The organism is Xenorhabdus sp. PB61.4 (genome assembly GCF_963894935.1).
In the GTDB taxonomy this organism is placed as follows: Bacteria; Pseudomonadota; Gammaproteobacteria; order Enterobacterales; family Enterobacteriaceae; genus Xenorhabdus; species Xenorhabdus stockiae.
This window is the reverse complement of sequence record NZ_CAWQJR010000149.1, coordinates 1-44,044: the sequence shown is the minus strand read 5'-3', so window position 1 is coordinate 44,044 and position 44,044 is coordinate 1. Positions and strand designations below refer to the sequence as shown.

At 44.9% G+C, this 44,044-nt stretch carries 37 protein-coding genes; 19 read left to right on the top strand and 18 right to left on the bottom strand.

Annotated elements, in window-relative coordinates:
- The first annotated feature begins 137 nt into the window (after window positions 1-137).
- Window positions 138-845 carry an acetolactate decarboxylase gene (gene budA, locus AACX68_RS08690; RefSeq protein WP_228858885.1) on the top strand — a complete coding sequence of 236 codons (708 nt, stop codon included), beginning with the start codon at window positions 138-140 and terminating at the stop codon, window positions 843-845.
- A 68-nt stretch (window positions 846-913) separates the two neighbouring features.
- Here the strand turns inward: budA and AACX68_RS08685 are convergent, their stop codons facing one another.
- Window positions 914-1,912, bottom strand: coding sequence for an MBL fold metallo-hydrolase (locus tag AACX68_RS08685; protein WP_228858884.1), 999 nt, complete (start codon window positions 1,910-1,912; stop codon window positions 914-916).
- 414 nt (window positions 1,913-2,326) lie between these two features.
- Window positions 2,327-2,806 carry a redox-sensitive transcriptional activator SoxR gene (soxR, locus tag AACX68_RS08680; RefSeq protein WP_228858883.1) on the bottom strand — a complete coding sequence of 160 codons (480 nt, stop codon included), beginning with the start codon at window positions 2,804-2,806 and terminating at the stop codon, window positions 2,327-2,329.
- Between the two features lie 217 nt (window positions 2,807-3,023).
- Here soxR and ygfZ point away from each other — a divergent pair, with 217 nt between their 5' ends.
- Window positions 3,024-3,992, top strand: a complete 969-nt coding sequence (ygfZ, locus tag AACX68_RS08675; RefSeq protein ID WP_228858882.1) for a tRNA-modifying protein YgfZ — start codon at window positions 3,024-3,026, stop codon at window positions 3,990-3,992.
- Window positions 3,993-4,018: 26 nt separating this feature from the next.
- On the opposite strand, the gene cbl is transcribed toward ygfZ, so the two are convergent.
- The gene (cbl, locus tag AACX68_RS08670) at window positions 4,019-4,978 is read right to left on the bottom strand and encodes an HTH-type transcriptional regulator Cbl (RefSeq protein WP_228858889.1); all 960 of its coding nucleotides are present in this window, start codon (window positions 4,976-4,978) and stop codon (window positions 4,019-4,021) included.
- Window positions 4,979-5,252: 274 nt separating this feature from the next.
- On the opposite strand from cbl, the gene ssuC reads away from it, so the two are divergent.
- From ssuC to ssuD, 3 genes are all read left to right on the top strand, one after another.
- Window positions 5,253-6,062, top strand: a complete 810-nt coding sequence (ssuC, locus tag AACX68_RS08665) for an aliphatic sulfonate ABC transporter permease SsuC (protein WP_228858881.1) — start codon at window positions 5,253-5,255, stop codon at window positions 6,060-6,062.
- On the top strand, window positions 6,059-6,874 hold the full coding sequence (gene ssuB, locus AACX68_RS08660; protein WP_228858880.1) for an aliphatic sulfonates ABC transporter ATP-binding protein: 816 nt from the start codon (window positions 6,059-6,061) through the stop codon (window positions 6,872-6,874). The genes ssuC and ssuB overlap by 4 nt, the downstream gene beginning before the upstream one ends.
- 86 nt (window positions 6,875-6,960) lie before the next feature.
- On the top strand, window positions 6,961-8,157 hold the full coding sequence (gene ssuD, locus AACX68_RS08655; RefSeq protein ID WP_228858879.1) for an FMNH2-dependent alkanesulfonate monooxygenase: 1,197 nt from the start codon (window positions 6,961-6,963) through the stop codon (window positions 8,155-8,157).
- Between the two features lie 223 nt (window positions 8,158-8,380).
- On the opposite strand, the gene AACX68_RS08650 is transcribed toward ssuD, so the two are convergent.
- The 8 genes from AACX68_RS08650 to sfsA form a co-directional block, all read right to left on the bottom strand.
- Window positions 8,381-9,337, bottom strand: a complete 957-nt coding sequence (locus AACX68_RS08650) for a sulfonate ABC transporter substrate-binding protein (protein ID WP_228858878.1) — start codon at window positions 9,335-9,337, stop codon at window positions 8,381-8,383.
- Window positions 9,338-9,540: 203 nt separating this feature from the next.
- On the bottom strand, window positions 9,541-10,398 hold the full coding sequence (gene panC / locus AACX68_RS08645; protein ID WP_228858877.1) for a pantoate--beta-alanine ligase: 858 nt from the start codon (window positions 10,396-10,398) through the stop codon (window positions 9,541-9,543).
- A 104-nt stretch (window positions 10,399-10,502) separates the two neighbouring features.
- The gene (gene panB / locus AACX68_RS08640) at window positions 10,503-11,294 is read right to left on the bottom strand and encodes a 3-methyl-2-oxobutanoate hydroxymethyltransferase (RefSeq protein WP_228858876.1); all 792 of its coding nucleotides are present in this window, start codon (window positions 11,292-11,294) and stop codon (window positions 10,503-10,505) included.
- Window positions 11,295-11,555: 261 nt separating this feature from the next.
- Window positions 11,556-12,038, bottom strand: a complete 483-nt coding sequence (folK, locus tag AACX68_RS08635) for a 2-amino-4-hydroxy-6-hydroxymethyldihydropteridine diphosphokinase (RefSeq protein WP_099109975.1) — start codon at window positions 12,036-12,038, stop codon at window positions 11,556-11,558.
- A gap of 1 nt (window position 12,039) precedes the next feature.
- A complete protein-coding gene (gene pcnB, locus AACX68_RS08630; protein WP_228858888.1) occupies window positions 12,040-13,398 on the bottom strand; it encodes a polynucleotide adenylyltransferase PcnB in 1,359 nt (452 codons plus the stop codon).
- Between the two features lie 291 nt (window positions 13,399-13,689).
- A complete protein-coding gene (gene gluQRS, locus AACX68_RS08625; protein WP_228858875.1) occupies window positions 13,690-14,592 on the bottom strand; it encodes a tRNA glutamyl-Q(34) synthetase GluQRS in 903 nt (300 codons plus the stop codon).
- 57 nt (window positions 14,593-14,649) lie between these two features.
- Window positions 14,650-15,105, bottom strand: coding sequence for an RNA polymerase-binding protein DksA (gene dksA / locus AACX68_RS08620; RefSeq protein WP_099122427.1), 456 nt, complete (start codon window positions 15,103-15,105; stop codon window positions 14,650-14,652).
- 196 nt (window positions 15,106-15,301) lie between these two features.
- Window positions 15,302-16,012, bottom strand: a complete 711-nt coding sequence (gene sfsA, locus AACX68_RS08615; RefSeq protein ID WP_099109971.1) for a DNA/RNA nuclease SfsA — start codon at window positions 16,010-16,012, stop codon at window positions 15,302-15,304.
- Between the two features lie 100 nt (window positions 16,013-16,112).
- Here sfsA and hrpB point away from each other — a divergent pair, with 100 nt between their 5' ends.
- A complete protein-coding gene (gene hrpB, locus AACX68_RS08610; protein WP_228858874.1) occupies window positions 16,113-18,623 on the top strand; it encodes an ATP-dependent helicase HrpB in 2,511 nt (836 codons plus the stop codon).
- 34 nt (window positions 18,624-18,657) lie between these two features.
- On the top strand, window positions 18,658-21,135 hold the full coding sequence (gene mrcB, locus AACX68_RS08605) for a bifunctional glycosyl transferase/transpeptidase (protein WP_228858873.1): 2,478 nt from the start codon (window positions 18,658-18,660) through the stop codon (window positions 21,133-21,135).
- 91 nt (window positions 21,136-21,226) lie between these two features.
- Here the strand turns inward: mrcB and AACX68_RS08600 are convergent, their stop codons facing one another.
- On the bottom strand, window positions 21,227-21,571 hold the full coding sequence (locus AACX68_RS08600) for a type II toxin-antitoxin system HicB family antitoxin (protein ID WP_228858872.1): 345 nt from the start codon (window positions 21,569-21,571) through the stop codon (window positions 21,227-21,229).
- 271 nt (window positions 21,572-21,842) lie between these two features.
- Between AACX68_RS08600 and AACX68_RS08595 the strand changes: the two genes are divergently transcribed.
- Entirely contained in the window at window positions 21,843-22,583 is a 741-nt protein-coding gene (locus tag AACX68_RS08595) for a sulfite exporter TauE/SafE family protein (RefSeq protein WP_228858871.1), read from the top strand.
- A gap of 48 nt (window positions 22,584-22,631) precedes the next feature.
- Window positions 22,632-22,979: a bleomycin resistance protein gene (locus tag AACX68_RS08590; RefSeq protein WP_228858870.1), complete on the top strand. Its 348-nt coding sequence runs from the start codon at window positions 22,632-22,634 to the stop codon at window positions 22,977-22,979.
- A 79-nt stretch (window positions 22,980-23,058) separates the two neighbouring features.
- Here AACX68_RS08590 and hemL read toward each other — a convergent pair whose 3' ends face one another.
- Entirely contained in the window at window positions 23,059-24,342 is a 1,284-nt protein-coding gene (hemL, locus tag AACX68_RS08585; protein ID WP_228858869.1) for a glutamate-1-semialdehyde 2,1-aminomutase, read from the bottom strand.
- 353 nt (window positions 24,343-24,695) lie between these two features.
- Here hemL and erpA point away from each other — a divergent pair, with 353 nt between their 5' ends.
- Window positions 24,696-25,040, top strand: coding sequence for an iron-sulfur cluster insertion protein ErpA (gene erpA / locus AACX68_RS08580; RefSeq protein ID WP_099122435.1), 345 nt, complete (start codon window positions 24,696-24,698; stop codon window positions 25,038-25,040).
- A 313-nt stretch (window positions 25,041-25,353) separates the two neighbouring features.
- On the opposite strand, the gene AACX68_RS08575 is transcribed toward erpA, so the two are convergent.
- The 3 genes from AACX68_RS08575 to mtnN all read right to left on the bottom strand — a co-directional run bounded on the left by AACX68_RS08575 (window position 25,354) and on the right by mtnN (window position 27,636).
- Window positions 25,354-25,761: a glycine-rich domain-containing protein gene (locus tag AACX68_RS08575; protein ID WP_228858868.1), complete on the bottom strand. Its 408-nt coding sequence runs from the start codon at window positions 25,759-25,761 to the stop codon at window positions 25,354-25,356.
- A gap of 286 nt (window positions 25,762-26,047) precedes the next feature.
- A complete protein-coding gene (gene btuF / locus AACX68_RS08570; protein ID WP_228858887.1) occupies window positions 26,048-26,848 on the bottom strand; it encodes a vitamin B12 ABC transporter substrate-binding protein BtuF in 801 nt (266 codons plus the stop codon).
- Window positions 26,849-26,937: 89 nt separating this feature from the next.
- Window positions 26,938-27,636, bottom strand: a complete 699-nt coding sequence (gene mtnN, locus AACX68_RS08565; RefSeq protein WP_099109962.1) for a 5'-methylthioadenosine/S-adenosylhomocysteine nucleosidase — start codon at window positions 27,634-27,636, stop codon at window positions 26,938-26,940.
- A 260-nt stretch (window positions 27,637-27,896) separates the two neighbouring features.
- Between mtnN and dgt the strand changes: the two genes are divergently transcribed.
- A complete protein-coding gene (gene dgt, locus AACX68_RS08560) occupies window positions 27,897-29,429 on the top strand; it encodes a dGTPase (protein ID WP_228858867.1) in 1,533 nt (510 codons plus the stop codon).
- On the opposite strand, the gene AACX68_RS08555 is transcribed toward dgt, so the two are convergent.
- The gene (locus AACX68_RS08555) at window positions 29,413-31,770 is read right to left on the bottom strand and encodes an ATP-binding protein (RefSeq protein WP_228858866.1); all 2,358 of its coding nucleotides are present in this window, start codon (window positions 31,768-31,770) and stop codon (window positions 29,413-29,415) included. The genes dgt and AACX68_RS08555 overlap by 17 nt on opposite strands.
- A gap of 53 nt (window positions 31,771-31,823) precedes the next feature.
- On the opposite strand from AACX68_RS08555, the gene rlmD reads away from it, so the two are divergent.
- The 8 genes from rlmD (at window position 31,824) to AACX68_RS08515 (ending at window position 42,165) form a co-directional block, all read left to right on the top strand.
- A complete protein-coding gene (gene rlmD / locus AACX68_RS08550; protein ID WP_228858865.1) occupies window positions 31,824-33,167 on the top strand; it encodes a 23S rRNA (uracil(1939)-C(5))-methyltransferase RlmD in 1,344 nt (447 codons plus the stop codon).
- A 9-nt stretch (window positions 33,168-33,176) separates the two neighbouring features.
- A complete protein-coding gene (relA, locus tag AACX68_RS08545) occupies window positions 33,177-35,414 on the top strand; it encodes a GTP diphosphokinase (RefSeq protein ID WP_228858864.1) in 2,238 nt (745 codons plus the stop codon).
- Between the two features lie 6 nt (window positions 35,415-35,420).
- Window positions 35,421-36,251 carry a nucleoside triphosphate pyrophosphohydrolase gene (gene mazG, locus AACX68_RS08540; RefSeq protein ID WP_370630285.1) on the top strand — a complete coding sequence of 277 codons (831 nt, stop codon included), beginning with the start codon at window positions 35,421-35,423 and terminating at the stop codon, window positions 36,249-36,251.
- 195 nt (window positions 36,252-36,446) lie between these two features.
- Window positions 36,447-38,084: a glutamine hydrolyzing CTP synthase gene (pyrG, locus tag AACX68_RS08535; RefSeq protein ID WP_228858863.1), complete on the top strand. Its 1,638-nt coding sequence runs from the start codon at window positions 36,447-36,449 to the stop codon at window positions 38,082-38,084.
- Window positions 38,085-38,169: 85 nt separating this feature from the next.
- On the top strand, window positions 38,170-39,471 hold the full coding sequence (gene eno, locus AACX68_RS08530) for a phosphopyruvate hydratase (RefSeq protein WP_099122444.1): 1,302 nt from the start codon (window positions 38,170-38,172) through the stop codon (window positions 39,469-39,471).
- A 354-nt stretch (window positions 39,472-39,825) separates the two neighbouring features.
- On the top strand, window positions 39,826-41,211 hold the full coding sequence (locus AACX68_RS08525) for an SLC13 family permease (protein ID WP_228858862.1): 1,386 nt from the start codon (window positions 39,826-39,828) through the stop codon (window positions 41,209-41,211).
- Window positions 41,212-41,362: 151 nt separating this feature from the next.
- Window positions 41,363-41,641: a type II toxin-antitoxin system TacA family antitoxin gene (locus AACX68_RS08520; protein ID WP_228858861.1), complete on the top strand. Its 279-nt coding sequence runs from the start codon at window positions 41,363-41,365 to the stop codon at window positions 41,639-41,641.
- The gene (locus AACX68_RS08515; protein WP_228858860.1) at window positions 41,641-42,165 is read left to right on the top strand and encodes a GNAT family N-acetyltransferase; all 525 of its coding nucleotides are present in this window, start codon (window positions 41,641-41,643) and stop codon (window positions 42,163-42,165) included. The genes AACX68_RS08520 and AACX68_RS08515 overlap by 1 nt, the downstream gene beginning before the upstream one ends.
- Before the next feature lie 45 nt (window positions 42,166-42,210).
- Here the strand turns inward: AACX68_RS08515 and AACX68_RS08510 are convergent, their stop codons facing one another.
- Window positions 42,211-43,695, bottom strand: coding sequence for an aldehyde dehydrogenase family protein (locus AACX68_RS08510; RefSeq protein WP_228858859.1), 1,485 nt, complete (start codon window positions 43,693-43,695; stop codon window positions 42,211-42,213).
- Window positions 43,696-44,044 lie beyond the last annotated feature (349 nt).

Below are 44,044 nucleotides of genomic sequence, written 5' to 3'. Positions count from 1 at the left end.
ATCTTGACAATGACTTAGTGCTAAGGATATTAATCTATGACATGTCAATGTTCTAAAGTTATTATTTGATCTATCTAAGATATATCTAATATAACCAATAGATTTTAAATTGCTGATAATAGCAAGGGAGAGGCCATATGAAGAGCCTGATTATAAATCAGTATTCCACCATGCATGCTTTGATGTCAGGGGTATTTGATGGAATGTTTGCAATAGCAGAAATCAGTCAAGGCGGCTCATTTGGTATTGGTTGCTCACATGCGCTCGCAGGTGAAATGATCGCACTGGATGATACCTTTTTTGAAATTCAGGGGGCAGGTAATGTACGTCGGTTTAGTGAGTATGACCAGCTTCCTTTTGCTCAGTTGACATACTTTAATCCCAGTGAGCAGTTTCCCGTTTCGGATATCAGCAAAAAAGATCTTTACTCAGAATTATCGGCTCAGGTAAATATTAATAATATTTTTGCTGCTGTAAAAATTGAAGGAATATTTAAAAAGGTCTGGCTACGTCGGACTAATTATCAGAAAAAGCCCTATAAGACTTTTATTGAAGCGATTGTCGAACAATCAGAAGAAACATTACACAATGTCTCTGGTGTGTTGGTTGGTTTTTGGTCGCCTGATATTTTTCACGGTATTTCTGTTGCGGGGTTTCATATTCATTTTATCGATGATGAACGAAAAAATGGTGGGCATGTTTTTGATTTTGAGTTGCAAAGTGGTCTGTTAAGTTATGAGCCAAAGCAGAATATAAAGATTCATCTGCCAGATAATAGTGAATATATTAATGCTGACCTCACTGTTAATGATTTGGATGAGGCTATCAGAAAAGCAGAGGGCTGATTAAAGATTCATTGTTTTATTATTTGTTCATGGAGGGGAAGCTCGAAATCTTTCCCTCCATTCTATTGTTAATTATTTACTTTCAGAGTGGTTGTATATTCAACAGGAACCCAGTCATATTTTTGTTGATTCTGACGAAGATGACCTATCCCCGGGAATGGCAAATGAGCGGCACCAATTAGCCATTTTTCATCTGACGCTTTTTTAAAGATCGATTTGCGTGCTTCAATGGCTTTATTGTTATCTATATCAAATTCAATCGAAACTTCCGGATGTTCCAATTGTACTGCGTAAAAATGTATCATATCCCCTAATATCAACATGTTATTTTTACCTGAATTCAGCAGGTATGAAGTATGCCCCGGGGTATGACCAGAAGTCGATATTGCTTTGATGCCGGGGATAATGTTCTCCCCGCTTTGAAAAGTACGCAGTGCTTGTTTAGCAACATACGGTTCGATGGCATTCAATGTTTGAGTGATGAATGAACGATTTATTTCAGTGGCTGAAGCGATGGTTTCAGGTGCTTGCCAGAAGTTTTTTTCTTCCTCAGAAATATATAGGGTCGCATTCGGGAATACAATTTCACCACTCGGGGAGGTGATGCCACAGGCGTGATCCGGGTGCATGTGTGTCAGTAATATTGCTTTGACCGATTCTGGCTGATAACCAGCGGCACGGATATTATTCACAATATTTCCCGCAGTAGGGCCAAAGCAATTGCTGCTACCGGCATCAATCAATACCAAACCTTCTTTGGTGTTGACAAGGTAGGCAGTGATCGCGGTTTGAATACCCTCTTTATTTTCAATCTGGAACATCCGTGTAATCAGACTGTTGATACTGTTGATATCAAGTCCTTTCAATAAAGAAGGAGAAAGATCAACATACCCATCATAAACAGCGGTCACCATTACATCACCGAGCATATGGTGGTAATAACCGGGTGCCTGATTTACAGGTTGCTCAGCAGGTTTAGCCAATGCGGTGGGGATAGTAAATGTTGTGATGATACCTGTTAGTGCTAATGTCATTGCGAGATATGATGTTTTTAAAATATTTTTCATTATGTGCTCCAAAGAAATTTAACGGAATATATCCTTCGTCTTTCAAGCTGCCTCTTTGTTGGCTGCGCTCATTCACCCCAGTCACCGTTTTTATAAATATACGGTTATCTATGCTCCCGGGGATTACTGAGAGGCTCCTGCCTCTCACCGGAGGCCAGCCTTTGGCTGGGCAAATTCGTTCCCGACGAATTTGTTACTCTCTTGCCGCCGCGACGCAACTTGAAATCCATTGGATATAAGATGGTATTAATTTATGCAATTTTAAAATTATTTCAGGAAAATAGAGTAGGCAGATAAAATAAAATCCTGATAATTAATTACAGAGGATGATATAAAATAAAAAAAATAAATAACATGTGTTTATTGAGTCAAAAATATATCTTCCATTATTAAAAAAGATAATTTTTCGATAAGTTATTTTTTACGTCCGTCATATTCTTGTTCAAACATTCTTGCTCCTGTTCCCGTTTCTCCCAGAATATCATTTGGGTTGCGTAACGGGCATTCTGTCAGGGAAAGGCATCCACAGCCAATGCAACTATCCAGATAGTCGCGTAGATGGGTTAATTTTGTGATGCGTTGTTCCAGCGTATCCCGCCATTGTGAGGAAAGTATGCGCCATTGTTCGGCTGTCAGTTTACTGTTAGGAGGGAATTGGCTAAGGACTTTCTGTATTTCTTTTAATGGGATGCCGGTGCTTTGTGCGACTTTGATAATTGCGATGTAACGTAGTACAACAGCGGGAAAGCGGCGCTGATTTCCTGAATTACGTGAACTTTTTATTAATCCTTTCGATTCATAAAAATGCAGTGTTGATATCGCCACTCCACTACGTTTTGCCACTTCTCCAACCGTTAATGCCCTATTAATATCAATATGTTTATTTTTTTCCATTTCTATTGACCTCAGGTTAACTAGAGGTTTTATAGTGACATTTGATTTTTTTGTCAAATTTAAAAAGGTTGTATTGTTATTCCATATTTTGAAAAGGGTTGTATTTTTTATTTTCAGTTCATCTGTCTCATCAGCATTATTTGTTTTTTTCTTTCAATACATGACTGTTATTGAAGAATAACGGATATAAACAGAATATTTATCGACAGGAGCCATTATGGTCAGCCAAATTCTACCTAAGTCATCTTCCCTTTTCCCAGAGCCTTCAGCCAGTCTTCCATTGGCACTTATTTCTCTTAATGACTGGGGATTGGTTACTGTTACCGGTATGGATAGCCAGAAATATCTTCAGGGGCAACTGACTGCCGATATCAATATTCTGGCTGAAAACCAGCATGTACTGACGGCTCACTGTGATGCCAAAGGAAAAATGTGGAGTAGTCTGAGGTTATTTCATCGTGATGAAGGGTATGCCTATATTGAGCGTCGCAGTGTGATTGAGATACAGCTTGCTGAATTAAAGAAATATGCGGTGTTCTCTAAAGTTATGGTGGCTGAGGAAACGGAAAGTTTGTTATTGGGGGTTGCGGGTGAAAATTGCCGGGCTGCATTGGCAGCATTTTTTCCTGTTTTGCCAGATGTGAATAATACGGTTATTCAGCATGATGCTACTACGCTACTTTATTTTTCATCGCCGCAGGAGAGATTTTTATTAATCACAGATACTGTGATGGCCGCAGAGTTAATGGAAAAATTTCCGGCACAGCTAAGTAATAGTGAACAGTGGCTGGCATTAGATATAGAAGCCGGTTTTCCAGTGATTGAGGCTGCTGTCAGCGCACAGCTCGTTCCTCAGGCGGTTAATCTCCACAATATTGAAGGCGGTATTAGTTTTGAAAAAGGGATGTACATGGGGCTGGCGACGATTGCCCGTACCAAATACCGTGGTGTTAACAAGCGGGCCATGTATTGGCTGGCCGGTGATTCCAGTTATCTTCCGGCGGTCGGGAGTGAATTAGAATGGCAGTTGGGTTCCCGCTGGCGCAAAACCGGAATGATCCTCTCTTCCCTCAGACTGGCTGATGGCACCGTCTGGATTCAGGCAGTACTGGGTAATGAGATGGAGGCTGATAGTATATTCTGTTTACCGGGTGATGATGGTTTTTTGCTTACCCTTAAAAATTAGCTAATTTTTAAGGGTTTTCGAATGTCTCAAATTTCAAAATCAAGCCAGGTCGGAATATTTTTATTACCTGTAACGACGCTGTTTTTAATTTTATCCAGTGATAAATCAGGGTTACACAGTAGTATGAATTCCCAGAGATAGTCACGTTGTAACTGGCCATGTTTAACTGCCATCCAGACCGTGTTGGGAGAGAAAAGATGACGGGCCTTGAGTGTGACTAAATCTGGATCAAGGTTATGCTGGCTGGCAGTTTCAGCAACTATTCCGACTCCTAACCCCAGTTTTACGTAGGTTTTGACTACGTCAGAGTCCTGCGCACTGAGGACAATATCCGGGTTGAGCCGCGCATGATGAAATGCTTTATCAATCTGAGAACGCCCGGCAATACCATATCGGTAAGTGACTAATGGGTAAGTTGCCAGTTGTTCCAATGTAATATCAGGGTTCCAGACCAGTTCATGTTCCGCAGGAACCAGTAAAGAGTGATGCCAGTCAAACCAGGGGAATGCAGTAATATTGCTATTCTGGGTCAGCATTTCTGATGCAATACCAATATCTGCCTCACCGTTAAGTAACATTTTCATGATTTCTGTGGGCGAACCCTGATTAAGTACCAGCCGGATCCCCGGGTAGATTTCACGGAATACTTTTATCACTTGGGGAAGGCTATAACAGGCTTGGGTATGGGTAGTGGCAATGGTCAGTACTCCCTGATGCTGCCCGGTAAAGTGTTCAGCTAATCGCTGAGCCTTGTCAGCATCATTAAGTATGCGGCGTGCTATGGTCAGCATCTCTTTGCCCGGCTCTGTCAGCCCAAGGAACCGCTTACCATGACGAATGAATAACTCAACACCTAATTCTTCTTCCAACTCGCGAATATGACGGCTAATGCCTGATTGTGATGTATAGAGCACTTTTGCCACTTCCGTCAGGTTAAAATGGCAGCGTTCTGCTTCACGGATAATTCTTAGCTGTTGAAAGTTCATTGCACCGGGGTTGTCAGAAAAATATTTCGTCAATATAGAAATATATTCTCTGGCTAGTAAATAATTTAATTATAAAAGTTATTCTTTTAAGTAATAAATAAATTGTGAATCATGAACCAATCGTAATATACCTGTCGCGCATTACACGCTATGTGTTGCGTTCTATTGCCACTTTTTAGATTTACAAAGTAAAAATATTTATTTCTCTTCATTTGCTTCGAGATTTAAAAATGAAATAACTGATTCTAATCCTGGCTGCATAAGTGGGGTTTCTATGCGTATTTTCTTTTTAGGTGGTAACCGGACATCGTTATTTAAGTCTCGTTTCCTGCCTTGGTTGCTACCGGGATTACTTGTTGTGTGCTGGCAAGTTGCTGGTTATGAAGGCTGGCTATCGGATCGTATATTGCCCCCACCTGAAAAGGTACTGCAAGCAGGATGGACGTTACTGCAAAACGGGGAACTCTGGAGCAATCTTTATATCAGTACCTGGCGTGCTTTGAGTGGGTTTGCCATTGGTGGCACCTGTGGACTCGCATTGGGGGTGATAACGGGGTTGTCAAAAACCGGGGAACGCTTGCTGGATAGCACGGTTCAGATGTTGCGTAATGTTCCGCATTTGGCACTGATCCCACTGGTTATTTTGTGGTTTGGTATTGATGAGCGTGCCAAAATATTTTTAGTTTCTCTGGGGACTTTCTTCCCTATCTACCTTAATACCTCTCATGGGATCCGCCATCTTGATCGGGGATTAATTGAGATGGCTCGTAACTATGGGCTTAATGGCTGGCGTTTGTTCTGGCAGGTTATTTTACCGGGAGCAATGCCTTCGATCCTTGTTGGTGTCCGTTTTTCACTCGGCTTAATGTGGCTGACCCTGATTGTTGCTGAAACTATTTCTGCTGATGCCGGCATAGGTTATCTGGCGATGAATGCCCGTGAGTTTTTGCAGACAGATGTCGTGGTATTGGCGATTATTCTGTACGCGCTGCTGGGTAAACTGGCTGATATGGTGGCATACGGGCTTGAAGTCTGGTTATTGCGTTGGCATCCGTCATGGCAGACAGGAGGAAGAAACTCATGAAGCATCTGTCGTTAGTTCAGCAAGGGCTAAGCCTGACTCTGGAGGGTGTCAGCAAACAGTTTGGTGAGCGTGAAATCCTTAAATCCCTCAATTTATCCATTCAGAAAGGCCAGTTTGTGGCTATTGTCGGACGTAGTGGCTGTGGCAAAAGCACGTTACTACGCCTTCTGGCGGGGCTGGAATCTGTTTCCGCAGGTAGTCTGAGTGCTGACGGTGATCCCCTGAGTGCATCCGAGAGTGAAGTACGGATGATGTTTCAGGATGCGCGTCTGCTTCCCTGGAAAAAAGTGATTGATAACGTTGGGCTGGGGCTTAGCGGTAACTGGAAACCGGAAGCACTGGCTGTACTGGAAGCTGTCGGTCTGGCTGACAGAGCGAATGACTGGCCTTCGGCATTGTCGGGAGGACAAAAGCAGCGTGTGGCATTGGCTCGCGCTCTGATTCACCGCCCCCGTTTATTATTGCTTGATGAGCCGTTTGGCGCACTGGATGCTCTGACCCGTCTGGAAATGCAGCAGTTATTAACGCGACTCTGGCAGCAGTATGGGTTTACCGTCATTTTAGTGACTCATGATGTTCATGAAGCCGTTCTGATCGCAGATCGGATCTTACTGATAGAGCAGGGGGAGATCGGTATGGATCTGGAGGTCCCACTTGGACGTCCCAGAACAATTACGATGCCAACTTTATCTGCATTAGAAGCTCAGGTTCTTGAGGCAATTATGGCACCGGGTGAGCAGGGGAAGCATGATCGCCATTCGGATTGGCTGCATTCCGGTAAAACGGATAACCCTGAAAGTGCTGCCAGATAATCAGGCATCGTAATCATTACGAGCAATCATCTAAAAGAAAAATAAATACAAATCTGTCCGCGACACTATCTATCAAGGAAAACACAATGACAGTTTATGGCAATAGTGACATTAATCTCTTCTGGTTCTTACCTACCCACGGTGAGGGGCGCTATTTAGGTACTGCCAAAGGTGGGCGTGCTGTTGATCTTCCTTACCTGCAACAAATTGCTCTGGCTGTTGATAGCCTTGGTTATCACGGTGTTCTGATCCCAACCGGAAGAGGTTGCGAAGATCCGTGGCTGGTGGCTTCTGCGCTGGTACCTGTCACCCGTAATCTGCGTTTTCTGGTCGCGGTACGGCCGGGATTACAGCCACCTTCACTTGCTGCAAGGATGACGGCCACGCTGGACAGGCTTTCTGAGGGGCGGGTTCTTATTAATGTCGTGACCGGCGGTGATCCGGTGGAAAATAAAGGTGATGGTATTTTCCTTAGCCATGCTGACCGTTATCAGCTTACCCGTGAATTTCTTGATATTTATTCCCGTATGCTGGCAGGTGAAAAAGTAGATTATCAGGGGAAACATTTACAGGTAGAAGGGGCAGAATTATTGTTTCCGCCTATCCAGAAAAATGGCCCTCCGCTCTATTTTGGTGGTTCTTCTGAAGATGCGCTTGATGTGGCAGCACAGCAGGTTGATACCTATCTGACCTGGGGCGAGCCACCTGAACTGGTTGCCCAGAAACTACAACAGGTTCGTGAGCGCGCAGAGAAGCAGGGCCGGACGCTGGAATATGGTATTCGTCTGCATGTTATTGTCCGTGAGACAGAAGAGGAAGCATGGGCTGCGGCTGATCGCCTGATTGCTCATTTGGATGATGAGACTATCGCTCAGGCTCAGAAAATCTTTTCCCGGATGGATTCTGCCGGACAGGCACGGATGAATTCACTTCATCAGGGTTCAAGGGATAATTTACAGATTGCGCCGAACTTATGGGCTGGTGTGGGTCTGGTTCGTGGTGGTGCCGGAACAGCGCTGGTCGGAAGCCCTGAACAGGTAGCTGAACGGATCCGCGAATATCAGGCATTGGGGATCAGTAATTTTATTTTCTCCGGCTATCCTCACCTCGAAGAAGCACATCGGTTTGCCGAATTGGTCATGCCATTGCTGAAAACAGATTCAGCGCAGGTAAACAAGGCGAATTCAACGATCCGTTCTGCCAAAGCAGGCGCTTTTGGTGAAAGCATTGGGGGCGCTGAGCGGCCAGTCACAGAGGAACCTCAGAAAGAGTATGCTGAATAAAAGTGCTCGATCGTGGATAAGCAAGATTATCAAGCATGAAGACTGAAAGGGATAATTCAGGCACCCGTTGCCGCTCCCTGTGTAGGGAGCATTGGCAAACGTAAAAATGGGGTTATCAATCGGTGTGGCTGTGGATTCGTAGTACTGAATAGCGATGATGGCCATATCGGATCTATTAAGGTTACTTGTCAGGGATGACTTCAGACCCCAATCAGACGGTCAATTATGGTGTATTGACCGGAATATTATCTAAAGACCAGCTTGCACTACGGACATTGATTTTTACAGGCAATAATCTGAGACGGGTAAAGGTATCAGCAAGAACCTGTTGCTGGTTAAAAACAGTCGGTGTCATCCGCTCAGCACCATAAGTAAAACGTGCAAGCGTCCGTTGCCAGATAGCTTTATCAAGTTTCGTGGCGTTGGCAAGAATGGTAGCAGCTTCGTCAGGATGCTGATTTGCCCAGTCACTGAGAACAACTAATTCCTGAATGATTTTTTCCGCTGTTTGCGGATAAGTATCAACAAATTTACGGCTGGCAAGATAGAACGTGTAATGAGGTACCAGCCCTTCACCATTAGTTATCTGGCGTGCTCCGGTATTGATTTCGACTTCGGACAGGAAAGGATCCCAGGTAGCCCAGGCATCAATGGCTCCTCGCTGGAAAGCTGCGCGGGCATCGGCAGGGGGTAAATAAACCGGCTTTATATCCTTATAGCTCAATCCGGCTTTTTCCAGCGCAGCGGCAAGCAAATAGTGCACATCAGAACCCTTATTCAGCGCAACGCGCTTACCTTTCAGATCCTGAATAGTTTTAATGGCAGAGTCTTTCGGAACCACAATGGCTTCAGTTTTCGGGTGAGCAGGGGCGTAGGCGAGATAAACTAAATCTGCTCTTGCCGCCTGAGCAAAAACAGGGGGAACATCACCGGTTGATGCCAAATCGATACTGCCAACATTAAGCCCTTCCAGCATTTGTGGCCCGGCAGGAAATTCTACCCAACGTACCTTGATACCTTCTTTTTCTAATGCGTTATCCAGAGTTCCTCGGGATTTTAGCAACGTAAAAATATTCGATTTTTGATAACCAATAGTAATTTGCTGAGGTTGTGTAGCCAGTGCATTGCCAGAAAGGGCGAGTAATAGCAGTAAACTGCCAAAGCGTAATTTGTGTGCCATGCTTGATTTTCCTTGTTAACCGGATGCATTGATAAAGACGGGGATAACGGTATAGAAAGATAACAAAGCTGGTTTATGAATATTAAATAATAAAATTGCGTTTACTAGTGCTGATTTTGGATAACGACCAGTCAGACAGCTATTTTCATATGAGGATGTGGATCGTGTCGGGGCGACTGCTGACACACATCCTCGAAGCAAGATCAAGCGGTTAAATCAACCTGCTGATTATCAATCAAGCGTGTTTTGCCTAACCATGCTGCTATCAGGATCACTGCTTTTTTACTTTGTGGGGCTAAGGGTTGCAGATTTTCTGCGTCACGGATAAACAGCTCATCCGGTACAAAACCTTCTTCACGTAGATCCGTGGAAACTATCTCGAGCAGGTGTTCAATATTCCGCTCGCCACTTTTCAGTTTTTCGGCGGCGCGCTGCATAATCTGGTTTAATTGCGGCGCTATTTTTTTCTCTTCTGTAGAGAGAAGGCTGTTGCGTGAGCTTAAGGCCAGTCCCTTTTTATCACGGACAATAGGCACAGAAACCAGAGTGATATCATAAGCCATGTCAGTGATCATTTTGCGGATAATTTGTAACTGCTGAAAATCTTTTTCACCGAAATAGGCCAGATCCGGCTGAGTCAGGTTGAACAGTTTGCTGACAACCGTGGTGACTCCCCGGAAATGCCCCGGACGGCTGGCACCTTCAAGCATATGAGAAAGTTCAGGGACTTCAACAAAAGTCTGGCTGTCATTCAGGCCATGCGGATATATTTCGTTAGCATTGGGGGCAAACACTATATCGACATGACGACGGCTCAGTTTTTCGCAATCTTCCTGTAGGGTACGCGGATAATTGACTAAGTCATCTTCGCGATCAAATTGCATCGGATTAACAAAAATACTCACAATTACCACATCAGCCTGAGCCTTGGCGGTATCAACCAGAGCCATGTGACCATCATGCAGATTACCCATTGTAGGGACAAAGGCAATTCGTTTTCCTGCCTGACGCCAACGGCGAATTTCACGGCGTAAAATGGGGATTGTTTCTATGATCAGCATTGCTCTACTCCTTTAATTAGCAGTCATAATTAGCAATCATGCTGGGTTATACTCGTTATTTTTCTGAAAACTTAGTGTTTTTCTGGAAATCTCGCGGGTATAAATCAGTTGAATGAATGAGCTTGGTCAGGGTACGTGCCATTTTCTACCTGTTCGATGTACAGGCTGATGGCATCTCGTATGTTGCCGGTCTCTTTAAGGAAGTCCTTAGCGAATTTGGGTGGTTTGGCGGTAATGCCTAAAGCATCATGCATAACGAGGATCTGACCATCTGTATGGTTCCCCGCACCAATGCCAATAACCGGAATTTCCAGCGCTTCGGTGATTTTCCGGCCCAATTCTGTTGGTACACACTCCAGCACTAATAGCTGCATGCCTGCTTTTTCCAAAGCGATGGCATCGTCGAGCAGTTGCTGAGCTGTCGCTTCATCACGTCCCTGAACTTTGTAACCTCCCAGCACATTAACGGCTTGTGGAGTCAGGCCCAGATGTCCGCAAACAGGCACAGAGCGCTCAGTCAGCATTTTTACTGTTTCACACAACCAGCTTCCGCCTTCAATCTTGACCATATTGGCCCCCGAACGCATTAATTCAGCCGCATTATTGCAGCTTTGCTCCGGTGTGGCGTAGCTCATGAAAGGCATATCTGAGATGAGAAAAGTCTGGGGAGCGCCGGTACGGACGCTTTTGGTGTGGTAGGCAATATCTTCAACAGTAACCGGTAAGGTGGAATCAAACCCCTGAACGGTCATGCCGAGTGAATCACCAATAAGTATGACTTTGATGCCCTGTGCAGCAAAAAGGTGAGCGAAGCTGGCATCATAGGCTGTAATTGTTGCGAACTTACGTTTCTCTTTTTTTAACTGGCTAAGGTGAGCCAGAGATGTGGGTTTCATTGTTATCTCCTGAATATTCATACCCGTTGTTGGGTATAGAGCCTTGTCCATTCGGGTATCTAAGCTGATACCCGCTGGAACAGGTTCTGATTATCCAGAAATAGGCCATGATTGTATGAGATATTGCGTTACTTTTCCTTTGTATACCCGTCGTCTTTTATGTTGTCTCTTTGTTGGCTGGGCAAATTCGTTTCCGACGAATTTGTCATTCCCTTGCTGCCGCGATACAACTTGAAATCCATTGGGTATAAAACTGCTATGTTACAACCAAAACGTCAGGCCATTTTCTGGAACATGTTTTAATCGTTCTGCTAATGTTTCTTTATCAGGAAACACAAGATCCGGGGCTATTTCTGCCAGCGGATAAAGCATAAATTCACGCTGTTTTAAACCGTAGTGGGGAATGGTCAGGCGTTCAGTATTAATAATGTGATCACCGAACAGCATAATATCTAAATCAAGCGTTCTTGGCCCCCAGCGTTCGTCTTTACGGACACGCCCTTGTGCCAGTTCTATTGCCTGAGTGTGATCAAGCAATATTTCCGGTTGTAAGTTTGTATCTAATGCAACAACCAGATTGAGGTAATCAGGCTGATCCTGCGGCCCCATAGGTTTAGTCCGATAAAATGAGGAACGGTTAATAAACGTTGTATCAGGGATCGATTTAAGTGCAGCAAGTGCATTATTAACTTGCTGCAAGGGGGAGGCCAGATTACTGCCAATGGCGATATAAACCCGGGTCATACTAGTTGTTGTTCCTGTTATGACGAAGATGGTTGCCACGGCGGTGACGGGTTCTGCGACGGACAGGCTCGCTGCCAAGCTCGGAGATCATGCCCCGCTGCTGTGATGCGGTTGATTGCTGGAATTCTGTCCACCAATGTACCAGTTCTTTCAGCTCATGGCGTGGTTCAATGCTGGCGCGTAATTCTAATAAATCGTAGGCTGCCCGGAATTTCGGGTGTTCCATTAATTTATTTGCCCGTTTACCCTGACGACGCGGCAGGCGAAGCTGCAACAGCCAGATATCACGCATTGTTGTGGTATGACGCTTCGGAATGGCGATAGAACGACACTGTTCATCAAGAATATCATTCATGGCCAGGGCGAAAGCATCGTAATACTGTAAGCCCCCTTCTTGAGTCAGCTTCTCGGCATGTTCAATCAGTGGATACCACAATATTGCCGCAAATAGGAAAGCCGGATTGACCCGTTTGTCGTTCTGGAGACGGTAATCGGTATTTTTTAATACCTGTTCCAGCAGTTTTTCCATCGGCGAATCACCGGATTGGGTGAAACCGCGCTGGATTAACGGAAATAGTGGCTCAAACAACTGGTATTCACACAGTAGCTTATATGTGCTGTAACCGTGCCCTGATTGCAGAAGTTTCAGGGACTCTTCGAACAGGCGTGCTGACGGAATATCCCGCAACAGGAATGCCAGACGAGGGATTGGCTCAGCGGTGTTCTTTTCGATGGTCATGTTAAGCTTGCTGGCGAAGCGGACTGCACGCAACATCCGCACTGGATCTTCCCGGTAGCGGGTTTCCGGATCACCAATCAGGCGTATGATCCCTTTTTCCAGATCAGCCATTCCACCGACATAATCCCGTAATGCGAAATCTTCAATCCCGTAATAAAGGCTATTAATTGTAAAATCGCGGCGTGCAGCATCTTCTTCCACAGAACCAAAGATATTGTCTCGCAATAGCATTCCGCTCTGGGCTTTATGTGACTGATTACGATCATTGCTTTCAACTTGTTCATGTGGCCCACGGAATGTGGCAACTTCAATGACATCCGGCCCGAACATAATGTGAGCGAGACGGAAGCGACGACCAACAAGACGGCAATTGCGGAATAATTTGCGAACCTGTTCAGGGGTAGCATTGGTCGCGATATCAAAATCTTTGGGTTTTTTATGCAACAGTAAATCACGGACACCGCCGCCGACTAAATAAGCCTCAAAACCCGATTTATTCAGGCGATATAAAACCTTCAATGCATTATCACTGATATCTTTACGTGAAATAGAATGCTGTTCCCGTGAAATAACGGTAATTGGGGAATCAGAAGGTTTTGCCTTTCCGGATTTATTCTTCATTTTGATGTTTTCAGCATTTGATGAAGATATGCGATTCACTCTGCGGCGTTTAGGCAGAGTGCTGCTCTTTTTATGAGCAGGATGGTCAGATATGGTGACTGGCCTTTCACTGGCTGCCTGTGTTTCGCGTTTTATCTTGGTTTCGCGGATCAGCAAATTACGGCAGAAAGTTGCTACTCGGTTAAAAATGGTACACCTCGATAGTGACGGATAAAATTAAAACAAAAACAGCCGCTAATCATAACTTACTGGGCATTCTTTGAGAATGCTTGCAGTATCAATAGAAACACTTTATTTAAATTGTCCATTGATTATGCCCTGAGGCGGAACATGATTTATATTCCAGCCAATAATTGCCTGCTTTAGCAGTTGTTCTGTGGTGATATCCTGCCAGCCAGCAATCGTTGGCTGGTTTAAAAATGATAACGCTTTCACCAGCAATGGACGTGGATCATCAAGAGGGATCGGTTTTGCATGATTTTGCTTGGAAAGTTTATTTCCCTCTTTATTTAACACAAGAGGCAAATGTACATAGTCCGGTGTTGTAAAATTCAGATACCGATATAAGGATATTTGGCGAACCGTAGGTTCAATCAAATCTGCTCCTCTGACAATTTCAGTGATGCCTTGATAGTTATCATCAATAACAACGACAAGATTATAGGCGAATAATCCATCTTTGCGATGAATAATGAAGTCCTCTTCAGCCATTTTTACCGGTACGGTAACATTACCTTGTAATTTGTCGTAAAAATCATACACAGGGTGATCCTGTTTCAGGCGAATAGCGGCATTATGGGCTGGTAGTTGTCGATGCTGGCAGTGAGCATCATAAAATCCGCCCAGATGATGAATGCGCTGGCGGGTACAGGTACAGTAATAACTGTTTCCCTGCTGCTGCAACTGGGCAAGTATCGCCCGATAAGCCTCATGACGTTGGGACTGGTACAGCACTTCTCCGTCCCAGTGAAGCCCATAGTGCTCTAAGGCACGCAGTATTCTATCCGCTGAACCGGGAATTTCCCGTGGCGGATCAATATCATCAATACGCATCAGCCACTTACCGTGGTGAACACGGGCCTGTAAATAGCTACCCAGAGCTGTCACCAGAGAGCCAAAGTGGAGATCGCCAGATGGGGAGGGTGCGAAACGCCCGATGTATGATGAGGAGTGTTCGGATTCAGATTGAGTCATGTCAGGATCAGATGAAAGGTATATACGGCGCCTTTCAGCGCCGTACTCACCTACCCATTAGCCAGCCATTTGCTTTTCGCGAATTTCAGCTAACGTTTTACAGTCAATACATAAATCAGCTGTAGGACGCGCTTCCAAACGACGGATGCCGATTTCAACCCCACAGGATTCACAGAAGCCAAAATCATCATCTTCGACTTTTTTCAGCGTTTTTTCGATCTTTTTGATCAACTTACGTTCACGATCCCGATTACGTAATTCAAGACTGAATTCTTCTTCTTGCGCCGCACGGTCAACCGGATCAGGGAAGTTAGCTGCCTCATCTTGCATATGAGATACAGTACGGTCTACTTCATCCCTGAGTTGATTGCGCCATGCTTCCAGAATGAGCTTGAAATGCGTTAACTGGGCATCGTTCATGTATTCTTCGCCTGGCTTCTCTTGGTAAGGTTCTACCCCAGCGATGGCGAGAATGCTCAAGGACGAGGTTTTACGTTTTTGCCCTTCTTGCATAATGCTTCTCCTTACACACGCACTATCAAACGAGCCCCCTGACAGTAGGGGGAAAAAAATAGGCCGCTATAAATAGCAGATGACTGCGAGGTTGGCAATTATTCCTACCATTAGTTTTGCAATGGTGTGAAGGCAGCCGTGTTTACTGCCTAAATATGCTGCAAAACTCACCTCATCAGCATGATCTGTTTACAAATCATCCCATTGATACAAAAGGCAATTTGTGACTTAGAACCATCCTGTTTTCTGTCATGCTGGCCCCGTAACAGATTACTTCGACCCCTAAATTGCATGCTTGTTCCAAAAGAAAAGCATAATCGTGGTCAATATGTTTTGCTGCCATAACGTGACTAATGCCGGAATGTAGCACGGCAAAGCACAGGACAGCCCGCTGTCCCTGTTGTGCTATCAATGATAGTTCACGTAAATGTTTTTGCCCACGAATTGTCACAGCATCAGGAAAATAACCATTATTTCCCTGCAACAGGGTGACTGATTTCACTTCAATATAGCAGTTAACTTTTTGTTTTGACTCTAACAATAAATCTATCCGGCTTTTCTCTTTTCCATAGCCCACTTCGCGGCTGATTTTTTCGTAACCGGATAATTCTGAAATGAGATCTTTTTCAATGGCCTGAAAAACCAGATCGTTGGCTCTGAGAGTATTGACACAAATCCAGTGCCCGTCCTGAGTCTGCGTTAACTCCCAGCTATTGGGGTATTTACGTTTCGGATTATCAGAGGTGGAATACCAAACGGTATCGCCCGGTGTTGCGCATCCGGTCATTGCTCCGGTATTGGCACAGTGTATGGTCAGCGTTTCACCTTCCGGAGTCAGAACATCGGCCAGAAAACGTTTATAACGGCGAATTAATGTAGCGTGCTTTAGCGGTGGTGAAAATTCCATAAACTTTCCTTTATACCTCAATTGATAGTTTCATCATGACGTAACCTGCGGGGGAGTCACATGAACTAAAATTAAACGGAAACTGAAATTAAAGTCGCTAATGCTACAATGGCACCCATTGAAAGTTAATCATTATGGTGAACCTTTGTTATTACCCATTTATGACGTTGTGGATTCAGTCATAGCTCAGCTGGAAACTTCAAAACAGGTATTACTGCATGCCCCGACCGGTGCCGGAAAATCAACCGGCCTACCGCTGGCAATTCTCAACAAGTCACGGTTTAGTGGGCGGATCATCATGCTGGAACCCCGGCGTATTGCGGCACGGAGTGTTGCGGAGCGTCTGGCAGAACAATTGAATGAGCCTGTCGGCAGAACGGTGGGATACCGGATGCGTCTGGAAACAAAAGTCAGTGCTCACACACGCCTCGAAGTGGTTACTGAAGGTATCCTGAACCGGATGTTGCAGCAAGATCCTGAATTGAGTGGTGTCTCTCTCGTTATCCTTGATGAGTTCCACGAACGTAGCTTACAGGCCGATCTGGCTTTGGCGCTGTTATTAGATGTACAGGAAGGATTACGGGATGATTTGCGTATTCTGGTGATGTCTGCAACGCTGGATAACCAGCGCCTTTCTTCTTTATTACCAGAAGCACCGATTGTGGTCTCAGAAGGTCGTAGTTATCCGGTAACGAGAAGCTATCATTCCCTGCCTGCTCATCTGCCTTTTGAACAATCAGTGGCGTCAACAGTATTACGTTTGTTGCAGCAGGAGTCTGGGTCGTTACTGCTGTTTTTACCCGGTGTGAGGGAAATTCAGCGGGTGCAGACTTACTTAGAAGAAAAAGTCGGTAGCGATACATTATTGTGTCCGCTATATGGTGCGTTATCGTTAACAGATCAGCGGATGGCGATAATGCCAGCTCCGGCAGGAAAGCGTAAGGTTGTACTGGCGACCAATATTGCAGAAACTAGCCTGACTATTGAAGGTATTCGTCTGGTGGTGGACAGTGGTCTGGAACGTACCAGCCGGTTTGAACCCCGGACAGGCTTAACCCGTTTGATCACCCAGCGTATCAGTCAGGCATCAATGGTGCAGCGGGCGGGGCGAGCCGGCAGGCTGGAAGCGGGTGTCTGCTGGCATTTGTTCAGTCAGGAACAGGCCGAGCGGGCAGCGGAACACAGCGAACCTGAGATTCTGCATGCCGATTTGAGTAGCTTTCTGCTTTCGTTACTACAGTGGGGATGCCGCGACAGTACTCAACTACGCTGGCTGGATAATCCACCACAGGCTGCACTGGCTGTTGCCCGCACTCTGCTTGTACGGCTGGGAGCACTGGATGATAAGCAGCAGTTAACCGCCCGTGGCTGGCAAATGACAGAATCTGGTTGTGAGCCTCGCTTAGCCGCCATGTTGTGCCTGGCTAAAGAGCAGTATGACAGGCAGGATTCAGATCGGGGAATATTGGCAACGGCAGCAAAACTTGTCGCAATCCTTGAAGAACCACCGCGCCGGGGACAGTTGGATCTCACTCATTGCCTTAATACTCTTCAACCGAACTGGCAGCAACGGTCAAAACAGTTACTCAGGGAACTGGCGGGTAATAATATGGCAAATGTTGCCGATAGTAATGTGAAGTATATACCTGAGTTACTGGTACAGGGGTTCCCCGACAGAATTGCAAAAAATCGTGATAATCTCGGGCGATTCCAACTGGCTACAGGTCTGGGAGCTATGCTTGCACGGGAGGAGCCGCTTTCGGGGGAGACATGGCTGGTGGCGCCTTTATTACAGCAGGGTAATAAGATGCCAGATGCACATATTTTGCTTGCTTGTCCATTAGATATTGAGCAAATCATCCGGCAATATTCTTCTTTGTTTACAGAACAGACAGCTATTGAATGGGATGATAATAAAGGCACCTTGCGGGCATGGAAAAGACTGAAATGTGAACGATTGACGGTCAGGTCACAGCCTTTGGCAAAACCCTCAGATGCCGAATTGCAGGAAGCTTTGCTGAACTGGGTTCGGCAGGAAGGTCTGGCAGCGCTGAACTGGTCACAGGAAGCATTGCAGCTGCGTGTTCGTTTACAGCGGGCGCAGGAATGGCTGCCGGAAACGCAATGGCCAGCGGTTGATGATGAAGCGTTATTGGCTTCTCTTGAACAGTGGTTACAACCGGTGCTGGAAGGTGTGAGAAATTTGAAAGGCTTGCAGCAGGTTGAACTGTCAGCCGCTCTGGTGAGTTTACTTGACTGGCAGCAACGGCAAGTACTGGATAATGAATTGCCTACTAATTACACTGTTCCAACCGGAAGCCGGATTGGTATCGAATATTTTTATGATAAACCCCCCGTACTATCCGTAAAAATGCAGGAAATGTACGGAGAACAGCAAAATCCGGCTGTGGCAAAAGGGCGTGTACCTGTCGTTGTTGAGCTATTGTCTCCGGCTCAGCGGCCGTTGCAAATCACGCAGGATCTTGCAGCATTCTGGCAGGGGGCTTACCGTGAAGTGCAAAAAGAGATGAAAGGGCGTTATCCAAAACACTTATGGCCCGATGATCCGGCAAATACAGCACCGACAAGGCGGGTAAAAAAATATATTTAGTTATTAAATAAAGAAATTAACTGGAGAATTCGGTATGTCTGATGATGATCGTCAGCCAATCGGACGTAAGGGTCAAAAATCAAAATATCGTCGTGGGCGTCAGGCAAACAAACGTCATCGGCGGGATGACTATGATGATTATGAATATAATGATGTTGAAGACGAAAATGACACCGATGAGGAGGAACTCATGACGAAAAAAGGGAAGAAATCTCCTCAGGTAAGAAAGGGAAGTAAATGGATCTGGCTGCTGCTATTGAAAATCTTGATTGTGCTGGCAGTACTCATTGGCATATATGGTTTTTATCTGGATGGCAAAATCCGTCATCGCATTGATGGTAGAGTGTGGCAGCTCCCTGCGGCGGTGTATGGTCGTATGGTAAATCTTGAACCCGGTATGAATTACAGTAAGGCTGAAATGATTCGGTTACTGGAAGGCATGCAATATCGGCAGGTAACTAAAACAACCCGTGCAGGTGAATTTGTGGTCAGAGGCAATAGCATTGAAATGCTGCGTCGGCCATTTGATTTTCCTGATGGCAAAGAAGGCCAGATTCAGGCTCGTCTGACTTTCGATAACAATCAGTTAACCAGTATTGAAAACATGGAGAACCAGCGCCAGTTTGGTTTCTTCCGTCTTGATCCGAAACTTATCACAATGATGCAGTCTGCGAACGGTGAGCAGCGTTTGTTTGTTCCACGTTCCGGTTTTCCTGATCTACTGGTTCAGACCTTACTGGAAACGGAAGACCGCTATTTCTACGAACATGGTGGTATCAGGCCACTTTCGATTGCTCGTGCTGCGCTGGAAAACCTGCTGGCAGGCCGTGCCGTGCAGGGGGGCAGTACCTTAACCCAGCAATTAGTCAAAAATTTATTCCTGACGAACAAACGGACTTTCAGCCGTAAAGCCAATGAAGCCTTAATGTCCGTACTGCTGGAGGCTCGCTACAGCAAAGATCGTATTCTCGAACTCTATCTGAACGAGGTTTTTCTGGGTCAGAGTGGCGATGAAGAGATCCGCGGTTTTCCGTTAGCGAGTCTTTACTATTTCGGCCGTCCGATTGATGAACTGAGTCTGGATCAGCAGGCATTGTTGGTAGGGATGGTTAAAGGAGCTTCGTATTACAACCCGTGGCGTAATCCTAAAAGTGCACTGGAACGCCGTAATGTTGTATTGAAAATTCTCCAGAACCGAAAAGTGATTGATCAGGAGCTGTATGACCTGTTAAGTGCGCGTCCACTCGGTGTAAAACCGAAAAGTGATGTGATAGCACCGCAACCTGCATTTATGCAGATGGTACGTCAGGAGCTACGAGAAAAGCTGGGTGATAAGATTGATGATTTATCTGGTGTCAAAATCTTCACTACATTAGACCCAGTTGCGCAGGATGCGGCTGAAAACGCGATAGAAAACGGTATTGCGGCATTGCGCAAAGATAAAAATCGTCCGGTGCCTAATCTGGAAGGTGCAATGGTTGTTGTTGACCGTTTCAGTGGCGAAGTCCGGGCAATGGTTGGAGGCTCGCAGCCACAATATCCGGGTTTTAACCGTGCTATGGATGCGCGTCGCTTAATCGGTTCGCTTGCCAAGCCTGCAACTTATCTGACTGCATTGAGTGAACCGGATAAATATCGCCTGAATACCTGGCTGGCGGATGAACCTATCTCAATACCTCAGGCGGGAGGAAAACCGTGGGAGCCGAGAAACTTCAGCCGTAATTTCAGCGAGCGAGTGATGCTGGTTGATGCGCTGGCACGTTCAATCAATATCCCGACAGTCAATCTGGGGCTGGACGTGGGATTGGATCATATCGCCAATACCCTGGTGTTACTGGGCATTCCTGCTAAAGAGATTCAGAAAGTACCGGCAATGTTGCTGGGAGGTATCAATCTGACCCCGATGGAAATGGCTCAGGAGTTTCAGACCATTGCCAGTGGAGGAAATCGGGCCAAACTCTCCGCACTGCGCTCTATCATTGCTGAAGATGGCACAGTGGTTTACCAGAGTTACCCACAGGCGGAAAGAGCCGTACCTGCTCAGGCAGCTTATCTGACGTTATATGGTATGCAGCAGGTTGTGGCGCGGGGAACTGGCCGTTCACTAACCGGGAAGTATGGTAAATATAATCTGGCAGGAAAAACGGGAACCACCAATGAGTTGCGTGATACTTGGTTCGCCGGGATCGATGGTAAAGAAGTCGCGATTGTCTGGGCCGGATTGGATAACAACAAACCGACTAGGCTGACAGGAGCAACAGGAGCATTGAAGATTTACGAACGTTATCTGGCGAATGAGACTCCACTGGCGCTGGATAATCGTGCTCCGGAAGGTATTGTCGATATGTCAGTTAATGAAGATGGCTCCTTTAACTGCGCCGGAAATGGTATCAGAATATTACCGATCTGGACGGATGATCCACAGGCGTTATGTCAGCAATCCGTACAGCAGCCCATTGAGGAGGGTCAAGAAGAGGCTCCGGGCTGGCTGAAAGAGATGTTTGGACAATAAAAAATCATCTCAAATAGGTAGTAATGATATGTAATTCCCCACTTTTGCAGGTGGGGAATTTTAATGAATTTCATTATGCTTGATATTAAGTTTAAGAGTGTTTTTCTATCACCAAATCAACACCTTCATTTAAAAGCTCGTTCAGGGACTGGCCCGTTGCTTGGGCTGTAATTGCCAAAGCATGATGTCGCTCAGGAGTCAGACGAGCTGCGATTTTACCACTGTAATTCTTATAGGGTTTTATTCCGTCTTTTTTACATTCATCTAGAAAAATTGTCAGTGATATCACTGCTTCCTTTTTCAGCTCATCGACACTATAAGCGTAGAAATCTGCACCACCATTTAAACCGATAAATTCGCCACGAAACATTTCTATTTCTGGGTCGAAAGAGATAACAGCAGTGTGACCATCGATTTTAAGTGTATTAGTCATCATGGTTTTATTCCTAAGCTTTCCAACCAGATACGAATGGAGTTAATTTCTCCTTTATTCATGGAGAACTGAATTAAGTCAAGATAGCGAGCTGGTATCTTACTCAGAAACTCAATCCCCTTCGCAAAAATTAAGCATTAAGATATCTTGCCTGCTATAGGCTATGGCACAATTTTGGAATTAATATTCATTTATTGAATAAGGTTAAATCGTTGGGAGTTACTATGGGATATAAATTAAAGAATGTCGTCATATTTCATGTGAAAGACAGGATATGAATATCGTTATCTTATCTCTATTATTTATTACCGCTGCTTTATTACATGGCATCAGCGGCATTGGTTTCCCCATTGCCAGTACAACGGCATTAAGTCTATTTATGCCATTAAAAGCGGCGGTGGTTTTAGCCTTATGGCCAACATTATTGGTTAATTTGTTAAGTGTCATTTCCGGTGGGAAAATTGGCCCGATATTACATAAATACAGTTTTCTGGCACTATTTTCCTTAGTCGGCAGTTTTATTGGAGCAAAACTTTTATTTCTGGTTAATCCGGCTTATTTGCAATTACTATTAAGTGGAATTATTGCATTTTACATTATCAATAGTATCCGTAGCACGAACCTCCGTTTATCTACAAATCCGGTTATTTTGTCACTATTCGGCTTGGTGGCTGGCATTATCGGTGGGGCGACAAATGCCATGTCACCTATATTGATAATGTGCCTGCTGGCAATGAGCAGTGATCGTCATGAAATCGCGCGGGCGGCTAATCTCTGTTTTTTGCTCGGCAAAATCAGCCAATTGGTAGTATTGCGTAACGAAGCCTTTGAACTATTCTCTTCGGATTATTTATGGCCTGTACTGTTACTGACAGTATTATCTGTCCTCTTTCTTTTTATTGGCACTTGTCTGAGAACTCGTATCAGTGCACAGCATTTTCGCGGGCTGATGCTTATTCTGCTGGGAGTATTGGCGGTAATGTCTGCAATTCAGGCGATACGGGTGTTGGTATAGTGCAATGTATTTTTCAGAGAAAATACCCCGATTTAAGGAGTCAGCAAGATGAGTTCTTGGGAATCTGTACCCGTTTTAGCCGCATTAAATATGGATGAAATGATCCAGTTTTATACCGAAAGGTTAGGTTTTACCTGTGACTCTCAATTAGGTGAACAATATGGAATAGTATCGAGAGGAGATACAGAATTACATTTTTGGTCTTGCGATGATAAATATATAGCGGAAAATACTTCATGTTATATATACGTAGAGAATATTCAGGAAGTATTTGATGAGCTTAACGGTAAAGTTGAAATATCAGATATAAAAGAAACCAGTTGGGGAGGATTAGAGATGTATCTATATGATCCCAGTGGAAATCTACTCAAATTTGGTCAAATTCCATCTAATTAAAACAGAGATATTGAGTGTTTTTTCATAATCTGTTGCTATTTATTCGGCACCACTGAATTGTGGTGCCATAATAAGAAACTTATTTCAGCTTAGCGAAACAACTAGCAGCAGCATCAACGGTACGCTGAATATCTTCCTCTGAATGAGCGATAGACATAAAACCAGCTTCGAATGCGGATGGTGCCAGATAAACGCCTTCATCCAACATTAAATGGAAGAACTTCTTGAATCGTTCAACATCACATTTCATCACATCCTGATAGCAGGTAACGCTTTTCGCATCGGTAAAGAAAATACCGAACATACCGCCGACGTGGTTAATAACTAAAGGAATATCAGCTTTGGCAGCCGCATTTTTTAATCCCGTTGCCAGTTTATCCGTCAGTTCACTCAGGCGTTGATGGACACCAGCCTGAGCAACTTCTTTCAGGCAGGCTAAACCTGCTGCCATCGCAATCGGGTTGCCGGAAAGGGTTCCCGCCTGATAAACAGGGCCGGTTGGGGCCAGTTTTTCCATAATTTCCTGACGGCCACCGAATGCACCGACAGGCATACCACCACCGATGATTTTTCCAAGAGAAGTGAGATCAGGCTTAACTCCGTAATATTCCTGGGCGCCACCTAAAGCAACACGAAAACCTGTCATCACTTCATCAATAATCAACAGAGCGCCGAATTCATCACACAGTTTACGCAGCCCCGGCAAAAACTCGGGTTGCGGTGGGATACAGTTCATATTGCCGGCAACAGGTTCGACGATAATACAGGCAATCTCTTCCGGGAATTTTTCGAATGCTTCACGCACTGAATTCAGGTCATTGTAGACGCAGGTCAGAGTGTGTTTGGCGAAATCAGCAGGAACTCCCGGAGAATTTGGTTGTCCGATAGTCAGGGCACCGGAACCGGCTTTTACCAGCAGGCAATCCGCGTGACCATGGTAGCAACCTTCGAATTTGATGATTTTATCGCGCTGAGTATAGCCACGAGCCAGACGGATGGCACTCATCGTTGCTTCCGTGCCTGAGTTCACCATACGAACCATATCCATTGAAGGAACCAGCTCTGTTACCAGTTTTGCCATTTCTACTTCGGCAGCCGTAGGAGCACCAAAACTCAGACCACGTTCAGCAGCTTCAATGACAGCGTTGCGGATAGCAGGGTGATTGTGTCCCAGAACCATTGGTCCCCATGAACCGACATAATCGATATAGGCATGACCATCGACATCATAAAGATAAGCACCATTGGCGCGCTGGATAAATACAGGTGTACCGCCAACGCCATTGAAAGCGCGCACCGGAGAGTTTACACCGCCGGGGATAACATGTTTTGCCTGAGAGTAAAGTGTTTCGGACTGGCTCATTAATCAATGCTCCTGAAAGACAACAGATATGTAGATTCGCCATTCTAAATCACCCTAATAGGTAAGCCAAATTAGAAACAAAGGAATAAGTATGTATGGCAAAACTTGAACGAATCAGTCAGGTATTAGATAATCACCGCTAACTGATCTGAAGGTATACCCTTCGTCTTTCAAGTTGCTTCTTTGTTGGCTGCACTCACTCACTCCGGTCACATAGTTATCTATGCTCCCGGAGATTCGTTCCCTTGCCGCCGCGATGCATCTTGAAATTCATTGGGTATATATTATGCCCCTATTGGGTATACAGTAACTTTCCGAGAATTTTTACCGGAAAACCGGACTGGAGTAAAAATATGAGCGATGATGCTGCATTACCTTTGCAGTTTACTGATGCCGCAGCCAACAAAGTGAAAGTATTGGTTGCTGATGAAGAGAACCCGAATCTGCGTTTGCGGGTTTATATTACAGGTGGTGGTTGTAGCGGTTTCCAGTATGGTTTCACTTTCGATGATCAAATTAACGAAGGTGATATGACAATTCAGAAACAGGGGGTTGAACTGGTAGTTGACCCGATGAGCCTGCAATATCTGGTGGGCGGCTGTGTCGATTATACCGAAGGTCTGGAAGGCTCCCGCTTTATCGTCACTAATCCGAACGCAAAAACGACTTGTGGTTGTGGCTCTTCTTTTAGTATCTGATTGGGTACATTGAACATTCTCATTTCAATGTATACACAATGGATTTCAAGATGCGTCGCGGCGGTAAGGGAGTTCATCCCCGGGAGCATAGATAACTATGTGACTGGGGTGAATGAGCGCAGCCAACAAAGAGGCAGCTTGAAAGACGAAGTGTATAAAACTTAAGGGCAACGTTCACGTTGCCCTTAAGGTGTTATCAAATTTATGGATTTTTCACGTTCAGTCATTTTTTCATTGCGCTTATTGTTCTAAATAATTTTATTTATATAAATTTAATTATTAGAGGTAGATGGTAATTAAGTTTATTTAATGCTTAAAAGTCAACTTCGTACATATAGTCCCCGAATTCTTTGAAATAAAGCTCTTGAGTTATCATAAAATCTTTATTTAATTCTTTGAGATAATTATCATCCCGCAACCCGAAATAGGGGGAATGATGCATAAAGTGACCATAAATATTTTGACAGTCTTTTTGATAACGTTGAGTATCAAGAATATGATGATGCCATATTTCATCTACTTCGATAGATGGAACAATTTTTATATTCTTGCCTTTATATTTATATAGAAGAAACATAAAATTTTTATACTGTTCCATTGCATCCGTTGCCCCCTCTTCTGTCCATACTTTGGCTATATTCGGGTCTTTTTGGGTGATTTTCTTAATAATCCACGTAAGATCAAGGAGTTTGACTTTTTCAGTAAATTCTTCTTTTGTCATTTTAGTAATCCTTTTTATTTTACATAGATAAAGCAGGAATAGGATTAGATCCTATTCCTGTTTGTTATTTACAAAAAAGGTTTATGAGATTATTCACAGGCTGATGGTCTAGCTATTTTGCGTGTTCTTTTCATGATTAACACCTCTAATAACATAAGTTATTTTTGTGATATCAATTTTATATTAGTAATAATTACCAGTATAAAACCGATGTGTGGATTATAACCAGAAAACAGAGATTTTTAAATATAAAAATAATAAAGCAGTAATGTTTGAATTCTTATTTTTAATGCAGCGTTAATTGCTGACACAATTGCTCTGTCGCGAGAATAATCCTCGGCCCGGCACGGCTGAACCAGTCATCATTGAGGGTGACAATTTTGATATTCAACTGTGGCCGCCAGAATTCGGCTACTCTCTGTTTTTGATCTTCCGTTCCGCCCATCACAATAACTTCCGGTTTGCGCACCAGAACCTGTTCACGATTAACCTGCGGCCACGGTACGGGGCTATCGGCAAAGATATTTCTGCCTCCACATGCAGAAACAATTTCACTCTGAATCGTATGGCCGGATGAAGTGAAAATGGGATTGATACCAAATTGGATCAATACTGGTGTAGGGTTTGCTTTGGCATAAGTTTGTTTTAACTGACTGAATTTTTGCCGGATATCCGCAGCGGCTTTTTTGGCTGTATCCGGATGTGAACTGTAGGCTGCCAGCCGCTCTAAATCAGTGGCAACATCCTCTACTTTTTTCACATCAGAGTAAAAAATCGGAATACCGAGTGCAGCGAGTTGCTCCAGTGGTCTTTGTGGATTACCACCTCGCCATGCCAAGATTAAATCAGGTTTCAGGGCGATGATCCGCTCAACATTGATACCCTGCCAGTCGGCGACCTGTTCCAGTTTTTTTGCTGCTTCAGGATAATCGGAGTAAGCACTGACGGCGACAAGCTGATCGCCCATGCCTGCGGCATAAGCAAGTTCAGTTGTGGAGGGGGCAAGGCTGATCACACGGGACGCTGCTGCGTAAAGCGGAGCACTGAAAACACTTAAAAAGCTATACAGCAGAAATAAGAATACCATCCAGACCGAGTGATAAGCGGTGGTTTTCAAATAGAATTTCATTAAGTGATATTCCAGACTTTAGAGCCTATAAAATAGGCTCTAATCAATTACTGCTTGCTGAGTTCAGTCAGCATTGCGTTGATCATTCGGGTAGATTCCTGTGCCGCGACAACCAGAAACTCATCAAAGCTAATATGAGATTCCTGATCTGCAACGTCAGAGATAGCGCGAACAACAACGAAAGGCACTTTATATTGATGACAAACATGACCAATTGCTGCTGCTTCCATCTCAACCGCTGCAACGTTCGGGAAAGTCGCCCGGATGCGTGCCAGTGGTTCTGAACCGTTGATAAAGGCATCGCCACTGCAAACCAGTCCACGGACAGCGTTCAGTTCCAGAGACTGGATACATTTTTCAGCTAAAGTAATTAATTTCTCATCAGCAATAAATGCGGCAGGGCATTGCGCCATCTGGCCCGGTTCATAACCAAAAGCGGTAAGGTCAGCATCGTGGTAACGTACTTCTTCAGATACCACAATATCACCCACTTTCAGTTTCGGATCCAGACCGCCTGCTGAACCGGTGTTAATTACGATATCCGGCTGACAGTGTTCAATTAACAGAGTAGTGCCAAGTGCGGAAGAGACTTTACCGATCCCGGATTTCAGCAAGGCGATATCAACACCATTCAGCTTACCGGTATAGATCTCACATCCACCGCGCGACAATGTTTGCAGACCTTCTATCTGATCGCGTAACAAAGTCACTTCCTGTTCCATTGCACCTATTACACCGACTTTCATGTGTCATACTCTCTTTGTTATTCCCGTCGTCTTTCAAGTTGTCTCTTTGTTGGCTGCGTTCACTCACCCCGGTCACATAGTTATCTATGCTTCCGGGGATGAGCTCTCTTGCCGCCGCGATACAACCTGAAATCCATTGGGAATATTAGTGGGTTGTGCCTACTTATATAGGCCTGATTAATGCGGCAGTGTATCATTAAATAACCGTCTGCCAGAGATTCCGGCTATAAATAATCATATCATTCGATATGGGGGGATTGATGCTTAAGATTGATTTCAAGCAAAAACTGAATTTTCAGCGCAAGTACAAAAATGCTTCTATCCATGATGCTAATGAAGAGCAGATAAACCGGCAGTTTGAAAGTGATCGCGGGCGGATCATCAACTCTGCGGCTATCCGGCGGTTGCAGCAGAAAACACAGGTGTTTCCGCTGGAGCGTAATGCGGCGGTGCGCAGCCGGTTAACGCATTCACTGGAAGTGCAGCAAATTGGTCGTTATATCTCTAAAACCATTATTGCCGAACTGACAAAACAGAATTTGCTGGAAAAATATGGGCTGAGTGAGCGTCTGAGTGCTTTTGAAAGCCTGATTGAGATGGCTTGTCTGATGCATGATATCGGCAATCCCCCTTTTGGTCATTTTGGTGAGGCGGCGATTAAGGACTGGTTCTCCCGCCGGTTAGATCCTGACTATTTATCTGAAACCGAACAGGCCAATCGGCAGGATAATTGTCAGGTTGCAGCATTACGCTTGAGCGGAGAAGAGAAAAAAGATCTGTTCCGATGCCAGTTACGGATGGATCTATGCCAGTTTGAAGGAAATGCACAGGCTATCCGGTTGGCACACAGCCTGCTTAAACTGAATCTGACGTATGCCCAAATCGGCTGTATTCTCAAATATACCTGCCCGGCCTATCGTCTCGAAGAATCTCCGGCAGAATTCAGTTACCTGATGAAGAAAAAAGGCTATTACTGGTCAGAAGACAGTTTTATCCGTGAATTAAAAAAAGAGCTGCAATTAGGGGATTTCTGCCGTTTTCCACTGACCTATATTATGGAAGCTGCCGATGATATTTCTTATTGTATCGCTGATCTGGATGATGCGGTTGAGAAAGGTATTTTTAATGTTGAGCAGCTGGTGGAATACCTGAAACAGGAATGGGAAGAGAATGGTGGTCACCACAAAGGTGATTTGTTCGAATCGACGGTAATTCAGGCTTATAAAAAAACGACCAATAATGAAGCCCGCCGTAATATTCACGAACAATTTTTTATGTATTTACGGGTATTTATTACCGGCAAGTTAGTCCCTTATACAGCAGAGCGTTTTATTGAGCATTTACCGGAAATTTATGCCGGTACTTTCAATCATGCTTTACTGGAAGCCAACGGCGAAGAGCACCGTTTACTGAGTACCTTAAAGAGCGTGACGCGCAAACGGGTATTCAATCACCCGGAAGTAGAAGAACTGGAATTACAGGGCTATCGGATTATTACCGGTTTGCTGGATGTTTATAGCCCGTTACTGGAATTATCCCGCCACGATTTTTGGGAACTACACCAGAATAACTTCCACACAAAATACTTTATCGAAACCCGCCTGTTACACAAGCTTTCAACTAAACACCGGCTGGCTTATAACGAAGCGGTAGAGGGAATTATTGCCACTGACGAAACTGAAAAAGACGTGATCGAATTTTACTATCGGGCACGTCTGATTCAGGATTACATCAGTGGCATGACAGACCATTATGCTTACGAGGAATATCGCAAGTTTATGGTATCGAAGTGAGTGCTCTGGCAGCTCTCAGTATGTCAGGAGCTGCCGCAATAACATGGTCGATTTCGTCAATAAACTCCAGTAGTTCAGGCTCTAAATCAGCCAGAGAAATATTCTGCTTTAACTGCTTTTCGATCAGTTCGCAAATCATCTTTAATTTAGGTACGCCGTTATAGCAGCAACTGCCGTGCAGCTGATGAACATGATGCAAAAACTGTTTACGGTGAGCTTCACCTTCCACGGTCAATGCCTGCTCAATTCTCGTTTTCATCTCCGGCAGAGATTGTACCAGCATTGCCAGCATTTCCAGCGCCAGTGATTCTTTGCCGGCGGTTTGCTGTAAAGCCAGTTTCCAGTCTATGGCTTGTGGATTTTTCGTTGGGCTGTACTGATGCAGTAAGTCTTTTAAGCGAGCCTCATCCAGTGGTTTAGACAAACAGTCGATAAAAGGAGAATGTCCCTGATTGCGGGTTTCATCGCAGATAAAAGCGGTGACAGCAACAATGGGGGTTTGCTTATGTTCCGGCAATTGATGGATTTGCTCTGAAGTCTGAATTCCATCCATATCTGCCATCTGAATATCCATCAGGATGAGATCCAGAGAATGTTTTTTCGCCATTTTCAGGGCTTCCATACCACTGCTACACAGAATAGTGTTGTCCACTTGTTCGCTTAAAAGTGCGCCGATTAATTTCAGATTAGCCGGATTATCATCGACTGCCATAACTGTCATAGGCAGGCGGAATGACGTGTGAGGCTGAGATAAATGTGCAGGCACTGAATCTAACAGGAACTCCTCTTTTTCCAGCCAGATATCAAAATAAAAGACCGTCCCTCTGGTGGGTTCACTGATGAAATCGATTTCTCCGTTCATTTCATTAACCAGCCGCTTGGTGATGCTTAATCCTAACCCTGTGCCACCGTAATGGCGTGTAATGCTGGCATCGGCCTGATTGAATGCCTGAAACAGAATAGGGCGATACTCTGATTTAATACCAATCCCGGTATCAGTCACGGTAAAGTCGATTTGCACCATATGGTGCTTTTGCTGGCGCAGCTTTATTTCCAGTGTGATATTGCCCTCATCTGTGAATTTAATCGCATTGCCAATTAAGTTAGTGAGTATTTGCTGCAAACGGATGGGATCACCAATCATCAGGTTTGGTAGCTGCTCATCGATATAGTGGTGCAGGGGAAGATTTTTCGCACTGGCAGAAGGTGTCAGTAATTCGATAACCTCATTGACGGTATCACGCAGTAAGAAAGGAATTTGATCTAATATTAGTTTATTGGATTCCAGACGTGAAAAATCCAGAATATCATTGATGATTTTCAGCAAATTGTTGGCGGAACGTTCAATGACATGGAGATATTCTGCCTGTTGATAGGTTATCGGGGTTTTCAGCATCTGGCGGGTAAACCCGATGACACCGTTAAGCGGGGTTCGCAATTCATGGGACATATTCGCCAGAAATTCGGTTTTTATCCTGACTGCTTCCTGTGCCCGTTTTTTGGCGATAGTCAGTTCCACATTTTGAATTTCCAACTGTTCCATTGTAATTTGTAGGTCAGAAGTGGCCTGATCGATATGCAGTTGCATGTCGTCTTTATATTTTGACAGTGATTCCGCGACGGTATTAATCCCATTCTGGAGTGCGGATAACTCGCCCGGCATGGCTCCCGTTACTCGTGTATTCAACTGCCCCTGCCGGATACGGTTAACGGCTTTAACCATACATTCCAGAGGCTCTGTAACTTTACGCACCAGAATATGGGCAAACAGTGCGGTTCCGCCAAGACAGAGGATCAGCAAAATGATAGAGGTTGCGATCTCCTTGTATTGCTGGAGTTGCGCTGCCCGCAAATCCAAATCAATGGCGATATAACCGATGGGGACGGGTTTATGTGGTGTTTCCGGCCACCCGTTAGAAGCGCTGCTTTCCGAGATAATCGGCATTTTCAGGATAATGCTGTTGCTGTCTTCTTCTTTAGTCAGTGTTGTCGGAATGGGATCATTCGGCCTGAGTCTCAACAGGTTGACATCATATTTATCATTGGAAATTTCGAACAGCTGATGATGTTCATCAAAAATCGCAATGGCCATAACGATTTCAGAATTCCGGCGATGAAGGCGATTTATCAATGATTTTACGCCTTTACTGTTATCCAGATTTATTCCTACCTCGCTGGCAATGGATAACGGCTCAATAATGCTGATCCCACTGCGGACTATCAGGCTCTTCAACTCATAATAGCGGTATGAGATAAATGATATACTCACAAGTGTTCCGACCAATAAGACAGGAACCAAAATCAGGCTCATCATACGGGTGCGCAGGCTATATTTGGTCATAAGCATCCATTGTGGGAAAATCAAAACTCAATTTTTCAAAGTCAGTCAGAATCATGGTGCAATTTTACTCCCCAAATCGCCGCTCCGTAAACCGAAGCATTATTTCCGTTACCGCAGACAATCTTGATGCTCAGGGGCAGGGTATTGCCCGTCATCAAGGCAAAACGATCTTTATTCCGGGGTTATTGCCCGGTGAGCAGGCGCAAGTTCAACTGACAGAAGAGAAACGCCAGTTTGCTAAAGCCAAAGTGGTTAAGCGCTTATCAGACAGCCCGTTTCGTGTGAATCCGCGCTGCCCGCATTTCAAAATGTGTGGAGGTTGTCAGCAGCAGCATGTCGCACCTGAGTTACAGGCGAAAACGAAAGCCAGTGTACTGGAACATCTGATCCAGCGGGAGACGGGCATCAGTATCAGTGCGCAGCCCATTATTCACAGCCCTGAGTATGGGTATCGTCGCAGGGCAAGGCTTGGCCTGCAATATCAGGTCAGGCAGGGTAAATTAGTGATGGGATTCCGTCAGAGCCAGACCAATGATTTGGTGGATATCGGGCATTGCCCGGTCATGCATCCTGAAATGGAAAAATTATTGCAGCCGCTATCCCTTTGTTTAAACAGCCTGAAAGTGGCAAAACGACTGGGACATGTTGAATTAGTGCTGGCAGATAATGGCCCGTTAGTTGTTTTACGTCATCTCGCCCCCATAAAGCATGAAGATAAAGAAATACTGCGGGCTTTTGCGAAGCAAAATCAGGTGATGATTTATCTGGCTGGCGATGAAACTCCTCTTGAGCCGTTGTCTCCTGAAGAAGAGCAATCTGAGCCGTGGTATCAGGTGGATGGTTTAAAATTAGTATTCAGCCCGCAGGATTTTATTCAGGTGAATGATGCGGTTAACCAGAAAATGGTCGCTCAGGCCCTGTCATGGCTGGATTTGCAGCCGGAAGACCGGGTATTGGATCTCTTCTGTGGTATGGGAAATTTCACTCTGCCAATAGCGGCTAAGGTTCAGGCGGTTGTTGGCGTGGAAGGCGTTGCGGCATTGGTTGCAAGCGGGCAATATAATGCCCGGTTAAATGGGCTTAGTAACGTCAATTTTTTCCACGAAAATCTGGAATCGGATATCCATCAGCAGCCGTGGGCCGCACAAGGCTTCAATAAAGTATTATTGGATCCAGCTCGTGCAGGTGCTGCTGGTGTCATGTCACATATAGTAAAACTGGCCCCTGAAAAAGTGGTTTATGTTTCTTGTAATCCCACAACCCTGGCGCGGGACAGCAAAGTTCTGCTGGAGGTCGGTTATCATCTTGTCAGTGTGCGGATGCTGGATATGTTTCCGCACACCGGTCATCTGGAATCTATGGCTTTATTCAGCCGAGAGCCGATGACTATCGAGTAGGGAGAAATTATGGTTGCAGTAAGAAGTGCTCATCTCACACCGGCAGGTGAATTTGCTGTCGATAAATGGATTGCGAGTTTAAATATTGTTAATCCACAATCCAGTGAAAAATTAGCCGAAACATGGCATTACTGTCACGAAAAAGTTCAGAATCACCCTAATGCCGAGTTGTTATTGTGGCGTGGTGTTGAAATGGTGGAAATTCTGTCCACACTGAGCATGGATAATGACAGCATGCGTGCGGCACTGCTTTTTCCCCTTCTTGATGCCCGTCTACTTAACAGCGAAACTGTGACAGAAACGTTTGGTCAACCCATCGTGGATCTGGTTCATGGTGTACTGGAAATGGATGCTATCCGCCAGCTGAAAGCCACGCATACCGATGCTACCTGTTCAGTGCAGGTGGATAATGTACGCCGGATGTTGTTGTCAATGGTAGAAGATTTCCGCTGTGTGATTATTAAACTGGCGGAGCGGATCGCCTACCTGAGGGAAGTTAAGGATGCCAGTGAAGATGAACGGGTATTGGTTGCAAAAGAGTGCTCCAATATCTATGCACCTCTTGCCAACCGTTTAGGGATTGGTCAGTTAAAGTGGGAGCTGGAAGATTTTTGCTTCCGCTACCTGCATCCTGATGAATATAAAAAAATTGCTCAACTGTTACATGAGCGCAGGATTGATCGCGAACAATATATCGAAAAATTTATCACGACGCTGCGCCGTTATATGCTCAAAGAAGGAATTTCGGGAGAGATTTACGGGCGTCCCAAACATATTTATAGCATCTGGCGCAAGATGCAGAAAAAATCTCTGGCGTTTGATGAGTTGTTTGATGTGCGTGCCGTTCGTATTGTCGTTGAACGTTTGCAGGATTGCTATGCCGCATTGGGAATAGTGCATACTCACTATCGCCATTTGCCGGATGAGTTTGATGATTACGTTGCCAATCCGAAACCAAACGGTTATCAGTCAATCCATACCGTGGTGTTGGGGCCGAGCGGTAAAACACTTGAAATTCAGATCCGTACCCGCCAGATGCATGATGATGCTGAACTGGGCGTGGCTGCTCACTGGAAATATAAAGAAGGTACGGCGATTGGCGGTGGTAAATCAGGCAGTTATGAAAGCCGGATTGCATGGCTGCGGAAGCTGATTGCATGGCAGGAAGAGATGGCCGATACCGGAGAGATGCTGGATGAAGTCCGCAGTCAGGTATTCGATGATCGTGTTTATGTTTTCACGCCAAAAGGGGATGTGATTGATTTACCGACGGGTTCAACACCGCTGGATTTTGCCTATCACATTCACAGTGATGTCGGTCATCGCTGTATTGGGGCGAAAATTGGTGGGCGTATCGTGCCGTTCAGTTATCAGCTCCAGATGGGTGATCAGATTGAAGTTATCACCCAGAAACAACCGAATCCAAGCCGTGACTGGCTGAACCCTAATCTTGGCTATGTCACGACCAGCCGCGGACGGGCGAAGATCCACAATTGGTTCCGTAAGCAGGATCGCGATAAAAACATTATTGCCGGTCGCCAGATGCTGGATAGTGAACTGGCACATTTGGGTGTCACGATCAAAGAAGCAGAAAAAGAGCTGATTGCCCGTTATAACGTGAATTCGCTGGAGGAAGTGCTGGCGGGTATTGGTGTTGGTGATATCCGGATTCATCAGTTGGCGAATTTCCTGCAAAGCAAATTTAATAAAACTACGGCTGAAGAGGCGGATCGGGAAGCGCTCCGCACTCTTGAGAACAAAACATTCACACAGCGGAATAGTAAGAAAGATAATGGTCGGGTTGTTGTGGAAGGCGTAGGTAACCTGATGCACCATATCGCCCGCTGCTGCCAGCCGATTCCGGGGGATGATATTACCGGATTTATTACACGCGGACGCGGTATTTCCATCCATCGGGCAGATTGTGATCAATTAACTGAACTGGAAGCAAGTGCGCCAGAACGTGTGGTGGATGCGGTATGGGGAGAAAGTTACTCCAGTGGCTATTCTCTGGTGGTGAGAGTGCTCGCCAATGATCGCAGCGGATTACTGCGTGATATCACCACAATCCTTGCTAACGAAAAAGTGAATGTATTAGGTGTCAGTAGTCGCAGTGATGTGAAGCAGCAACTGGCCACTATCGATATGAATATTGAGATTTACAACTTGCAGGTGCTGGGTCGGGTTCTGGCAAAACTGAATCAACTGCCTGATGTGATTGAAGCCAGACGTCTGCATGGAAATTAATGAGTTATGGATAAAGTAAATACCACGCCAGTTGCAAGTATGACTGATAGTATGAAAAGCATTGAAAGACTGAAAGAGATTATGGCGCAGTTGCGCCATCCTCAGCACGGTTGCCCGTGGGATAAGGTACAAACCTCAGCGACTATTGCACCTTACACACTGGAAGAGACTTATGAAGTCATCGATGCCATTGAGCGCAATGATGCCAATGCTCTGAAAGAAGAGTTGGGCGACCTGCTGTTCCATATTGTGTTTTATGCCCAAATGGCGCAGGAAGAACAACAGTTTGATTTCGATGATATCTGTGAGGCTGTCTGTAACAAACTGGAACGCAGGCATCCACATATTTTCAATCAACAGGCGGGTATCAGCAGCGAGGAAGCTATTGGTAGCTGGGAGCAGCGCAAAACAGCAGAAAGAGCGGAAAAAGACCAGCACTCAGTTCTGGATGATATTCCTGCCAGCCTGCCATCACTGATGAAAGCCTATAAAATCCAGAAACGCTGTGCCTCTGTCGGGTTTGACTGGGATACCGTCGGCCCTGTGTTAGACAAGGTGTATGAAGAAATTGACGAAGTGATGGATGAAGCCAAACAGGCGGTTGTGGATGATGAACGTGTGGAAGAAGAACTGGGTGATTTGTTATTTGCGGTAGTTAACTTATCCCGTCATTTGGGGCATAAACCTGAAATGGCCCTCCAGAAAGCCTGCCAGAAATTCGAAAATCGTTTTCGCAATGTTGAAAAGCTCATCCTCGATAGCGGATTAACAATGGAAACTGCCACATTAGAGGAAATGGATAAAATGTGGGAGCAGGTGAAAAAGCAGAAAGCTTGATTCTACATAAAAGTCCGGTTATCTCTGGAGAAGCCGGACTTTTTTTGGTCTGGGCCGTGATTAATTTCTCCTGGAAATTGCTACACTTAAATAGATAAAGGAGATAGGGTTTGTAGCGCATTTAAGGTTAGGGTATACTGCTTTCCCGTCCTGTTATATTCATCATCCTTTTAAACCTAAACTTTCAGGTTCAGCATGAAAACTAATTATATTTTTGTGACCGGCGGGGTCGTATCCTCTCTGGGTAAAGGCATTGCCGCAGCCTCTTTGGCGGCCATACTCGAAGCCCGTGGACTCAATGTCACCATTATGAAACTGGACCCGTACATCAACGTTGATCCAGGTACAATGAGCCCAACCCAACACGGGGAAGTTTTCGTAACCGAAGATGGCGCTGAAACTGATCTCGATTTAGGTCATTACGAACGTTTCATTCGAACCAAAATGACACGTCGCAATAACTTTACGACGGGTCGTGTTTATTCCGAAGTTCTGCGCAAAGAACGCCGTGGCGATTATCTGGGCGCAACCATTCAGGTTATTCCTCATATCACTAACGAAATCAAAGACCGCATCATCCGTGGCGCAGAAGGCTATGATGTTGTGCTGGTGGAAATCGGCGGTACTGTCGGTGATATCGAATCCCTGCCATTCCTTGAAGCCATTCGTCAGATGGCAGTAGAAGTAGGCCGTGAGAACACGCTGTTTATGCACCTGACTCTGGTGCCTTATATGGCAGCAGCCGGTGAAGTGAAAACCAAGCCTACTCAGCATTCAGTGAAAGAATTGCTTTCCATTGGTATCCAGCCTGATGTTTTGATCTGCCGTTCAGATCGCATTATTCCGGCCAACGAGCGGGCAAAAATTGCTCTGTTCTGTAACGTACCAGAGAAAGCAGTTATCTCTTTAAAAGATGTTGATTCTATTTATAAAATCCCAGCCCTCTTGAAATCTCAGGGCTTAGATGATTATATTTGTAATCGATTCAGCATCGAACGCCCGGAAGCGGATCTGTCCGAATGGGAACAGGTCATTTATGAAGAAGCTAATCCGTCGGGCGAAGTGACCATCGGTATGGTGGGCAAATATATCGAATTGCCGGATGCTTATAAGTCCGTGATTGAAGCACTGAAACACGCTGGTCTGAAAAATCGTCTGACCGTCAACATCAAACTGATCGATTCTCAGGATGTTGAAACCCGTAGTGTTGAAGTACTGAAAGGTCTGGATGCCATTCTGGTGCCGGGCGGCTTCGGTGGCCGTGGTATCGAAGGCAAGATTATGACAGCACGTTATGCCCGTGAAAACAAAATCCCTTATCTGGGAATTTGTCTGGGAATGCAGGTTGCTCTGATTGAATTTGCGCGCAATGTTGCGGGTATGGAAGGAGCGAACTCGACTGAGTTTGAACCTGAATGTAAGTTACCGGTTGTAGGTCTGATCACCGAATGGCGTGATGAGAACGGCAACGTTGAAGTACGTAGCGAAGAGAGTGATCTCGGCGGAACGATGCGTGTTGGTGGCCAGCTGTGCCGTCTGACTGAAAACAGTCTGGTGCGTAACCTGTATGGTCAGGACGATATTATCGAACGTCACCGCCATCGTTACGAAGTGAACAACTTATTGTTGAAACGCATTGAAGATGCAGGCCTGCGTATTGCTGGTCGTTCAATCGACAATAAACTGGTGGAAATTATTGAGAACCCGAATCACCCGTGGTTTGTGGCATGTCAGTTCCATCCTGAATTCACTTCAACGCCTCGCGATGGCCATCCGTTATTTGCCGGTTTCGTTGAAGCCGCAGGCAAATACCAGAAAAGCCAGTTGAAATAAGGTATAGGGCGATTGATGGAGTTTTGCTCTACCTTTTGAGTAACCATCAATTGCCCGGAATTTAACTTGTACTGAGGAAAACCTAATGTCCAAAATCGTTAAAGTGCTCGGCCGTGAAATCATCGATTCCCGTGGTAACCCAACGGTAGAAGCGGAAGTACATCTGGAAGGCGGCTTTGTAGGTCTGGCTGCGGCACCATCAGGTGCATCAACAGGTTCCCGTGAAGCATTGGAACTGCGTGATGGTGATAAATCACGTTTCATGGGTAAAGGTGTACTGAAGGCAATTGCTGCGGTAAATGGCCCGATTGCGCAGGCTCTGGCTGGTCAGGATGCGAAAGATCAGGCGAATATCGACAAAATCATGATCGAGCTGGATGGAACTGAAAACAAATCCAACTTCGGTGCTAACGCGATTTTGGCTGTTTCTCTTGCAAATGCTAAAGCGGCAGCAGCGTCAAAGGGTATGCCTCTGTACGAGCACATTGCTGAACTGAACGGTACTCCGGGTCGATTCTCCATGCCTCTGCCAATGATGAACATCATCAACGGTGGTGAGCACGCTGATAACAACGTAGACATTCAGGAATTCATGATCCAGCCAGTAGGTGCGAGCACGCTGAAAGAAGCGGTACGCATCGGTTCTGAAGTTTTCCATAATCTGGCAAAAGTTCTGAAAGCAAAAGGCATGAATACTGCAGTGGGTGATGAAGGTGGTTATGCACCAAATCTGGAATCCAACGCAGCTGCTCTGGCCGCTATTAAAGAAGCGGTAGAACAAGCAGGTTATGTACTGGGTAAAGACATCACTCTGGCGATGGACTGCGCAGCTTCTGAATTCTATAACGAAGAAACGGGTAACTATGAACTGAAAGGCGAAGGTAAGACTTTCACTTCTCAGGAGTTCACTCACTATCTGGAAGGTCTGACCAAAGAGTATCCAATCGTTTCTATCGAAGATGGCCTGAACGAATCTGACTGGGACGGCTTCGCTTACCAGACTAAAGTTCTGGGTGATAAAATCCAGCTGGTTGGTGACGATCTGTTCGTCACTAATACCAAGATCCTGAAAGAAGGTATCGAAAAAGGTATCGCTAACTCCATTCTGATTAAATTCAACCAGATCGGTTCTCTGACCGAAACACTGGCTGCAATCAAAATGGCAAAAGAAGCAGGTTACACAGCCGTTATCTCTCACCGCTCAGGTGAAACTGAAGATGCAACCATTGCTGATCTGGCAGTAGGTACTGCGGCGGGTCAAATCAAAACAGGTTCAATGAGCCGTTCTGACCGTGTTGCTAAATACAATCAGTTGATCCGTATCGAAGAAGCGCTGGGCAACCGTGCTCCTTTCAATGGTCTGCAAGAAGTTAAAGGTCAGGCATAATTGCTGATTTGCTTCAATAAATAGTAATTTTTATTTATGATTTGGCGAAAGAGTTATACCCTTTCGCCTTATTCTTCTTTTCTTTCTCTGCCGGATAATAGATAATTATTCAGGCAGCTCAAAAACCAGAAATGTGACATAACTCCATAAAATATGCTGTTTTTTTGCTCTTTTAATTATTAATTAAGCAAATCTCGCGTAGCAGATCCCAAAATCGCACACCTCGTATTTTATTTATCGTTCAGACTCCTTATTATTTCACATGTAATGTAATTCTTTAACATTTAGAGCAATGATTCATTAATTATTATTTATACATTACGGAGTTATGTTTCATTGTTGTATGGAGTCTTCATGGACGCTTCAGAATCTTTAACCCCAGCGGTCGGGCCGATGCCCTCAAATAAAAGAGGCTTTATTATTCTTGCGCTGGATATCATCTTGCTGATTGCTTTGCTGAAGTTTTTGCCTTATAGCGAAAAAGCAAATGCAGGTTTGGCATTGATGGCATTTGTCGGTGTGTTATGGCTTACCGAAGCCATTCACGTCACAATTACCGCACTGTGTATTCCAATTCTGGCGGTTGGAATGGGATTGATGAATACCGGTGACGCGCTGAAATCTTTTGCAAACCCAATTATATTCTTATTTTTTGGTGGTTTTGCACTGGCGACAGCGCTACATATCCAAGGTCTGGACAGACTGATAGCCAACCGTCTTCTGCTGATTGCCCGTGGGCGTTTGTCAGTGGCGGTGATGCTGATATTTGGTATCACGGCTCTGCTTTCTATGTGGATCAGCAACACGGCAACTGCTGCAATGATGTTGCCGCTTATTCTGGGTATTCTGGCTAATCTGGATGTACGTACCGAACGTAATACATTTGTCTTTGTGTTACTGGGTGTAGCGTATAGCGCCAGTATTGGCGGTTTGGGTACTTTGGTCGGCAGCCCGCCTAACGCAATTGCTGCGGCACAGCTGGGCATGGATTTTATGACATGGATGAAATATGGCGTACCAATGGTGATTATTCTGTTGCCGGTTATGGTCATGCTGATGTACATCATGTTGCGTCCGAATCTGAATCATAAATTTGATCTGGAACTTGAGCATCTGGAATGGAATGGTAAACGTGTTATCGCCATGTTTATTTTCCTGCTGACAGTTGTGTGCTGGATTTCCAGCTCTATCATCAGTGATGCTCTGGGTGGTATTAAAGATTTGGATACCATCATTGCGGTGAGTGCGGCTATTCTGATTGGTATCACAGGCGTATCAACATGGTCACAGATCCAAAATAACACTGAATGGGGCGTGTTGATGCTGTTTGGCGGCGGCCTGACATTAAGTGCTGTCCTGAAAAACTCTGGCGCCAGCGAAGTGATGGCAAATGGTATGGCGGCAACATTTGGTTCAAGCCCGTGGTTTGTGATCATTGTTGCTATCGCAGCATTCATTATCTTCCTGACGGAATTTACCAGTAATACAGCCAGTGCAGCGCTGCTTGTTCCTATTTTTGCCACAGTTGCAGAAGCTTTGGGAATGCCGGTGATTGTGCTGACCATGATTATTGGTATTGGTGCATCCTGTGCATTCATGCTGCCTGTAGCAACACCACCAAATGCGATTGTTTATGGCTCCGGCTATATCAAGCAGACGGAAATGGTACGTGTGGGTATCGTATTGAACTTGGCATGTATCGCAATTATCTCTGTCGTTGCCTGGTTCTTCTGGATTTAATTGATATTTATAGCAAGAAAAATGAGGATGCCGGTTGGCATCCTTTTTTTTTTAGGAAAAAATATTTCTGCTGATTAATTTTTGTATGTATTGAAAGTGTACATAAAAGATTTATAATTGTACGAAACATATACAGATAAGGAGAATAATCATGCCTCAGATTATTGTGGAAACTAATGAGAGGATCTCATTGCGCATTAGTACCGATGCGAAATCTTTGCTGGCACGTGCAGCTGCAATTCAGCAAACTAATTTAACTGATTTTGTCGTCAGTAATGTATTGCCTATTGCTAAAAAAGTTGTTGAAGATGAAGAACGGGTTCATTTAACTGAACGTGATAGCAAACTTGTAATGGAGCTACTGGATAACCCTCCGGAACCAAATGCTAAATTGTTGGCTGCTGCTTTTGCTATGCCGGAGAGAAAGTAATGTTTAGCGATTGGCATGAGGAAGCCATTAGCAAACATCATAATCGTGCGGCGTTTGATTGCGGAGATGTCCAGTTAAACCAGTACTTACAGCGCCACGCACGACAAAATCATGAGAAAGGTGCAGCAAAGACTTTTCTGGCAATTGATAATCGAGATACCACCCGAATTCATGGTTTTTATTCTGTCAGCCCTGCTTCACTTCTTTATGAGCGAACTCCTGATGTAATTACATCGGGGCTTGGCAGATATGATGTACCAGTATTTCGATTAGGCCGGTTAGCTGTTGATAAGTCTATTCAGGGACAGGGCGTCGGGGGACAATTACTATTATCCGCAGGACGCCGTTGCTTACAGGCTGCAATGCAGGTTGGTGGCGTGGCAATGCTGATAGATGCGAAAAACGATGATGTATGCAGTTGGTATAAAGGATATGGTGCAGTGCCATTGAATGATGAGCCACTTACACTGGTATTACCGCTCAAAACTATTTACGCAACGTTGTCAGCCTCCGGAAAACTATAAAATCAATCGCTCCGAAAAAGGAGACGATTGATTTTATATTATGACTTAATCTTCTTTGGTACTGATGTAGATATTTTTAACTTCAGTATAAGCATCCAGAATCATTTTATGCGTTTCCCGCCCAAGTCCTGATTTCTTATAGCCGCCAAATGGTGTGTGAGCCGGAAGTTCATGATAGGTATTGATCCATATACGGCCTGCCTCAATGGCTTTGGCGACACGCAGGGCGCGGTTGATATCCTGTGTCCAGACTGCTCCCGCCAGACCATATTCTGAATCATTAGCCATTTCCACAACTTCGTCTTCATTACTGAAAGGAATGACACAAAGCACTGGCCCGAAAATTTCCTCCTGAGCTACCCGCATATTATTAGTGACATTGGTAAGGATCGTTGGCTGGACAAAGAAGCCATCGTCATAACCTGCACCAGTAATGCGTTTACCGCCGGTAAGAATGGTCGCACCTTCCTGTTTAGCGAGGTCAATATAGTCCAGAATCGTATTCATCTGTTCTTCACTGACCTGACAGCTCATCTCAGTGGCCGGATCCATCGGATCACCGACGCGGATAGATTCAAAGACGGTTTTTAATGATTGCAGGAATGAATCATAGATATCTTTATGCAGGAATAGACGAGCACCAGACTCACAAGCCTGCCCCTGATTCAGTAAAATAGCGTGGGCTGCACATTTGACCGCTTTTTTCATATTGGCATCAGGGAAAACGATATTGGCAGACTTGCCTCCCAGCTCGAGCGTCGCAGGAATCAGCCTTTTAGCGGCTGCAGCGGCAACGTTGTAACCGACTTCTGTTGAGCCTGTAAAGGCTACCTTGTCAATGCCTTCATGATCGAGGATCGCCTGACCAACAACAGAGCCACGACCTGTGACGATATTGACAACGCCCGCAGGAAGAACCTGATTAATGATACGGCCTAGTTCTAGCAGTGTGATCGGGGTCAGGCTGGCCGGGTTGATAACGATAGTATTACCCGCCGCCAGAGCAGGAGCAATTTTCCAGGCTGCCATCAGCAGAGGGAAGTTCCAGGGAATAATTTGACCAATGACACCTATTGGTTCTCTGATAACCAGACTGAGAGTATTTTCATCAATGACATCAGATGCATCAGAGTGAGCACGGATCACACCAGCAAAATAACGGAAATGATCGATAGCGAATGGGATATCAAAATTACGGCATAAAGATTGTGTTTTACCCCCATCTAAGGTTTCCAGGGTGATAAAACGTTCTGCTTCAGCTTCCAGTAAATCGGCAATTTTCAGTAGGAGGGATTGCTTTTTTTCGGCTGAAGTTTTTCGCCATGCCGGTAAAGCTTTTTTTGCCGCCCGGACAGCCAGTTCAACATCCTGAGCATTTCCTGCTGCATATTCAGTCAGTAGTTCTCCGGTTGCCGGATTATAGCTCTTCATGGTTTCTTTTGAAGTGCTATCTACCCATTCGCCGCCAATCAGCATTCTATAAGATTTGGCAGGTAATAATTCTGTTGCGATATCATGTAACTTCTTCATTATATTCTCCAGATACTTTGATTTTTGGTATGCTAAACCATATATTCAAAAAAATTATTGAGCCTATTCTTAATTTTGGATTTAAATATATAAGACCTGTATCAATAAATAAGAGGGTGATGTTTATGTTTTAACAGAGTAATAAACGTTGTAAATAAATTCAGAGAATGATTATTGATGTGGTTTTGTTATTATTTTTTAAGAGGTTCTGTTGCGGTTTTAATATAAACCTTCGATTTTTGATGAAATCATAAATAGATTTTTTAATTATTATCCTGCCAATTTTATTATCAATATAATTTATTATTGCTATCAACTTATATTATGGGTTTTAAGATAACTATTGAAA

Excerpts from the sequence above, each read along its gene's own strand:
- AACX68_RS08510 (WP_228858859.1), bottom strand. The coding sequence starts at position 43,695 with ATGAAGAAGTTACATGATATCGCAACAGAATTATTACCTGCCAAATCT.
- budA (WP_228858885.1), top strand. The coding sequence starts at position 138 with ATGAAGAGCCTGATTATAAATCAGTATTCCACCATGCATGCTTTGATG.
- AACX68_RS08525 (WP_228858862.1), top strand. The coding sequence starts at position 39,826 with ATGGACGCTTCAGAATCTTTAACCCCAGCGGTCGGGCCGATGCCCTCA.
- mazG (WP_370630285.1), top strand. The coding sequence starts at position 35,421 with ATGGATAAAGTAAATACCACGCCAGTTGCAAGTATGACTGATAGTATG.
- erpA (WP_099122435.1), top strand. The coding sequence starts at position 24,696 with ATGAGCGATGATGCTGCATTACCTTTGCAGTTTACTGATGCCGCAGCC.
- soxR (WP_228858883.1), bottom strand. The coding sequence starts at position 2,806 with ATGGAAAAAAATAAACATATTGATATTAATAGGGCATTAACGGTTGGA.
- hemL (WP_228858869.1), bottom strand. The coding sequence starts at position 24,342 with ATGAGCCAGTCCGAAACACTTTACTCTCAGGCAAAACATGTTATCCCC.
- pyrG (WP_228858863.1), top strand. The coding sequence starts at position 36,447 with ATGAAAACTAATTATATTTTTGTGACCGGCGGGGTCGTATCCTCTCTG.
- sfsA (WP_099109971.1), bottom strand. The coding sequence starts at position 16,012 with ATGGAATTTTCACCACCGCTAAAGCACGCTACATTAATTCGCCGTTAT.
- relA (WP_228858864.1), top strand. The coding sequence starts at position 33,177 with ATGGTTGCAGTAAGAAGTGCTCATCTCACACCGGCAGGTGAATTTGCT.
- mrcB (WP_228858873.1), top strand. The coding sequence starts at position 18,658 with ATGTCTGATGATGATCGTCAGCCAATCGGACGTAAGGGTCAAAAATCA.
- AACX68_RS08575 (WP_228858868.1), bottom strand. The coding sequence starts at position 25,761 with ATGACAAAAGAAGAATTTACTGAAAAAGTCAAACTCCTTGATCTTACG.
- AACX68_RS08650 (WP_228858878.1), bottom strand. The coding sequence starts at position 9,337 with ATGGCACACAAATTACGCTTTGGCAGTTTACTGCTATTACTCGCCCTT.
- panB (WP_228858876.1), bottom strand. The coding sequence starts at position 11,294 with ATGAAACCCACATCTCTGGCTCACCTTAGCCAGTTAAAAAAAGAGAAA.
- ssuC (WP_228858881.1), top strand. The coding sequence starts at position 5,253 with ATGCGTATTTTCTTTTTAGGTGGTAACCGGACATCGTTATTTAAGTCT.
- panC (WP_228858877.1), bottom strand. The coding sequence starts at position 10,398 with ATGCTGATCATAGAAACAATCCCCATTTTACGCCGTGAAATTCGCCGT.
- cbl (WP_228858889.1), bottom strand. The coding sequence starts at position 4,978 with ATGAACTTTCAACAGCTAAGAATTATCCGTGAAGCAGAACGCTGCCAT.
- AACX68_RS08515 (WP_228858860.1), top strand. The coding sequence starts at position 41,641 with ATGTTTAGCGATTGGCATGAGGAAGCCATTAGCAAACATCATAATCGT.
- ssuD (WP_228858879.1), top strand. The coding sequence starts at position 6,961 with ATGACAGTTTATGGCAATAGTGACATTAATCTCTTCTGGTTCTTACCT.
- gluQRS (WP_228858875.1), bottom strand. The coding sequence starts at position 14,592 with ATGACTCAATCTGAATCCGAACACTCCTCATCATACATCGGGCGTTTC.
- AACX68_RS08600 (WP_228858872.1), bottom strand. The coding sequence starts at position 21,571 with ATGATGACTAATACACTTAAAATCGATGGTCACACTGCTGTTATCTCT.
- rlmD (WP_228858865.1), top strand. The coding sequence starts at position 31,824 with ATGGTGCAATTTTACTCCCCAAATCGCCGCTCCGTAAACCGAAGCATT.
- mtnN (WP_099109962.1), bottom strand. The coding sequence starts at position 27,636 with ATGAAAGTCGGTGTAATAGGTGCAATGGAACAGGAAGTGACTTTGTTA.
- folK (WP_099109975.1), bottom strand. The coding sequence starts at position 12,038 with ATGACCCGGGTTTATATCGCCATTGGCAGTAATCTGGCCTCCCCCTTG.
- hrpB (WP_228858874.1), top strand. The coding sequence starts at position 16,113 with ATGCTACAATGGCACCCATTGAAAGTTAATCATTATGGTGAACCTTTG.
- AACX68_RS08595 (WP_228858871.1), top strand. The coding sequence starts at position 21,843 with ATGAATATCGTTATCTTATCTCTATTATTTATTACCGCTGCTTTATTA.
- ssuB (WP_228858880.1), top strand. The coding sequence starts at position 6,059 with ATGAAGCATCTGTCGTTAGTTCAGCAAGGGCTAAGCCTGACTCTGGAG.
- AACX68_RS08555 (WP_228858866.1), bottom strand. The coding sequence starts at position 31,770 with ATGACCAAATATAGCCTGCGCACCCGTATGATGAGCCTGATTTTGGTT.
- dksA (WP_099122427.1), bottom strand. The coding sequence starts at position 15,105 with ATGCAAGAAGGGCAAAAACGTAAAACCTCGTCCTTGAGCATTCTCGCC.
- btuF (WP_228858887.1), bottom strand. The coding sequence starts at position 26,848 with ATGGTATTCTTATTTCTGCTGTATAGCTTTTTAAGTGTTTTCAGTGCT.
- AACX68_RS08520 (WP_228858861.1), top strand. The coding sequence starts at position 41,363 with ATGCCTCAGATTATTGTGGAAACTAATGAGAGGATCTCATTGCGCATT.
- dgt (WP_228858867.1), top strand. The coding sequence starts at position 27,897 with ATGCTTAAGATTGATTTCAAGCAAAAACTGAATTTTCAGCGCAAGTAC.
- pcnB (WP_228858888.1), bottom strand. The coding sequence starts at position 13,398 with ATGAAGAATAAATCCGGAAAGGCAAAACCTTCTGATTCCCCAATTACC.
- eno (WP_099122444.1), top strand. The coding sequence starts at position 38,170 with ATGTCCAAAATCGTTAAAGTGCTCGGCCGTGAAATCATCGATTCCCGT.
- AACX68_RS08685 (WP_228858884.1), bottom strand. The coding sequence starts at position 1,912 with ATGAAAAATATTTTAAAAACATCATATCTCGCAATGACATTAGCACTA.
- ygfZ (WP_228858882.1), top strand. The coding sequence starts at position 3,024 with ATGGTCAGCCAAATTCTACCTAAGTCATCTTCCCTTTTCCCAGAGCCT.
- AACX68_RS08590 (WP_228858870.1), top strand. The coding sequence starts at position 22,632 with ATGAGTTCTTGGGAATCTGTACCCGTTTTAGCCGCATTAAATATGGAT.